General features: G+C 59.7%; 53 protein-coding genes and 4 pseudogenes (2 of these 57 running past the window's edge). 31 read left to right on the top strand and 26 right to left on the bottom strand.

Annotation, left to right across the window (positions count from 1 at the left end):
* The 4 genes from AYM40_RS28255 to AYM40_RS28240 form a co-directional block, all read left to right on the top strand.
* Window positions 1-494, top strand: partial view of a MaoC/PaaZ C-terminal domain-containing protein gene (locus AYM40_RS28255; RefSeq protein WP_082855352.1) — the 3' portion only. The gene continues 22 nt to the left of window position 1, outside the view; 494 of the gene's 516 nt are visible here — the last part of the coding sequence; its start codon lies off the left edge, out of view; the stop codon is at window positions 492-494.
* A gap of 30 nt (window positions 495-524) precedes the next feature.
* On the top strand, window positions 525-1,388 hold the full coding sequence (locus AYM40_RS28250; RefSeq protein WP_063499407.1) for a 3-keto-5-aminohexanoate cleavage protein: 864 nt from the start codon (window positions 525-527) through the stop codon (window positions 1,386-1,388).
* Window positions 1,389-1,735: 347 nt separating this feature from the next.
* The gene (locus tag AYM40_RS28245; RefSeq protein ID WP_063499406.1) at window positions 1,736-3,094 is read left to right on the top strand and encodes an MFS transporter; all 1,359 of its coding nucleotides are present in this window, start codon (window positions 1,736-1,738) and stop codon (window positions 3,092-3,094) included.
* Between the two features lie 134 nt (window positions 3,095-3,228).
* On the top strand, window positions 3,229-3,429 hold the full coding sequence (locus AYM40_RS28240; protein ID WP_063499405.1) for a hypothetical protein: 201 nt from the start codon (window positions 3,229-3,231) through the stop codon (window positions 3,427-3,429).
* Between the two features lie 36 nt (window positions 3,430-3,465).
* Here the strand turns inward: AYM40_RS28240 and AYM40_RS28235 are convergent, their stop codons facing one another.
* Entirely contained in the window at window positions 3,466-4,437 is a 972-nt protein-coding gene (locus tag AYM40_RS28235) for a LysR family transcriptional regulator (RefSeq protein WP_063499404.1), read from the bottom strand.
* A 238-nt stretch (window positions 4,438-4,675) separates the two neighbouring features.
* Here AYM40_RS28235 and AYM40_RS28230 point away from each other — a divergent pair.
* Window positions 4,676-5,084, top strand: a pseudogene (locus AYM40_RS28230) (IS6 family transposase); the annotation flags it as partial.
* 103 nt (window positions 5,085-5,187) lie between these two features.
* Window positions 5,188-6,321, top strand: coding sequence for an NADH:flavin oxidoreductase/NADH oxidase (locus tag AYM40_RS28225; RefSeq protein WP_063499403.1), 1,134 nt, complete (start codon window positions 5,188-5,190; stop codon window positions 6,319-6,321).
* A 70-nt stretch (window positions 6,322-6,391) separates the two neighbouring features.
* Here the strand turns inward: AYM40_RS28225 and AYM40_RS28220 are convergent, their stop codons facing one another.
* The 4 genes and pseudogenes from AYM40_RS28220 to AYM40_RS28210 form a co-directional block, all read right to left on the bottom strand.
* Window positions 6,392-7,309: a LysR family transcriptional regulator gene (locus AYM40_RS28220; protein ID WP_063499402.1), complete on the bottom strand. Its 918-nt coding sequence runs from the start codon at window positions 7,307-7,309 to the stop codon at window positions 6,392-6,394.
* 314 nt (window positions 7,310-7,623) lie between these two features.
* A complete protein-coding gene (locus AYM40_RS42130; RefSeq protein WP_256390502.1) occupies window positions 7,624-8,037 on the bottom strand; it encodes a DoxX family protein in 414 nt (137 codons plus the stop codon).
* A gap of 183 nt (window positions 8,038-8,220) precedes the next feature.
* Window positions 8,221-8,814: pseudogene (gene wrbA / locus AYM40_RS42125) on the bottom strand (NAD(P)H:quinone oxidoreductase); the annotation flags it as partial.
* Between the two features lie 48 nt (window positions 8,815-8,862).
* Window positions 8,863-9,585, bottom strand: a complete 723-nt coding sequence (locus tag AYM40_RS28210) for a pirin family protein (protein ID WP_063499401.1) — start codon at window positions 9,583-9,585, stop codon at window positions 8,863-8,865.
* Window positions 9,586-10,103: 518 nt separating this feature from the next.
* On the opposite strand from AYM40_RS28210, the gene wrbA (AYM40_RS28205) reads away from it, so the two are divergent.
* Window positions 10,104-10,709 carry an NAD(P)H:quinone oxidoreductase gene (wrbA, locus tag AYM40_RS28205; RefSeq protein WP_063499400.1) on the top strand — a complete coding sequence of 202 codons (606 nt, stop codon included), beginning with the start codon at window positions 10,104-10,106 and terminating at the stop codon, window positions 10,707-10,709.
* Here the strand turns inward: wrbA (AYM40_RS28205) and AYM40_RS39150 are convergent.
* Window positions 10,661-10,921, bottom strand: a pseudogene (locus AYM40_RS39150) (DDE-type integrase/transposase/recombinase); the annotation flags it as partial. The gene wrbA (AYM40_RS28205) and the pseudogene AYM40_RS39150 overlap by 49 nt on opposite strands.
* 354 nt (window positions 10,922-11,275) lie before the next feature.
* On the opposite strand from AYM40_RS39150, the gene AYM40_RS28200 reads away from it, so the two are divergent.
* Entirely contained in the window at window positions 11,276-12,040 is a 765-nt protein-coding gene (locus tag AYM40_RS28200) for an alpha/beta hydrolase family protein (RefSeq protein WP_063499399.1), read from the top strand.
* A gap of 213 nt (window positions 12,041-12,253) precedes the next feature.
* On the opposite strand, the gene AYM40_RS28195 is transcribed toward AYM40_RS28200, so the two are convergent.
* Window positions 12,254-13,468, bottom strand: a complete 1,215-nt coding sequence (locus AYM40_RS28195; protein WP_063499398.1) for an MFS transporter — start codon at window positions 13,466-13,468, stop codon at window positions 12,254-12,256.
* Window positions 13,469-13,806: 338 nt separating this feature from the next.
* On the opposite strand from AYM40_RS28195, the gene AYM40_RS28190 reads away from it, so the two are divergent.
* From AYM40_RS28190 to AYM40_RS28180, 3 genes are all read left to right on the top strand, one after another.
* Window positions 13,807-14,379: a carboxymuconolactone decarboxylase family protein gene (locus AYM40_RS28190; protein WP_063499397.1), complete on the top strand. Its 573-nt coding sequence runs from the start codon at window positions 13,807-13,809 to the stop codon at window positions 14,377-14,379.
* A 187-nt stretch (window positions 14,380-14,566) separates the two neighbouring features.
* Window positions 14,567-15,358 carry a TauD/TfdA dioxygenase family protein gene (locus AYM40_RS28185; RefSeq protein WP_063499396.1) on the top strand — a complete coding sequence of 264 codons (792 nt, stop codon included), beginning with the start codon at window positions 14,567-14,569 and terminating at the stop codon, window positions 15,356-15,358.
* 268 nt (window positions 15,359-15,626) lie between these two features.
* Entirely contained in the window at window positions 15,627-16,742 is a 1,116-nt protein-coding gene (locus AYM40_RS28180) for an alkene reductase (protein ID WP_063499395.1), read from the top strand.
* Window positions 16,743-16,835: 93 nt separating this feature from the next.
* Here the strand turns inward: AYM40_RS28180 and AYM40_RS28175 are convergent, their stop codons facing one another.
* From AYM40_RS28175 to AYM40_RS28155, 5 genes are all read right to left on the bottom strand, one after another.
* On the bottom strand, window positions 16,836-17,681 hold the full coding sequence (locus AYM40_RS28175; RefSeq protein WP_063499394.1) for a hypothetical protein: 846 nt from the start codon (window positions 17,679-17,681) through the stop codon (window positions 16,836-16,838).
* Window positions 17,682-17,944: 263 nt separating this feature from the next.
* Window positions 17,945-18,898, bottom strand: coding sequence for a LysR family transcriptional regulator (locus AYM40_RS28170; protein WP_082855349.1), 954 nt, complete (start codon window positions 18,896-18,898; stop codon window positions 17,945-17,947).
* A gap of 60 nt (window positions 18,899-18,958) precedes the next feature.
* Window positions 18,959-20,695, bottom strand: a complete 1,737-nt coding sequence (locus AYM40_RS28165) for an FAD-dependent oxidoreductase (protein WP_063499392.1) — start codon at window positions 20,693-20,695, stop codon at window positions 18,959-18,961.
* Window positions 20,696-20,744: 49 nt separating this feature from the next.
* A complete protein-coding gene (locus AYM40_RS28160) occupies window positions 20,745-21,710 on the bottom strand; it encodes a D-2-hydroxyacid dehydrogenase family protein (protein WP_063499391.1) in 966 nt (321 codons plus the stop codon).
* 155 nt (window positions 21,711-21,865) lie between these two features.
* Window positions 21,866-22,504: a glutathione S-transferase family protein gene (locus AYM40_RS28155; protein WP_063499390.1), complete on the bottom strand. Its 639-nt coding sequence runs from the start codon at window positions 22,502-22,504 to the stop codon at window positions 21,866-21,868.
* A 258-nt stretch (window positions 22,505-22,762) separates the two neighbouring features.
* Here AYM40_RS28155 and AYM40_RS28150 point away from each other — a divergent pair, with 258 nt between their 5' ends.
* The gene (locus AYM40_RS28150; protein WP_063499389.1) at window positions 22,763-23,305 is read left to right on the top strand and encodes a 2,4'-dihydroxyacetophenone dioxygenase family protein; all 543 of its coding nucleotides are present in this window, start codon (window positions 22,763-22,765) and stop codon (window positions 23,303-23,305) included.
* A 123-nt stretch (window positions 23,306-23,428) separates the two neighbouring features.
* Window positions 23,429-24,244: an alpha/beta fold hydrolase gene (locus AYM40_RS28145; RefSeq protein ID WP_063499388.1), complete on the top strand. Its 816-nt coding sequence runs from the start codon at window positions 23,429-23,431 to the stop codon at window positions 24,242-24,244.
* Between the two features lie 128 nt (window positions 24,245-24,372).
* Here the strand turns inward: AYM40_RS28145 and AYM40_RS28140 are convergent, their stop codons facing one another.
* The 4 genes from AYM40_RS28140 to AYM40_RS28125 all read right to left on the bottom strand — a co-directional run bounded on the left by AYM40_RS28140 (window position 24,373) and on the right by AYM40_RS28125 (window position 30,433).
* On the bottom strand, window positions 24,373-25,332 hold the full coding sequence (locus AYM40_RS28140; protein ID WP_063499387.1) for a LysR family transcriptional regulator: 960 nt from the start codon (window positions 25,330-25,332) through the stop codon (window positions 24,373-24,375).
* A 276-nt stretch (window positions 25,333-25,608) separates the two neighbouring features.
* Complete coding sequence (locus AYM40_RS28135) at window positions 25,609-26,274, bottom strand: response regulator transcription factor (RefSeq protein WP_063499386.1); 666 nt, start codon at window positions 26,272-26,274, stop codon at window positions 25,609-25,611.
* A 401-nt stretch (window positions 26,275-26,675) separates the two neighbouring features.
* Complete coding sequence (locus AYM40_RS28130) at window positions 26,676-27,641, bottom strand: LLM class oxidoreductase (RefSeq protein ID WP_063499385.1); 966 nt, start codon at window positions 27,639-27,641, stop codon at window positions 26,676-26,678.
* A 38-nt stretch (window positions 27,642-27,679) separates the two neighbouring features.
* Window positions 27,680-30,433, bottom strand: a complete 2,754-nt coding sequence (locus tag AYM40_RS28125) for an MGH1-like glycoside hydrolase domain-containing protein (RefSeq protein WP_063499384.1) — start codon at window positions 30,431-30,433, stop codon at window positions 27,680-27,682.
* A 474-nt stretch (window positions 30,434-30,907) separates the two neighbouring features.
* On the opposite strand from AYM40_RS28125, the gene AYM40_RS28120 reads away from it, so the two are divergent.
* On the top strand, window positions 30,908-31,831 hold the full coding sequence (locus AYM40_RS28120) for a LysR family transcriptional regulator (protein ID WP_063499383.1): 924 nt from the start codon (window positions 30,908-30,910) through the stop codon (window positions 31,829-31,831).
* Window positions 31,832-31,923: 92 nt separating this feature from the next.
* On the opposite strand, the gene AYM40_RS28115 is transcribed toward AYM40_RS28120, so the two are convergent.
* The 7 genes from AYM40_RS28115 to AYM40_RS28085 all read right to left on the bottom strand — a co-directional run bounded on the left by AYM40_RS28115 (window position 31,924) and on the right by AYM40_RS28085 (window position 39,335).
* Window positions 31,924-32,673, bottom strand: a complete 750-nt coding sequence (locus AYM40_RS28115; protein WP_063500757.1) for an SDR family NAD(P)-dependent oxidoreductase — start codon at window positions 32,671-32,673, stop codon at window positions 31,924-31,926.
* Window positions 32,674-32,896: 223 nt separating this feature from the next.
* A complete protein-coding gene (locus AYM40_RS28110) occupies window positions 32,897-34,741 on the bottom strand; it encodes a PAS domain-containing protein (protein WP_082855348.1) in 1,845 nt (614 codons plus the stop codon).
* 165 nt (window positions 34,742-34,906) lie between these two features.
* The gene (locus AYM40_RS28105) at window positions 34,907-35,290 is read right to left on the bottom strand and encodes a response regulator transcription factor (RefSeq protein ID WP_063499382.1); all 384 of its coding nucleotides are present in this window, start codon (window positions 35,288-35,290) and stop codon (window positions 34,907-34,909) included.
* 252 nt (window positions 35,291-35,542) lie between these two features.
* Entirely contained in the window at window positions 35,543-36,250 is a 708-nt protein-coding gene (locus AYM40_RS28100) for a CDP-diacylglycerol diphosphatase (protein WP_236721116.1), read from the bottom strand.
* 160 nt (window positions 36,251-36,410) lie between these two features.
* Window positions 36,411-37,865: an indoleacetamide hydrolase gene (gene iaaH, locus AYM40_RS28095; RefSeq protein WP_063499380.1), complete on the bottom strand. Its 1,455-nt coding sequence runs from the start codon at window positions 37,863-37,865 to the stop codon at window positions 36,411-36,413.
* Window positions 37,866-38,067: 202 nt separating this feature from the next.
* Window positions 38,068-38,283 carry an HlyU family transcriptional regulator gene (locus AYM40_RS28090; RefSeq protein ID WP_063499379.1) on the bottom strand — a complete coding sequence of 72 codons (216 nt, stop codon included), beginning with the start codon at window positions 38,281-38,283 and terminating at the stop codon, window positions 38,068-38,070.
* A 365-nt stretch (window positions 38,284-38,648) separates the two neighbouring features.
* Window positions 38,649-39,335 (bottom strand): NADPH-dependent FMN reductase, encoded by a 687-nt coding sequence (locus tag AYM40_RS28085; protein WP_063499378.1) that lies wholly within the window; start codon window positions 39,333-39,335, stop codon window positions 38,649-38,651.
* 300 nt (window positions 39,336-39,635) lie between these two features.
* On the opposite strand from AYM40_RS28085, the gene AYM40_RS28080 reads away from it, so the two are divergent.
* From AYM40_RS28080 to AYM40_RS28070, 3 genes are all read left to right on the top strand, one after another.
* Entirely contained in the window at window positions 39,636-40,313 is a 678-nt protein-coding gene (locus tag AYM40_RS28080; RefSeq protein WP_063500755.1) for a J domain-containing protein, read from the top strand.
* A 179-nt stretch (window positions 40,314-40,492) separates the two neighbouring features.
* Complete coding sequence (locus tag AYM40_RS28075) at window positions 40,493-40,693, top strand: hypothetical protein (protein WP_063500754.1); 201 nt, start codon at window positions 40,493-40,495, stop codon at window positions 40,691-40,693.
* A gap of 238 nt (window positions 40,694-40,931) precedes the next feature.
* Window positions 40,932-41,465 (top strand): low molecular weight phosphatase family protein, encoded by a 534-nt coding sequence (locus AYM40_RS28070; RefSeq protein ID WP_236720973.1) that lies wholly within the window; start codon window positions 40,932-40,934, stop codon window positions 41,463-41,465.
* 126 nt (window positions 41,466-41,591) lie between these two features.
* Here AYM40_RS28070 and AYM40_RS28065 read toward each other — a convergent pair whose 3' ends face one another.
* Both AYM40_RS28065 and AYM40_RS28060 read right to left on the bottom strand, forming a co-directional pair.
* The gene (locus AYM40_RS28065) at window positions 41,592-42,146 is read right to left on the bottom strand and encodes a fasciclin domain-containing protein (protein WP_063499377.1); all 555 of its coding nucleotides are present in this window, start codon (window positions 42,144-42,146) and stop codon (window positions 41,592-41,594) included.
* A 215-nt stretch (window positions 42,147-42,361) separates the two neighbouring features.
* Entirely contained in the window at window positions 42,362-42,688 is a 327-nt protein-coding gene (locus tag AYM40_RS28060) for an H-NS family nucleoid-associated regulatory protein (RefSeq protein WP_082855347.1), read from the bottom strand.
* Between the two features lie 763 nt (window positions 42,689-43,451).
* Between AYM40_RS28060 and AYM40_RS28055 the strand changes: the two genes are divergently transcribed.
* From AYM40_RS28055 to AYM40_RS28025, 8 genes and pseudogenes are all read left to right on the top strand, one after another.
* Window positions 43,452-43,760 (top strand): hypothetical protein, encoded by a 309-nt coding sequence (locus AYM40_RS28055; protein ID WP_063499375.1) that lies wholly within the window; start codon window positions 43,452-43,454, stop codon window positions 43,758-43,760.
* 367 nt (window positions 43,761-44,127) lie between these two features.
* Window positions 44,128-44,439, top strand: a complete 312-nt coding sequence (locus AYM40_RS41775) for a hypothetical protein (protein ID WP_063499374.1) — start codon at window positions 44,128-44,130, stop codon at window positions 44,437-44,439.
* A 252-nt stretch (window positions 44,440-44,691) separates the two neighbouring features.
* Window positions 44,692-45,471, top strand: coding sequence for an acetoacetate decarboxylase (locus AYM40_RS28045; protein WP_063500752.1), 780 nt, complete (start codon window positions 44,692-44,694; stop codon window positions 45,469-45,471).
* An 18-nt stretch (window positions 45,472-45,489) separates the two neighbouring features.
* Entirely contained in the window at window positions 45,490-46,272 is a 783-nt protein-coding gene (locus AYM40_RS28040; protein WP_063499373.1) for a 3-hydroxybutyrate dehydrogenase, read from the top strand.
* A 10-nt stretch (window positions 46,273-46,282) separates the two neighbouring features.
* On the top strand, window positions 46,283-47,560 hold the full coding sequence (locus AYM40_RS28035) for a DUF3734 domain-containing protein (protein ID WP_063499372.1): 1,278 nt from the start codon (window positions 46,283-46,285) through the stop codon (window positions 47,558-47,560).
* Window positions 47,561-47,854: 294 nt separating this feature from the next.
* Window positions 47,855-48,214, top strand: a complete 360-nt coding sequence (locus tag AYM40_RS28030) for a superinfection immunity protein (protein ID WP_063499371.1) — start codon at window positions 47,855-47,857, stop codon at window positions 48,212-48,214.
* Window positions 48,215-48,296: 82 nt separating this feature from the next.
* A pseudogene (locus AYM40_RS43860) lies at window positions 48,297-48,407 on the top strand (rhamnose ABC transporter substrate-binding protein); the annotation flags it as partial.
* 366 nt (window positions 48,408-48,773) lie between these two features.
* On the top strand, window positions 48,774-49,133 hold the full coding sequence (locus tag AYM40_RS28025) for a host attachment protein (RefSeq protein ID WP_236720972.1): 360 nt from the start codon (window positions 48,774-48,776) through the stop codon (window positions 49,131-49,133).
* 73 nt (window positions 49,134-49,206) lie between these two features.
* Here the strand turns inward: AYM40_RS28025 and AYM40_RS28020 are convergent, their stop codons facing one another.
* Complete coding sequence (locus tag AYM40_RS28020) at window positions 49,207-49,521, bottom strand: DUF6566 family protein (RefSeq protein WP_063499370.1); 315 nt, start codon at window positions 49,519-49,521, stop codon at window positions 49,207-49,209.
* Window positions 49,522-49,772: 251 nt separating this feature from the next.
* Here AYM40_RS28020 and AYM40_RS28015 point away from each other — a divergent pair, with 251 nt between their 5' ends.
* The 6 genes from AYM40_RS28015 to cydB all read left to right on the top strand — a co-directional run.
* The gene (locus tag AYM40_RS28015) at window positions 49,773-50,024 is read left to right on the top strand and encodes a hypothetical protein (RefSeq protein ID WP_063499369.1); all 252 of its coding nucleotides are present in this window, start codon (window positions 49,773-49,775) and stop codon (window positions 50,022-50,024) included.
* A 36-nt stretch (window positions 50,025-50,060) separates the two neighbouring features.
* Window positions 50,061-50,141 carry a hypothetical protein gene (locus tag AYM40_RS43305; RefSeq protein ID WP_256390501.1) on the top strand — a complete coding sequence of 27 codons (81 nt, stop codon included), beginning with the start codon at window positions 50,061-50,063 and terminating at the stop codon, window positions 50,139-50,141.
* A 367-nt stretch (window positions 50,142-50,508) separates the two neighbouring features.
* Window positions 50,509-53,310: an ATP-dependent Clp protease ATP-binding subunit gene (locus AYM40_RS28010; protein WP_063499368.1), complete on the top strand. Its 2,802-nt coding sequence runs from the start codon at window positions 50,509-50,511 to the stop codon at window positions 53,308-53,310.
* Window positions 53,311-53,432: 122 nt separating this feature from the next.
* Entirely contained in the window at window positions 53,433-55,349 is a 1,917-nt protein-coding gene (locus AYM40_RS28005; protein WP_063499367.1) for an FdhF/YdeP family oxidoreductase, read from the top strand.
* 116 nt (window positions 55,350-55,465) lie between these two features.
* Window positions 55,466-56,854: a cytochrome ubiquinol oxidase subunit I gene (locus tag AYM40_RS28000; protein WP_063499366.1), complete on the top strand. Its 1,389-nt coding sequence runs from the start codon at window positions 55,466-55,468 to the stop codon at window positions 56,852-56,854.
* Window positions 56,855-56,858: 4 nt separating this feature from the next.
* Window positions 56,859-57,323 carry the beginning of a cytochrome d ubiquinol oxidase subunit II gene (gene cydB, locus AYM40_RS27995; RefSeq protein WP_063499365.1) on the top strand. 543 nt of this gene lie beyond the right edge of the window, so only the first 465 of its 1,008 coding nucleotides appear in the window; its start codon is at window positions 56,859-56,861; its stop codon lies beyond the right edge, outside the window.

Raw genomic sequence — 57,323 nt, 5'->3', positions numbered from 1 at the left:
ATGCACGCGATGCGCTTCCAGAGGTGAATGCAGTACGGCCGGAAAAAATTGACTTGTTTTGGGAAGACTTTCAGCCAGGGCACTCCTTTGCATGCGGTCAGCGCAAAGTCACAAAGGAAGAGATCGTCGGCTTTGCCAACCAGTACGACCCTCAGCCGTTTCATCTGGACGAGGCTTTCTGTGCCGGGACTATCTATGGCGGGCTGATCGCCAGTGGAGGTCATGTATGGGCGATCTGCATGGGCTTGGTGGTGCGGTCTGTATTCAACCGCTCGGCAAACATGGGTTCCCCGGGTTTGGACTATTTGCGGTGGCATCGGCCATTGCGACCGGGGGACCTGGTCCGCGCTGTGGTTACTGTCGTAAGCGCAGAACCATCGTCCCGGCCGCTCACCGGTAAGCTGAAGCTCAGTTTCGAGCTACGGAATCATCGTGAAGAAGTGCTGATGAGCGCATTGGTTAACGTATTGATGGGTCGGAACACCAACGTCTAGAAGCTTAATATTTTCACCAAAGAGATCAACATGGAACGCAAAGTAATAGTGACGGTTGCACCAACCAGTAATTTTCAGGGAAAGGAGGCTAATCCGGCGTTGCCGATCCAACCTGACGAAGTAGCGCAGTCAGTATATGAAGCCTATAACGCGGGGGCATCGCTGGCGCATATGCATGCACGCGATATCAATGGTATCCAAACCAACGACCCCGAAGTCTTCAAGGACATCAATCAGCGGGTCCGCGATAAGTGCAGCATCATCATCCAGAACAGCATCGCGCCGGCGCTGGGCCCGAACCCGAACAGCGCGGACGATGGACTGGCTGTACTCGACGCGCTGCCCGAAATGGCATCTTTGGATATGGGTATATCCGTTATTTCCGCGCACGGTAAAGACATCATTATCGAATGGACGCGCAACTTTCTGCGCAAGGCCGCAAGGATGATGGACGAGCGTAATATCAAGCCGGAGCTGGAGATCTTCAACGATTCCCAACTCGACGACGCGATCATGCTGATTAACGAAGGCGTGTTGAAGCCGCCCTTTTCATTCAGCTTTGTTATGGGAATGAATCGGGTTAACCAGGGCGCTGTCGCGTACAGTCCTCAACGCATCGCGAATTATGTTGCGATGCTTCCCTCAAACACTCGGTTCTCAACGCTGGGGATTGGCCCCAACCAACTTCCTGCCGCCTTAACGTCGGTGCTCATGGGGGGGAATGCTCGCGTTGGTTTCGAGGACAACATCTACTACAGCAAAGGGGTGCTTGCCACCAGCAACGCGCAACTCGTTGAACGTCTGGTGCGTTGCATCCGTGACCTGGGTCTCGAAGTCGCGTCGCCGGCCGAGGCGAGGCTAATGCTTGGCATACCTGCATTGAACGATCGTTAGTAGATCCGCGCACCTCGTGCACGGGTCCACCATTAAAAGAAGCAAGGTCACGCAACTCGTGAAAAACCAATTTAGCCAGATGAGGCGGATCATTGCCGGGCATGACAACGACGGGAAATTCCCGGTGGCATCGCGCACTGAATTGGTCATTGCGCGATGTGGTGGTCACTCAAATGATTAGCAATAAAAATTAAAAAGCGAAGAGACGCCTGCTTTCTCCCTATGGGGGGCTGATGGTGATCGGACTCGCCGTCTGTTCGAGAACCGCAAGGATGTCAAGCCGGAGTCGCGGGTTGACGCCGAAGCGCTGTTGCCTACGCTCACATATGGAAATCAAGGAGAGTTTCATGCGGGAAATCGAGTTGCACGCACTTGCCGATGACGCCAAGCTGAATCGCCTGCACTATGTCGTTTTGTTTTGGTGCGCGCTAGTCATTGTATTCGATGGCTACGATCTGGCAATTGCCGGTATTGCGTTGCCGTCAATCATGAAAGCAATGGCCGTCAATCCGGCCACGGTCGGCTTCATGGTGAGTTCCGCTTTCTTCGGGATAATGTTCGGCAACATCGTCGTCGGAACTGTCGCCGATCGGATTGGACGTCGATGGGCGACTGCGCTCAGCCTGACGATGTTCAGTGTCTTTACCGCGGTAGCCGGGATCGCTGCGAGTCCGATGGCATTTTGTATCGCCCGGTTCTTCGCGGGCGTCGGCATCGGCGGCGTGATGCCGAACGTCATCGCGCAGATGACGGAGTATTCGCCCCGGCGCGTGCGCAGCATGATGGTCACCTTGGCGTTTGTTGGCTACTCGGTCGGCGGCATGCTGGCAGCCGCGTTGGGGAAAGGGATGATCGAGCGCTATGGCTGGCCTTCGGTGTTCATTGCCGCGGGCGTGCCGGTGCTCATCGTGCCGCTCCTGCTGGCATGGATGCCGGAGTCGATGGCGCACCTGATCAAGTGCGGCAATACGAAGAAACTGGCGCGCATCGCGCATTACCTCGACCCAGACTACCAGCCGCGCGACGGCGATCGGTTCGTCATGCGGAGCGAAGACAAGGCTGCCAACGCGCCTATCCGGCATCTTTTCACCGAAGGCCGGGGACTCAGCACGATCATGTTCTGGATCGCCAATTTCATGTGCCTCTTTATGGCTTATGCCCTCAGTTCGTGGTTGACGAAACTGATGGCGAGCGCTGGCTATAGCCTGGGATCCGCGATGACGTTCGTGTTCGTCCTGAACTTCGGCGCAATAATCGGCGCGGTCTGCGGTGGGTGGCTTGCGGACAAATTTCACATCAAGACTGTGCTCGTGTTCATGTATCTGCTCGCGGCCGTATCGATCTCACTGCTGGGCTACAAAGTGCCGACCGGCTTGCTGTTCGTGCTGGTCGGTCTCGCCGGCGCCTCAACGATTGGCACGCAAATCGTCAATTTCGCTTACGCAGGCCAGTTCTATCCGATGGCTGTGCGTTCAACCGGTATTGGCTGGGCCCTGGGCGTCGGTCGCAGCGGGGCCATTCTTGCGCCGATCCTGATCGGCGTGCTTGTGGGGATGGACCTGCCTTTGAAGCAAAACTTCATGACGATCGGTCTGCCCGCACTAGCCGCAGCGATCGCGGTCGGGTTGATCGATCACCGGCGATCGGCCTCGCACCACACCGAGCATCTGAGTTCGGGAAGCCACCAGCGGGCTACGCAGGGATAGCCGCCTCGCGCCCGCCGGATGCGGCGGGCGTTTCCACTGTGCCCTGAATGGGTCTCTTGCCATGCGTGGGAAGTTTGCACACCGACGGGGGGGCGCCTCATGCGAAAGCAGGCGCGGCCATTCAACTCACGTCCATGGCCTTCGACGAAAGCGGGCTCCCCGCTCTGCCAGTCGCGCAGCATGACCACCTGCTATCGAAGCGCACCATGGTGTACACGTCGGTCGGGTACATGTTCAACAGCAAGCTGGCTGCCAATCCGGTTGCAGTTGCCGGTACTGTCGGAGCTGGCATGGATCAGCTTGGCGCCATGGCCGGTCTGCAGCAGAAGTTCTGATGCTCCAGCCGGGATGCCGGGTCTGGCTGGAAGTGCCTAACAGATTCTGGAGAGAGGTGTGCTCCCGTTGTCCTCACTATTATCCTGGGGCCGCCAGATCAGTTCAGCACCTTGCCACATTCCGCTGTCAATTCGCATGGAGATCAGGCGCAGCATGCGCCGCCATGCGATAGCGACGGTGCCGGAATTCATTCGATTCCGGTTTATAGCGACAACCCACGTCAGAACCATGCCTCGTATGGGAGCCGCGCAAACTTGACTACGTAATGGGTGCTCGAACAAGGCGCAAAACGGCATGACACTATACCCCAGTCCGCGCACCACCAAATCCAGACATAGGGGCAGCGTCTCCGCTTCCGCGGCGTTGAGGTATCTGCGGTCAATGCGCCGCAGCTGGCTCTCGACCATCTGGCGGACGACGTTGGGCCGTCCTGGCATGACCATTCTTAAGTCAGCGATCTCGGATGCCGTCACGAACCGGTCAAGTTCAAGGCCCGACTTTGCGTTACCAACTAAATACAGCTGTTCGCGGAGTAGCGGAGCCTCCTCGTACAGGGGGGACGCTATAGGGGAAAACGCGACGACGCACAAATCCGGTAAGCCGTTCCGCATCGTCTCCCGCAGGACATTATTAATGCCCTCGTAAGCGCGAACCTTAATATCCGGATGCTCCATCACAATTTCCGCGATCAGGGGAGAAGTGACGCTTCTCTGCATTGAAAGGGGCATTGCGAAGTTCACGGTTCCGAGCGTCTTGGCACCTACCTCCTCTCGCAAAATCTCCGCCTGCAGCAAAAGAGTTCGAGCTTGTTCGGCCAGCTCGGCGCCGGCGTCCGAGAGCTTTACACCAGACGAATCTCTCAGAAACAGCTGAACGTTCAATTCGTGCTCCAAGGCACCCATGTGCCGGGAAAGCGCGGATTGAGAGAGGGCGAGATCCATCGCTGCCCGGCTGATGCTGCCGAATTCGGCCACACGAAGAAAATACTCAAGCAGGCGCAATTCCATCGATGTGCTGTTCCGTTGACTGGCGACATATCAAGATACTGCCCGTGGGGCGCAGTTGGCTATTGGTAGAAGCGCTTGTGCCAAGCGGCCCCCAGGAGAGGTGGTCCGTTCGGATCGTCATGCACTCCAGGAATAGCTGCTATTCCTCGTCGCAGCCTTCTGCGAAAGCGGTAGTTCTGCCAGACTGACCCCTGCCGTATCTGACTCCCCATCGCCATGGCCACTTTTACCTTGTACGTACCGCACCGTCGACAAGGCCGGCAACACCATCGATTTCCTGCTGCGGGCCCATCGGGACACGGTTGCGGCGAAGCGTTACTTCGAAAAAATCGATCGCTCATAACGGCGAACCCGAGACGGTGACGATTGATGAAAGTGGCGCCAATCTGGCTAGCCTCGAGGCCATCAACGCCGAACGGGAAATACCCACCAGTATCCGGCAGACGAAGTACCTAAACAACATCATCGAGCGAGACCACCGTGCGATCAAGCGGCGCACTCGCCCGATGCTCGGATTCAAGAATTTTCGTGGCGCCCGGATCCTCCTGTCTGGCATCGAAGTGACGCATATGATCAGGAAGGGGCAGATGAAGGACGATGGCGTTGCGCGAACCGCCGCCGAGCAGTTCTATTTGCTGGAGATATAAGCAGTACGATACATATCGGGACCGTCTCGTCCTCTCATTTTTATCGCGGCAAAACCTGCCGCGGTCTTCGACCTCACGTTCAACATTTCCTATTGGGATTGTCATGTCCGCAATGCTTTTCACACCCCTCGACGTCGGCGCAGTCCGCCTGCAAAACCGGATTGTCGTATCGCCAATGTGCCAGTACAGCGCCGTGGACGGCCGTGCCAACAACTGGCACCTCATGAACCTCATGCAGCTTGGAATTTCTGGGGCCGGCCTGATCATGCTCGAAGCAACGGCCATCGAGCCCCATGCCAGAATTACCTATGGTTGCCTGGGTCTTTATGACGATGCTTCAGAACAGGCACTTGGGCGCGTCATGGGGGCCGCGCGAGCAGTAGCTCCGGCGGGTACGCGTTGGGGGATTCAGCTTGGGCATGCCGGACGTAAGTCGTCCGCGCAGCGTCCGTGGGAAGGGCGTGGAGCGCTCGGACCAAACGAACAGCCGTGGACGACGGAAGGACCATCAGCCATTCCGTTTGTCGCGGGTTGGCATACGCCGCACGAGATGACGACACAGGACATCGTCAGGGTAAAAGCGAGCTTTGTCGCATCCGCGCTGCGCGTCGTCCGCCTGGGTTTCGACGTTGTGGAGATTCACGCGGCTCACGGTTATCTGCTGCATCAGTTTTTCTCGCCCCTTGCTAATCGGCGCCAGGACGAGTACGGCGGTAGTCTCGAGAATCGCATGCGCTTCGCGTTGGAGATCGCCGAAGCTGTGGGGGACGTACTGCCTCCGAATGTGGCACTCGGGTTTCGCGTTACCGGAACGGATTGGCTGCCCGGCGGGATCACCATCGACGAAGCGTCGGCGCTGTCGAGTGCGCTCAAACAACGTGGTGTGGCCTACGTATGCCTCTCATCGGGCGGCGTGGCGCCCGCCAACATTCCCGTCACCCCAGGATACCAGACTCACCTTGCCGCGGAGGTGAAAGCGCGTAGCGGCGCAGTGACTCGGGCGGTCGGCATGATCGTCGAGCCGCAACAGGCTGAAGCAATACTCGCCGAAGGGCAGGCGGATTTCGTGGCGCTGGGGCGTGCCTTCATCGACGACCCTCGCTGGGTGTGGCATGCAGCCGAGCAACTCGGTGCGGTCGACCAGATCCACTACCCCCCGCAGTACGAGCGTGGTGGCGCACCCAACTGGCAGGGCGCAGCGATTCTGCGCCCCCGCGAACACGCGGCGAGTGTCTGATCGAGGAGGATACGCCGCCTACCGCCCATGTCAGCGGATCAAGATATTCAGTGGGCTTGCATGGGCGCGGTCAAGCGCGCTGAGGGCGACGGGAGACCGGTTGGGCAACTGTGCCGGCAAGGCGTTCCTGTAGGAACGAGAGGAACGTTCGCATGGCGAGTGAGCTCTGGCGATGCTGCGGGTACACCGCACTCAGCTGGAGTGGCGGCGGAACAAACGATTCGAGAACAGGGATGAGCGCTCCCTCTTCAATAGCCGGGCCAACGATGAAGTACGGGAGCAGGGCAATCCCTGAATCGGCAACCGCGGCGTCCCTGACCAGCTCACCATTGTTTGCAATGAGCATCCCCTTTACTTCGAACATCTGACGGTTGCCATCGATTGCGAACTCCCATCCCGTGGTGCTCTCCTTTCCGTAGAGAAGGCACGTGTGGTGGACAAGCTCGCCAGGAGACGCGGGAATTCCGTATTCCTTTGCGTAGGCGGGGCTGCAGCACGCCGTCGTCCGCAGGTCTCCAAGGCGTGAGGCGATGAGCGTGGAATCTGCCAGCGGACCGATTCTCAATGCGAGGTCAAACCCTTCGCCGATAAGGTCGGAACGGCGATCGCTGAGGTCGACGTTGAGCTGCACACGGGGATGCAGCTTCATGAACTCGATAATCAGCGGCGACAGGTGGCGCATGCCAAAGGAAAGGGGCGCGCTGATGCGCAGGGCGCCGTGCAGCACACCATGTCGCTCGGAGATGGCCTCCTCGGCGTTCGAGACGGCCTCGATAATTCGCTGTGCGTGGTCATAGAATTCGCGCCCCCGTTCCGTGACTGTGAGCTTGCGAGTGTTTCGGACCAGAAGGCGAACGCCGAGCGTCTCTTCGAGTGCTGCCATGCGCCGGCTGACGTATTGCTTTGATTGCTGCAACTGGTCCGCTGCCGCGGTAAAGCTGCCTGCGTTAACCGTGGCAACGAATATTCGAACGTCCTCAAGTTGCATGGGTGTCAACCAATCTGTGACTCAGAGTAGTCGCTATGATACTTGAAGCAGCCTCGCATCGACGTAGGCTGCCGTACTTCTTCAGTGCTATCCAGAGGACGATGCAGTGAGCGGATTCGCCGCGGGCATTGGCGGCGGTCCATAAGCATCGGAACTTCACGCGCGTCGCAGAGGCGTTGGACGTTTCGAAGGCGTCGCTCAGCATCATGGGCTGGAAACCGGCGCGTCTGATGGCAACAGAACGCACGCAGGCGTCCCACGCGGGAATGCCGCGTGGGACGCCTGCGGGTGTCATGTACTGCCGGACTTGCCGGCTACTTCTTGTCGAAGGAGAAACGGCCGGGACCGGAGGCCGCGAGCAGAAGCAGGCCGCCCATGATGCTGATGTTCTTGTAGAAGTTAATCATGTTCGCGTACTGCTCCATACCGCTCATCGTCCAGTAGTGGTGACCGATCAATGCAGTGCCGAGCGTGTACAGGCCGAGCAGCAGAGCCAGCGGCCGGGTATAGAAGCCCACGGCGATGAGTAACCCAACGGCCAGCTCCATAATCACGGCGACCGCCGCCGCAAGGCCCGGAGCCGGGCTGCCGACGCTTGCCATGTACCCAATGGTGCCGCTGAACCCGGTCAGCTTCTGCCACCCGAACAGGAGGAAGAGGACCATCATCAGAACACGGGAGACGAGCAGCGCCGTATCGCTGTTTCTGCTCAACCAGCTCTCCGGCACGTGACTGTTGTTTGCAGCGTTCGCGCGCTTTGGCTCCGCGCGTACTGCTTCTTTGCGTCCTTCATTTTCGCGGCTCGCACGCGTCGTACTCGTCGACTCGACTTTGCTGGTTGCGGAAGCGGTCTTGCCAGCCGGGTTGGCCGCCGCCTGGGTCGAAGTCGCATTCTGAGGCGGCTGCACGGTGAGGCGCGCAGCGAGAGTTGCGATGTATGTCCCTTGGTATCGCGCGATGTCCAACTCGTTCGCGCTGGGTTGACGGCTGCCGTCTGCGCCTGCGAGCGTCGTGGCACCGTACGGCGAGCCGCCGGTGATTTCGTCCATCTTGGTGAGGCCCTGACACGCATAGGGAACACCGACGATTGCCATGCCATGGTGGAGGAGCGTGGTATGGAACGAGCGTAGCGTCGTTTCCTGTCCACCGTGTTGAGTGCCGGTCGAGATGAACACGCTCGCCAGCTTGCCAACCAATGCTCCCTTTGCCCAGAGAGCTCCAGTCTGGTCGAGGAAATTGCGCATCTGCGCCGCCACATCTCCGAAGCGCGTAGGCGTACCGAAGATGATGGCGTCGTACTCGGCGAGTTCAGCGACGGTTGCAATCTCCGCCTTCTGGTTCATTTTGATGCCAGCATCCTTCGCCTGCTCAGCGGGGATGGTCTCGGGAACACGCTTCATCGTGACCTGTGTGCCGTTGATGGAGCGGGCACCTTCTGCGACGGCTTGCGCAAGTTTTTCGACGTGACCGTACGACGAGTAATAAAGAACAAGAATCTTCGACATGCTGCTTTCTCAAGGTATTGCGCCACAAGTGTTGCGGCGCTGGGCTATTTAACCGCGGATGGTTTTATCGAGCGGACGCAGGTCGAACAAGAGGACCTCTGCGTTTTCGCCTTCTGTGAATTCGAGTGCTGATTCCGCATGAATCCTCGCGCCATCACCCTCTTGAAGAGTCGAGCCGTTCAGCTTCACCGAACCACTTGCGATGTGCACGTAGGCATACCTGCCCTGTGCGAGGTGATATGTGGCGCGTTCGTCCTTGTCGAGCAGCCCCGCATAGATACGGGTGTCCTGTCTGATGACGAGCGACTCATCGGAGCCGTCCGGCGAGGCGATGAGTCGAAGTCGACCGCGCTTTTCGGCGCTGGGGATGTTCCTCTGCTGGTAGAGCGGCTTTCCGCCATGCTCGGCCGGGACGACCCAAATCTGGAGAAAATGCACTCGCTCGCGATTCGAATGGTTGAACTCGCTATGAGTCACGCCGGAGCCTGCGCTCATGAGCTGTACATCTCCAGGCACGATGACTGAACCAGTGCCCATGGAGTCGCGATGTTCAAGGGCGCCTTCGAGCACGTAGGAGAGAATCTCCATATCGCGATGAGGATGGGTGCCAAAGCCCTGAGATGGTGCTACCCGGTCGTCGTTGATGACGAGCAAATCGGAGTAGCCGAGTTGCTTGGGGTCATAGTAGCTTGCGAACGAAAAGGTATGGCGTGAGCTGAGCCATCCGTGTTCTGCGCGGCCTCGTTCACTGGCCGCTCTTACTTGAATCATCGTGTACTCCTTGAGCGATGGTGGTACGAAGTGATCCGAAGTTTACGTGAACGCTTCGCGCGAACAAGCAGGTACGCTGATATTCACAGTCGCAATTTTGTTGACGCAACCAGGGCGTGACGGCTCGGCGCCGCAAACTCAATGAAAAGTTGCGTGGTGCTTGCCAAATGGCCTTTCGTCAACTAAAACGCGACAGAAAGTAACGCGAGACGCAATTGACTCCCGACGGTGTTCGCGTAAGCTTCCTGGGTATCGCTCGCTGTCTTCGGCATGCATGCGGGACCTTACCGATGAAGCGTGAAGGCGCGGGTATCGGCGAACCTGCTGCAGCAAGTCCTCGGCGGTAGAACCGACGTCATAGGTTTTAACTCTGTCGAGTCATGAGCATCAACAACGCGATGCTGGCGGTGCGAACGGTGCGCTTCTGCGCACTCGCAGCGCTACGCACGGCATTGCAGTGCGCCGGACAGCGGTGCTAATCGACCTTTTAGGTCGCCTTGTAAACCTGGAGAACCCAAATGACCAAAATTCTGGTGCTGTATTACTCGTCCTACGGACACATCGAAACGATGGCGAACGCTATCGCTGAAGGCGTGAAATCAGTCGCTGGCGCGACCGTGACGCTCAAGCGCGTGCCCGAGACGATTCCCGCCGAGCAGGCGAAGGCGACCGGCATCAAGCTGAACCAGTCTGCACCCGTTGCGACGGTCGATGAACTCGCGGACTACGACGCCATTATCTTCGGTACGCCGACCCGCTTCGGTAACATGGCCGCGCAAATGCGCAACTTCCTGGACCAAACCGGCGCCCTGTGGATGAAGGGCGCGCTGGTCGGCAAGATTGGCAGCGTGTTCGTTTCCACCGGCACGCAGCATGGCGGCCAGGAGACTACGATTTCGTCGTTCCACACCACGCTCTTCCACCACGGCATGGTTGTCGTCGGTGTGCCGTACGCATGTGCTGGCCTCACGAAGATGGACGAAATCACCGGCGGCACGCCTTACGGTGCGACGACGCTCGCCGGCGCAGACGGCAGCCGTCAACCCAGCGCGAACGAACTGGACATCGCACGCTATCAAGGTAAGCACGTCACCGAGCTGGCGGCCAAGCTCGTGTCCCGATAGACGTAGAATTGATCGGCGGCGGACGGATGGATTCCGCGAGCACGCTTCATCTGTCCTTTGGCGATCATATGCATGACTTCGATGCCGCCCGGCAGAATCCGGGCGCAGCGAAAAGACTTGAACCCCAGCATGGGTCGCGTGCGCCGATTGATCGCCGGATGGTCCTGCTCGGCGAGGTCGTTGAGATGTTTGGACTCGCGGATCCGGATCGGCCGACGAAAGAATCTGCTGCAGCCGCCTCAAGGTTCGTTGCTCCAGGACGAATACACAATCACGCGGAACGGTATTTTTCTTTTCGGCATTTATCTTCAAACTTGATTCCATCAACTGAGACATCGTCCCGCTACGTTTTGCCAGGACATGCAGGTTGATGCCGCACATTACGGCAGTTGCTTAGCCCTCCGAACACGCGCAACGATCGATTCGATCACATCATCCTGGCTGGCCGCATGAGCGGCGACCCACACCCTTGAATCAGTGAAGGTGTCACAACGAAGGCGCTGTCTACAAAGACTTCGTCAGCCTTGCGACGGGCACCAAACGGCGAGGGAAACGGAGTAACGAAAATGCTAACCGAGAAGTTGGAATTCCCGGGACCTAACGGCCAGAAACTATCAGGACGCCTCGATAGTCCGGATACGCCCCCGCGCGCCTACGCACTGTTCGCACATTGCTTCACATGCGGAAAAGACATCGTGGCTGCACACCGGATTGCGCAGGCACTTACGGTGCACGGCATAGCCGTCCTTCGGTTCGACTTCACAGGAATCGGTGCAAGCGAAGGTGAGTTTTCCGAGACTAACTTTTCCTCAAACTGCCTCGACCTCATCGCCGCAGCAAACTATTTGCGTACCAGCCACTGTGCTCCAACCCTTATGATCGGGCATAGCCTGGGAGGCGCGGCAGTTCTCGCTTCGGCGTCAAGCATCCCTGAAATTCGCGCGGTCGTAACCATTGCAGCGCCTAGCGACCCGGCGCATGTGACAGGCCAATTTGGCGAGCACCTCTCGCAAATCGATGCGTTCGGTGAAGCACAGATCCGTGTTGCTGGTCGAGTCTTCAAAATAAAACGGCAATTCATCACCGATGTGCACAAACAGCGCCTGGCAGACCGCGTTGCGCAGCTGAAACTGCCTCTAATGGTCATGCACGCACCCGGAGATACAACAGTCGGAATCGAGAATGCCAACGCCATCTTTAAAGCTGCAAAGCACCCCAAGAGCTTTCTCTCTCTGGACAAGGCGGATCATCTGGTCACACAAAAAGAAGACGCGCTTTATATAGCAAATATCATTGCGGCATGGAGCGAGCGCTATCTGGCGGCGAGCTAAAACGTTGCATGTCAAGTGGTATACGGAGGGGTTGTGTCGCAGTAGGAGAGGGACGGTAGAATTCCGGCGATACAACTTTGGGCTTCTGAAGCGGCCGGCCTTTGGGTCATTCAGCTGTCTTGATCACACGGCAGGGCGCGGTTCGACTCCGCGCCCTGCAACCATGTGTCTCTCCAACTTGCCGCGTGCAGGCCACGAGACGGCTGCGCTGGCTTAACTGCGACGCAGTGCATGCGGGCGGCCGATGGCCAGAAAATGCACGAACGCGATGACCGGGAACACGGTGGCAGTGCTCGCTACCAGCGTCCAGCCGCCATGCTCGTACAGGACACTGGCGACCGCGGAGCCGATTGCGCCGCCGGAGAAAATGCTTGTCATGTACAGTGCGTTAAGGCGATTGCGACTTGCCGCTGGCAGGGCATAGATTTCGCGCTGCCCAACGACCATGTTCATCTGTACGGCGAAGTCGAGCACGATACCGGTGACAACGAGCCCGTAGACGCCCCAGGCAGGGTGCACGAGCGCGGGTGCAAAGGACAGGGCGCCAGCTATGAGCGCGATAAAGGTTGCCTGGGTCGAATGGCCAGCGTCAGCGAGGCGGCCCGCCACTGGCGCGGACGTGGCGCCGATGGCGCCGACCAGGGCAAACAGCCCGATAGCGGATTGCGACAATCCATAGTGGCGTGTCAGTTCGATCGGCACTGCCGTCCAGAACAGGCTGAACGACGCGAACATCAACGCCTGATAGACCGAGCGGTGACGCAGCACTGGCGTCGTACGGACGAGATGCAGCAACGAGCCGATGAGTTCGAAGTACGTGGCGCGATGACTGGGCTGATGCTGCGGAATCGTCAGCGCGAGGACCGCGGTGACGAGGGTCATTAGTACAGCGGCGGCTGCGAATACGAAGCGCCAGCCGAAGTAACCGGCCACCACGCTCGAGAGCGGCCGCGACAGCAGAATGCCGAGCAGGAGTCCACCCATGATTGTGCCGACCACACGTCCGCGAGAGTGGTCTGGCGCGAGATGCGCGGCGAGAGGAATCAGGATCTGGACTGCGACCGAGCTGAAACCGATCAGCAACGACATGGCGAGTAACCCGCCCGACGAGTGCATGACGGATGCCCCCGCAAGACTTGCGATCGACACGATGGCAGTGGCGATCATCAGCTTGCGGTTCTCGAGCAGGTCGCCGAGCGGCACAATGAAGAACAGGCCCAGCGCATAGCCGATCTGCGTGAGCGAAACGATGAGGCTCGCTGTTCCGGCGGACATGCGGAGTGCCGGGGCAATCAACTCGGTGATGGGTTGTGCGTAGTAGAGGTTGGCGGCGATCGTTGCGCAACTGAAGGCAAACAGGGCGATTAGCCCCTGTGTGAGCTGGGCGGAGTGCTGGCGTCCGGTGAGCGGGCGCGAGGGAGTAGACATGTTGGTTCCTTGAGCAATGAGATCACTTCAGACCTGAAGGTCTGGTCCAGTGTGCGGGACCCAGGCAAGACCACTTCCGTGACCCCGACTCCGGCGACGCGAGGTGCTGCCATCCGACGTCGACTGTCCAAAGCTTAAGCATTCACCGCGCCGCGCAGAATACGGCTACTGTGCAATCGTCCATTGCGCGCGGCGCAAAGCTGGACGAATCGGACGCCACCAGGCGCGTTCGACCTATGCGTGCCAGGAATGAACGTTATGCCGCAAGGCGGTCTTCTGCGGCATTGGCGCCTCGCGTAGCATCTGCTCATTATCAATTTCACCCAGTGGAGCAGACGATGAGCACCTTCAATTCGTACACCATCGAAACAGCCCCGGCCGCCTCAAAAGCGGGCCTGGAAGACGCAAAAAAGACTTTCGGTTTCGTGCCGAACCTGCAGTCCCACATGGCCGAGTCTCCGGAGCTTCTGGCGGGCTACTCGGCATTGTGGGACCTCTTTGCAAAAAGCACGCTGACGCCACACGAACAGCAGGTCGTCTATCTGACCTCGAACTTCGAGAACAACTGCCATTACTGCATGGCCGGTCATTCCGCTCTCGCGAAGATGATCAAGATGGACGCCGGCGTCATCGCGGCGCTGCGCGAAGGCAAGCCTTTGCCTGACGCGAAGCTTGAAGCGCTGCACCGTTTCGCGACGATCGTCGTTCGCGAACGCGGGTTCGCTTCGGACGCCGATGTCGACGCGTTCCTCGCCGCCGGATATACGCGGCAAAACGTGCTCGAAGTTATCCTCGGCGTGGCAACGAAGGTCATGAGCAACTACACGAATCACATCGTTCATACCCAATACGATCCGTTCATGAAAGGCAACGAATGGACGAAGCCGGTCGACGCGGGCGCGGCGGCCTGATCTGCGTGAACGAAAACGGGGAATGGTCGGTATCGGCCGTTCCCCGCACCCCATCAGCCGGGAGCGTCTCTCCCAGGCGAGCCGCTCTTGCGAAGGTGCGTCGCTTCTTTGACTGGACGTGTCGAGGCACTTAAGGCGGACTTCCAGCGGGAGATATCTGGCACGGCTGCAACAATCGGAGGAAACGATGAAGATCAGCGCGATGCATGCGAGTTTTGGCGCGCGGGTCGAAGAGGTCGATCTGGTCTCGTTGACGCAAAGGGATACCGATCTCTTGCACACGGCACTTCTCGAGCATGGCTTGCTGGCCATACGGAATCAGAAGCTCTCGCCCGCCGATCAGGTCAGGATGTCAGAGATCTTTGGAACCCTTGAGACGTTCCCCCCCGGTGAAGGCCAGTTGGCCGATTCTCCTCAAATTTTCCGCGTGGCTAGCCGTCCTTCCAATGGCCACACAAACGTTGGCCGCTACTGGCATTCCGACGGCTCGTTTCGCGCACAGGCGACGCCCATTTCGATCTGGTATCTGGTTGCACGGCCGGCCGATGGCGGCGAGACGCTATTTACAGATCTGCGGGAAGCCTACAGGACCCTTCCAGACGACCGGAAGGCCTCGATCGATGGCCTCATCACGCTCCATAGAAATGGAGTAGAACACCCGCTCGTCATCCGTCATGCCGCCACCCGCGACCCGTCGCTGTACTTCAATGTCGGCCTTACTCACGGCATCGTTGGCTATACGAACGAAGAGTTCATGGCATTGCGGCACCATCTGAACGAGCACCTTTCTCGCGCAGGCGCTTCTTACGTGCATCATTGGCTCGAAGGCGATGTCGTCATCGCTGACAACTTCAGGGTTGCCCATCGTGCTACGCCGATCTCCATGGATCAGCATCGTATTCTCGATCGAACGACGATACGGGCTGACGGTGTGTTCTGGAGAGACGGCTATTCGCGTGCCGACGCGTCAGAGCGGTGATAGATCGAGTCGACGAGTCGACGGGAGATTCGTGAAGGCCGCGCCACCACCGTGTTCGCGGCCTCTCAGGCGCTCTGCGGATACGCGTATTCAGCCATTTTCAACGGTTCAGGCGGCAGGCTGCGTGTCGAGCTGGGCGCCGTTGCAACCGCGCTTGCCGTTTTCCCTATTCCGTGCCGGAATTCTAATTATCGCTCAGTAGCCTCTACTGCCTGGCGGCGTTTGCAGCCACTATGTCTTCACCCAATACTCTTTTGAGGATGAAATCATGAGCAAGCTTTTCAGCCATACGAAAGTCGGACATTTCCATCTGCAACACCGTGTCGTGCTCGCGCCGCTCACGAGAATGCGAACTGCGCCGGGCAACGTCCCGGGTGATCTCATGGTCGAGTACTACACGCAACGTGCGACGGACGGCGGGCTGCTCATTAGCGACGCAACGGCCGTAGCCCAGCTCGGCATTGCTTACGTTGAGGCGCCCGGAATTTATACTGAGGAACACGTCAAGGGCTGGAAGCGGGTGATCGACGCCGTCCATGCCAAGGGTGCTCGCATATTCCTGCAAATGTGGCATGCAGGACGTCAGGCGCATCCGGCCAATACCGACGGCGTCACGCCCGTTGCGCCGTCCGCTTTGCGTTCGCTTGAGCACGCTGCGATTCGCGATGAGAACGGCCAGATTGCCGAGGCGGAACTGCCCGTTCCCCGCGCGCTCGAAACGAATGAGATTCCAGGCATTGTCGAGCAATTCCGTCGCAGTGCCGAGCTTGCGAAGCAGGCCGGATTTGACGGCGTTGAGCTTCACGCGGCGAACGGTTACCTGTTTGAACAGTTTCTGCTCGATGGGACGAACCACCGAGACGACGTGTACGGCGGTCCGATCGAAAATCGCGCTCGTTTCCTCTTCGATACGCTCGACGCGGTCGTTTCCGTCTGGGGTCCGGGCCGCGTGGCCGTCCGTCTTTCGCCGAGCGGTACGTACGGCACGATGTCCGATAGCAACCCGCATGCGACGTTCGGTTACGTGGCAGAGCGGCTGAATCAGTATGATCTCGCCTACCTGCATGTGATTGAGCCTCGCATTCGGGGCATCGTGGAGAAGGAGACGAGCGATTCCGACGTTACGTCGAAGGACATTCGCCGGATCTACAAAGGCACGATCATCGCTGCAGGTGGCTTCACGCGTGAGAATGCCGAGCAGATTATTGTCGACGGCCACGCGGATCTTGTTGCATTCGGCCGGATGTTCATCTCCAATCCCGATCTGCCGGAACGGCTGCGTAGCGGTGCGCCGCTCAATCAATACGACCGCACAACGTTTTACGGTGGTGACGCCCGCGGCTATACCGACTACGAGTCGCTGTCTGAAGATGTCGCGGCCTGATTGAATTCGTAGGGACGCGAGCTGGGCGGCGGGGTTGTCGACTCCGTCGCCCCGATCTGAAGGTCGAGCTGTTTATGGCCAGGACTGGCGAATTCAATCCGCGAGGAGTGGAAAGAAGACGATGGCCTGGCCATTGAGCCGTGGCATATGCACCACGGAATCAAGGAAGCGTCCGTCGCCAAAGTCGAATGCCATGACGTTGTCGCGCGCAACGCAATACAAATGTCCGTCGGGACCGAACCGTAAGCCTCGAGGTTGATGGAAGCCGACTCCTGGTGGAGGGGCAAATACACGCACCAGGTTGCCGCTCGAGCGGTCATATTCACGAATGCTCGTCACGGCGTCGGGCGCGCGAAACGGAAACTCGCTGGAGACGATGATGTTTCCGTTGGGCGCGATCGCGAGATCTAATGGACTCAGTGCATCGTCGCTGATGAATCGGGACGCTAGCGGCGTGCCGTCTGCGTCGAATACTGCAATGCTGTTTTCCCCTTCGCCCCCCGGGCCGATGCCCGAGGCCAGATAGAGGGTTCCGTCTTCGGCCGACGCGAAACCGCGGGGAAACGGCACAACCCCCGCAGGCAGGACGTTTTGCGGCGCGCCGGCAAGATCGGCGTCAAACGCGACGATGGTCCGTGCGCTGCGCATTCCGACCAGGTATGTGCCGTCGGGTGCAAGGTTGCCGCCTCCCGCATTGAGCCCCGGAATCTCTCCTGTGTCCCGTACCACATTTCCAGCGGCGTCCAGTGCGAGGATTCGATCGCTGCCGCTATTTACATAGAGAAGCCGTCGATTCGCGCTCACGCTCAGGCCGCGGGGATCCGTGATGCGGGGATCCGCGCTGAACGTACCGCGTGCTGTTCCGTCGAGGGAAAAAGAAAGAAGCGAACCATATCCGTCGCCGTTGGCGCCGGACGCACTGGTGACGAGGATTTGCATTTTGGAATCCTGTGAAGATAGTCTGTTGTGGTTCGCAGCAGTCTATCTACGTCGGGCGCGCGGCACCACGCGCCTCGCGGCATAGTAGTTATCCCCTGCGGGAATAGCGTTTGCGACCCGGTCTGGCCGATGCTGACCGCAAGCCGTCTCGCAGCCTATCGATCATCCACGCACGAAATGCCGTCTTCAGCGAAGCGAGAGTCTGCGGCCACGCGTTGAGAGACCGAACGGCAACCGCATCGGGGATCGAATGCGCGAGGGTATCACTGCACATTTCCGGGGGCGTCAGGGCTGCCGGCTTGCGGGTGATCGCCCGTGTCTACGGGATCTGTGCGGAAGTCCAGGATATCTGCGAGGAAGTTGAGGAATGCGCGTGTTTTGGCGTTGACCATGCGGCCGCTCGGGAACACGGCCCAAAGCTCGATGGGAGGCAGGCGCCAGTCGTTGAGCACCGAGCAGACTTCGCCGCTTTTCAGTTCCGGGGAAAACATCCATTCGGATACCACCGCTAACCCGAGATCGGCGAGAACCGCCGCCCGGATTCCTTCAGCCGCCGTAGTGGCAACGCGTCCGGATACGACGACGGCAACTTCCGAGCTTTCGCGTCGAAAGGTCCACGTGCCGCCGCCACCTCGCTGGTTATATACGATTGCCTGATGGGACGACAGGTCCGCCGGGGAAACGGGGATTCCGGCGCGGTTGAAGTAGGCAGGCGTGCCTACCACAAGACGTGGGACTTCACCGATCTTGCGTGCGGTCATGCTCGAGTCCTCGAGTCGTCCCATGCGCAATGCGATGTCGATGCCTTCTTCAAGCAGATCGACATTGCGATCGTCGAGAACCATGTCGATGTTGAGATCAGGATGTGCTTCGAGAAACCGTCCGATGGCAGGCACGATGTGTAGCCGGGCAAACGTAACGGCGGCGCACACGCGCAGGCGTCCCGTGAGGTTGGTGCCAGTTCCGCGGGCTGCGAGCTCCGCTTCTTCTGCCTCTTCGATCGCGCGTTTTGCCCGCCCGTAAAATGCCTGACCCGCCTCGGTTGGCATTAAGCCGCGCGTCGAGCGCAGCAACAGGCGCACCGAGAGTCGTTCTTCGAGCAGTGCGATGGTCTTGGATACGGCTGGCTGCCCTACATTCAATAGTCGCGCAGCAGCCGAAAATGAACCCGACTCCACCACGCATACAAAGGTTTCCATCGCTGTTAACCGGTCCACTGCATCCTCCTGGCTGGGCGAATAGTGAAGCACCCGTGGTTTAACGTCAAATCAGGTAGCTTACCGCTCAGCGCTGAGAAACCGGTGGATTTGTGCCACAACGGCCGCACCTTCACCTACCGCTGCGGCGACCCGTTTGACCGAGCCGGCGCGAGCGTCACCGATCGCGAATACGCCATCGACGCTGGTTTGCAGCGGAAGCGATCGGATGCCCCCTTCGCCGATATCGGTTCCAGTCAGGACAAACCCCTTGCGGTCTAGCGAAACGCCGCATGAACGCAGCCAGTCCGTATTGGGATCCGCACCAGTAAACAGGAAAAGGTGACCCGACTGAATCGTTGCTTCGGTATCCCGGATGCGGCAGCGATAGCGAACCTGTTCGAGTCGCTCGCTGCCTTCGAGAGCGATAATTTCCACGCGTGGATGAAGTGTCACGTTTGGCAACGACGTGACGCGTTCGATCAGGTAGCGCGACATGCTCTGGTCGAGGTTGGCGGCGCGGATGAACAGATGGACATGCGCGGCGTGCGAGGCGAGAAATACCGCAGCCTGGCCGGCCGAATTGCCGCCGCCAACCAGCAGTACCGGCTCATTGCGGCACAATCTCGCCTCGATTGGCGACGCCCAGTAATAGACCCCACGACCTTCGAATCGATCGAGTCCCTCGAAAGGTGGCCGTCGGTACTCAGCGCCGCTGGCGATGACGACGGAGCGCGTCATGATGCGACGGTTGTCGGCGAGTTCGACGGAGAGGGGATGCCTGCTGCAATGCAGCGTTTTGACTTCACACGGAATCCCGATATGAGCCCCGAACTTCTGGGCCTGGTGGAAGGCGCGCCCGGCCAACGCCTGGCCGGAAATGCCGGTGGGAAAGCCCAGATAGTTTTCTATGCGTGAACTGGCGCCGGCCTGGCCACCTGGCGCCCGGCAATCCAGGGCGGCCACGGAAAGGCCTTCGGATGCCGCATATACGGCCGCTGCAAGCCCGGCGGGACCGGCGCCGACAATGACCAGATCGTAGACATGCGCAGGGTCGAACTCAGGCAGCAACCCGAGGCACGAGGCCAGTTGCAGTTCATCGGGATTGCGCAGCAACGCGCCGTTGGGACATATCACCAGAGGAAAATCGTCGAGCTTCGGAGCGAGCCGTTCGATCAGCGCGACGGCTTCCGCATCCTGCTGGGCATCGAGTGCGACATGCGGATGGCCGTTTCGTCGCAAGAAATTGCTCAGCGACACGAGGCGAGGATTGTCACTTGCGCCAACGAGGACGGGCCCGTCGCCGCGTTCGATGGCGGCGACGCGCCGTAGGATCAGGGCGCGGGTGAGCCGTTCGCCGAGTTCAGCCTCGGCCACCATCAATGCCCGCAGACCTTCCGCAGGAAGCACGAGCGCTTCGACATCCTCGATCGCACGTGCCTCGACCAGGGCGGGCTTGCCGGACAACTGGCCGATGTCGGAGCTGAATTCACCGCGCTGCATGTTCGCGCGCACCATGCGCTCGCGCCCCAGGCCATCGCGGCCGACGACGCGCACCGTTCCCGACAGGAACACGAACATGCCGGGACTCACGCTTCCTACGCGGTACAGATAGTCGCCTGCGGCACAGTGACGTAGCGTTCCGAAGCGCCGCATTCTGTCGATTTCTGCGTCCGTTAGCGTGGGATACAGTTGATAGTACCGAGGGTTTTCCCGTGCGCTGGGATTCTCGTTTATCAGGTCACCCGAGAATCCGCTCGAATCGACAGCATCATTGCGAGGCGATGCACCGCTGGTCAAATCGGAGTCGCTATTCATGGTGGTCCTCGTCGCGGCGGATACTGGCCAACCAGAGGGTGTTATCTTACTAGATCTGCGCGGTGCGACCGGTTTCGTCCAGCCAGTGAGCGATGTTTTTGACGGTGTCGCCGTAGAACGTTCGGTACAACTCCTTAGACACATAGCCGATATGTGGCGTGGCGAGTACATTGGAAAGTTCGCGTAACGGGTGTGGCTTTTCAAGCGGCTCGACGTCGTATACGTCCAGGCCTGCGCCGGCAATCCGGTTTGTCCTGAGTGCTTCGAGGAGCGCGGCACCGTCGACTATCGGACCTCGGGAGGTGTTGATCAGCCGGCTCGTCGGCTTCATCTTCGCTAACTCTGCGGCGCCGACGAGATGATGAGTGCGAGGACTGAGGCGGACGTGAATGGACAGGACATCGGACGTCGAAAACAACTCGTCTTTCGTGACGTACTCAACGCCGTGTTCCGCGGCGACCGCTGGTGTGAGATTCTGGCTCCATGCAACGACCTTCATGCCGAATGCCCGGCCGATCAGGCCGACCGCCGATCCGACTCGCCCCAGGCCCAACAGGCCAAGTGTCTTGCCTGCCAGTTCCTCGCCTACTGAGAGCTGCCATCCACCGTTACGCAGGGACTGATTTTCCTGCGGAACGTTTCGTGCCATCGATAGAATCAGCGCCCACGTAAACTCGATTGTCGGGTTGGACGAGTAGCCCGTGTGGAGAACGGCGATGCCCAGAGCAGCGGCAGCGTCCTCGTCGATCGCTGCATTCGCGAGGCCGGTTGAAGCAATGAGCTTGAGGTTCGGTAGTTTTTCGAGGATCGCGCGCGGTAACGGCGTGCGCTCGCGCATCACACATACGACGTCGAATGGCTTCAACCGATTGATTATGGCGTCGGTATCGGCGACGTGATCATTGAACACAGTGATGCTTGCGCGTCCATCCAGCGGTGACCAGTCCGCGAGGCTAAGCGATACGTTTTGATAGTCGTCGAGTATGGCTACCTTGACGTGGGAATTCGTGTTCATGTTGCTCCCTCCTGTTTTGCCTGCAAGATTGAAACGGGGCGGTGCTGTCGGGCAGGAGGCAGTCTACTTTGCTTTTGCAGAAGCGCTCCTGCCCAGCTTGCTCCGAAAGTGCTTGACGCGCTATACATGCAAGCAGAACCTGGCACCGGGAACGGTTACGCCGCAGGCACCAGCGCGCTCACCCGTGCAACGGCCTTCTCCACGGCTGGGCGCGCTGCAACGGCGTCATACCATCTTCGTACGTTGGGGAACGCCTGCAATTCGATGTCCGCAAACTGCCGTCTCCACAACCAACCGAAGTGAGAGACGTCGGCGATCGTGAATTCATCTCCCGCCGCGAACTCAGAACGCGCCAAAACACCATCAAACACCTTCATTACGCGTTGTGCTTCCGCGCTGAAGCGAGCGACCGCCGCCGGTACGGGCTCGGGCGCCTGCTTGAGAAAATAGCCTAACTGGCCAAACGCTGGACCAATTCCGGAGATTTGGAACGAAAGCTGCTCAAACACCCGGGCGCGAGTGCTGCCCTTGGCCGGGAGCAGCTTTCCCGACTTCTCCGCAAGATAGATCAGGATGGCGGTCGACTCGGTCAAGACGAAGCGATCTCCATCGGGACCGTCAGGGTCAACGAGTACTGGAACCTTGCCGTTTGCGTTGAGCGACAGGAAGCTCGCTTCCTTCTGCTCGCCTTTGCGGACGTTGACGGGTTTCAGCTCGTATGCGATGCCCATCTCTTCCAGGGCAACCGGAACCCGGACGCTGTTGGGGGTAGAAAATGCATAGACTTCGATCATGATTGTTTGGCAAGGTCAGAGTAACTGATCGTCAGATCATGCTTGCAACGCTCGGAGGGAGGTAGAGTTCGCGGACGCATAACTGAAATTCCAAAGGGGAATAGGGCGTCGCGGCGGCATCGAGCGCTGTATGCCTGGCGGGAATGAATGTTATGTACTCGCGGCGTCTTCCGCTGGCGTGACGCCGCGCGCATCATCGGCTTGTCAATAGCCTGAACGTAGTGTCCGATGCACTGCACTTCTTTGGAGATTTCGAGCATGACCAGCGCAACCGCAAGAACGCCTGATGAGCAGGCGATTCCCTATCAGCTGCCGCAACCGGCAGACATGTCACGCGACCTCGTGCATCCGGGGATCCTCGACAAATGGCTGGAGGACGATAACCTGTGGGTACCCATGACCGGGACTGTGTCTTTCAAACCACTGCTTCTCAGCGCAAGCCAAGGTTATTACGTCAATCTCCTCCGGGTTCGGCAGTCTGGTGTGCTTTCGCGTCACCGCCACACTGGGCCTGTCCACGCAATCGTTCTGAGGGGGCGATGGTACTACCTGGAGCATGACTGGGTCGCGGAGCAGGGCGGGTATGCGCACGAGCCGGCAGGCGAAACCCATACGCTGTACGTGCCTGAGGACGTCGAAGAGATGATCACGTGGTTCCACGTCACAGGTGGCTACACTTACGTCGATCCGCAAGGTGTAGCGGTGGGATATGAAGACGTATTCACGAAGATCGAAGCGGCTCGTAAACATTACGAAGAAATTGGCCTGGGCGCTGACTACGTCAAGCAGTTTATTCGCTAGGACAATTCATTGACGTGCGAGCCATCGGGGCTTCCGGGGCACGGACGAAGACGTATCGAAGGCAGGTCGGTGCCCAGATGCAGCGAGTCGCCTGGGCGCCGCCGACAACCGAGGAAAATCACCATGGAACGACGTACCGTCGACGTAGCTGGCGTACCGGTTAGCTACCTTACTGCAGGGGACCAGACTGGGCCTGTTTTATTGCTACTGCACGGCACTTATTGGAGCCGGGTATGGCAGCCGGTGCTCGACGGTCTGGCGGGCGCCGGTCTACGCCCCATCGCTGTGGATTTCCCTGGATTTGGCCGTTCCGGCGGCGAGCTGACTATTGCCAGTGCCTCGATCCCCGCCTTGGCGGGTTGGCTGCCGCAGTTTCTCGCAGCACTGCATATCGACGGGTCTGTGGGTCTCGCAGGGCACGATATTGGCGGCGGCATCGCACAGCAGGTCCTGGTGGATGGGAAAATTGCGATCAGCAAATTCGCACTCGTCAACGCAGTCATGTTCGATTCGTGGCCCGTGCCTGGCGTTGCCCGGTTCCGCGATCCGGCGGTCGCCGCTGCAACGACTACGGAGGACGTCCTCGCCGCTCGTCGCAAGTCCGTGCTCACGGCATTGGCCCGCCCGGCAACGGAAAGCGAAGTAGAGGAGTATCTCGAGCCGTGGACCGATCCGCGCGTAGCACGGTCCTGGGTGGCCCTTGCCGGCGCGGCGGACAGTCGTTATACGATGGATCTGTTGCCGAGCCTTCGTGCGTCGCAGACGCCGAAGCTGCTCGTCTGGGGCGAAGACGACAGCTTCCAGCTTGTCGAGTACGCGGAGAAGTTCGCCAGGGAGATTCCGAATACGCAACTCGTCCGCATTCCGAAAGCTGGACACATTCCAATGGAAAATGACGCGGCCACAGTAGCTCGTGTGCTGGCCGGGTTCTTCGCCTGATGCGGCGCGGCCGGCAAGGACGGAGATCGCTTGCCGGCTGTTTCGCTCTTTGGCTCATTCGATTGACAAACAGGGGTAGCCGCGTGGCAAGCGGAAGCCGCTCGTGCGGCATTGGCGGAGTCAGAGCCTCATGAAGTCAGTGCCTCCTGGATAGGCGCGGAAAAATAGCCGCCGCATGGCTGTGGCGCCGCTACCGAAGCATTCGCCTGTCCGAGCGCTTCCTGCACGAAGCTGATGAAAGCACGCGTCTTTCTACTGGCCATCCGGCCCGCGGGAATGACCGCCCATAGCTCACATGGGGGGAGGCGCCAGTCCGTTAGTACGGTCCTGACCTGACCACTCTTCAATTCGGGCAAAAACAGCCACTCTGGCGCGACCGCTATACCCATACCTGCAAGAACTGCTTCGCGTACCGCTTCAAGTGCACTCACCGACAGCCGGCCATTCAGGGAAACGGACGACTCGGTATCGTTTCGTCTAAACGTCCAGACGCGTCCACCACCTTGCTGGCTATAGTTGATGAATTGATGGCAGCTCAATTCGCCAGGCGTACAGGGGATGCCGGCGTGCTCGAAATAGGCTGGGGAACCGACGACATACCGAAGTGCCTCGCCGAGCTTGCGTGCCGGCATATTTGAAGTGTCGCGCGTTCCCGTTCGCAAGCCGACGTCGACGCCCTCCTCAAGCAGGTCGACATTGCGATCGTCCAGAAGAATATCAAGTGCAAGATCCGGGTACGTGTCGAGAAATCCGTTGAGCGCGGGCATGAGGTGCAATCGCGTAAACGTAACGTCTGCGCTCACACGTACTCGCCCGGATAAGCGTGTGCTGGCCCCTCGCGCCACATACTCAGCTTGCTCCACTTCCAGCATCACGCGCTTCGCCCGTTCGTAGAATGCCTCACCCGCGTCGGTCGGGGTCAAGCCGCGCGTCGATCGAAGCAGTAGCCGGACTGCAAGACGTTCTTCCAATGTCGCGATGGCTTTCGATACAGCGGGCTGACTCACGCCGAGCGAACGTGCAGCGGTCGAGAAGGAACCGGTTTCGATTACGCGCACGAAGGTTGCCAGTGCCGTCAATTGATCCACTATCTTTTCTCCTTGATTCTGGCAAACAGCGTGGCACGAGGCAGGTTGTGGTGCTTCCCAGTCGCGGTCTGTTGTCGCGTCGGAACTTCCGGAAGTCGGACATTCGCATGCCTCGGATGTCCGGCATGGAAATGCGCGGGCGTCTCCTCGAACAGCATATCGACCTGAATTATGGTCGCCCTGGAGCGCCAGTGATACGGAAATATTACAATGGAATCCGAACGATTTTGCAGGTGAATTCTATTCTCTTTCTGGTTGTGAGGCGCAATTTGCGTTTCAGAGTGTCTTTTCGTGATACGACTCTATGCGCAGCGCCTCCGCTTTACGAACGAGATCCGCGACCGACCTTGCCATCATTTTCTTCATCAGCTGACCGCGATAGACTTTCACCGTGATCTCGCTGAGATGCATTTCAGCGGCGATCTGCTTGTTCATCAAACCGGCAGTGACAAGAGCCATGACCTGCTGTTCGCGTCCCGTCAACGATGTATAGGAAGCGCGCAACGCCGCGACCGATTCCTCCGCTGCGAGGCGCTTGCTGTCGCGCGCCAACGCCTGCGTGACGGCGTCCAGCATGTCCTGATCCCGAAAGGGTTTTGGAAAGAAATCAAGCGCTCCCGCTTTCATTGCTTTCACGCACATCGCCATGTCGCCGTAACCGGTCATGAAGAGGATGGGCATGCGCAAGCCGCGTGAGAGCATTTCCTGCTGAAACGAGAGCCCATTCTCGCCTCGCAGCCTGATGTCGAGAATCAGGCAGCTCGGGATGTTGGACTTCTTGAACTCGAGAAATGCCTGTGGTGAAGCGAATGTCTCGACCCGCAATCCGATCGAGCGTAGCAGAGTGCTTAACGAAAACCGCATCGATTCATCGTCGTCGATCACGTATACGATCGTGGTGTTCGTCGCGCCGCCGCCTCGTTCAGCGAAGATGGGAGTCATCAAGAAGCCTCTTGAACCGATTGAGCAACGCATTGGGAGGAGGAGCGTCCGGCGATGTGTTTTCGATTGCTGGGTCCGGCCGGATACGCCCTGTACGTACCACCTTCTGAATGAAGAGAATTATAGTGAGTCCCATCACGGAGAATTATAGTGAGTCCCATCGCGCTGGCAGGCATGGCGGGTCGCTTCGTCCAGACGTGCATCGGCGTCCGCAGTCGCTCAACGCGCAAACCTGCAGATGCGCTCTCCCGCGGGCCTTGAACGGGGCAGGGCAATACGGTTCGGGATGCGCGGCACGGCCATTCGTGGCGGATAGCCTGCCCTGAAGAATGTCTGTTGCGGCGCTTGCGCATGAGATTGTTGATCAGGAGTCAGCACAGTAATGTGCCGCAGCATAAGAGCTATTCAGATCCACGACCTTCGTGAAACTCCGGTAACACATGTGCTGCGATCTCTTCGAGCACGTCACGCACCGGACGTTCGGAGCTGAGGTTCAGACTGACGTGATGCGTACCGGCCGCGCGCATGTCCTGTAGCGAGCGCACTAGCGCATGTCGGCCGGTCGAATAGCCAAGCGGAAGCGCTGTGGCCGGTGTCTCGGCATGCGCACTCAATTCGAGCTGCATCGCCACGCCGAAGGCTCGGAATGCAGGAGTATGGAGCCGATTGACAGCGGCTAGCCACATCGAATGGCGAGACCGCTGCACATCCGGGTCACGATGGTAGGTCATCCAGCCGATCGCGTTGCGAGCGATCCAGTCAACGCTTTGTCCGCCGGAGCCCACAGCGAGCATGGGAATTTCGCGGGTACCGCGAGGCAATAGCGTGAATTCCGCGGCATCAGGCGGCGCATGGTCGGGAATCACGCGAGCAGACGACCCGACGGCTGCGGCGACAATTTCCCAATGGCGTCGAAACAACTCGCGACGCTCGCCGGAATCCTTGCCGAACGCCGCGTATTCGTGCGGACGGTCTCCCGAGCCCAGGCCCAGGATGAACCGGCCACCCGAGAGTGCGCTGACGGATAGGGCGCCTTTCGCTACATGTAACGGGTGGCGCAGCGGTAGCACGATAGCGCCGCTTGCGAAGGCGATGCGCTGGGTTCGGGATGCCAGCGCGCCAAGAAAGACCCACGGGTCGAGATGTCCGACGGGATCGGGATAGTCGGCGCTGTTGAGCGGAACGTCCCGGATCCACAACGCGCGAAATCCGAGCGTATCAGCAAGTTCGGCGAGCTTCAGCTGCTCGTGAAAGTCCGCAACGATTTCGCCTCGACGTAACAAGGGCAGCGTCAGTCCAATCGACAACCTGTGTTCCGAGAAAACAGGGTTCTCGATGCTGCCGGAATAAGGGGTTGAATAGTTCATCACGCATTGTTCTTCGATGGCTTTCCAACAAGCGGACTCTAACGGCCCATGACGGGTGCCGTGTCTTCGGCGATTGCTTCGACTATCGACGCGGTATCGGGTTGCGCGTGGGAGAGCTTCATCATGCGCGGCTGGAGCAGCAGCGCGACGAGGCCACTCCAGCCGGTCTGATGCGAAGCGCCGACGCCGCGGCCATTGTCGCCGTGAAAGTACTCATGGAAGAGCATGAGATCCTGCGAGCGCGGGTCGGCTTGCAGCATCGGATAGGCGGCCATCACGGGCCGCACGCCGTGCGCATCTTTGAGAAAGAGGGCAGTGACGCGCCGCGCCAGTTTGTCGGCAATCTCGCTCAGCGAGAGCAGGTTGCCCGAACCGGTTGGATATTCGATGCGAAACTCGTCGCCATAGTAGCGATGAAACTCATACAGCGATTCGATCAGCAGGTAATTGACCGGCATCCAGACCGGGCCGCGCCAGTTCGAATTGCCGCCGAACACACGTGAGTCGGATTCGCCAGGCAAGTAGTTGACATGGAAGCTCGCACCGTCGTGGTCGAAGACGTACGGCGTGTCACGATGCACACGGGACAGCGCCCGCACACCATACTCAGACAGAAATTCGGTTTCATCGAGCGCGCGGCGCAACAGCGCGGTCATCCGGTACCCGCGCAACAGCGAGAGCAGCGTAGTGTTGCCTTTGCCGGGTTCGGTCCAGCGCGACACCAGCTTGGCCAGATTCGGCCGATGATCGAGAAACCATGCCAGGCGTTCACGCAAGCCGGGCAGATGACCGTACACGCGATCTTCGAGCACGTGTACGGCGAACAGCGGAATCAGCCCGACGATCGAGCGAATCCGCATCGGCACCTGGGTTCCATCTGGAAGGTGTAGCAAGTCGTAGAAGAATTCGTCGTGTGCGTCCCATAACCCTGTACCGCAGCCGTCGCTGCAATTGATCGCTTCCGCGATATAGAGAAAATGCTCGAAGAACTTCACGGCGATTTCAACGTACGAGTCATTTTTCATCGCCAGTTCGAGGCCAATCTGCATCAGATCGAGTGCGTACGAGGCCATCCATGCAGTGCCGTCGGCCTGATCGATGCGGCCGCCAGTCGGCAGCGATGAAGACCGGTCGAAGATGCCGATGTTGTCGAGCCCAAGGAAGCCGCCCTGAAAAATGTTGCGGTCATCGGCATCCTTGCGGTTGACCCACCACGAGAAATTGAGCAGCAGCTTGTGGAACATCATTTCAAGGAACCCGAGGTCGCCAACGCTTGTCACTTCGCGGTCGAGTTCGTACACACGCCATGTTGCCCATGCGTGAACCGGCGGATTCGCGTCGCTGAACGCCCACTCGTAGGCGGGCAATTGCCCGTTCGGGTGCATGTAGCGGTCCTTCACGAGCAGCAGCAATTGTTTCTTGGCGAAGTCGGGATCGATCACCGCGAACGCGACCGCATGAAAGGCAAGGTCCCACGAGGCGTACCACGGGTACTCCCACTTGTCGGGCATCGACACGATGTCGCCGTTGCACATGTGCCGCCAGTCGGCGTTACGGCCGTGTCTGCGTGCTTTCGGCGGATTGGGCTGACCGGGGTCCCCGTCGTGCCAGCGCGTCACGTCGAACTGGTAGTACTGCTTCGACCACAGCATCCCGGCGAGCGCCTGACGCTGCACGAGACGCATATCGGCGTCGGCGATGTCGTGCTGAAGTACCGCATAGAATTCGTCAGCCTCCGCTTGCCGGCGCGCGAACAGCGCTTTCATATCGAGCGGCACAGTCTCTGGAGCCGCAGCCGGAGACGATTCTGGACGCCAGCGCAGATAGAGCACCGAGCTCTCATGAGGGGCGAGCTGGAGATACACATGCGCAGCGGCGCGGGTGCCCTTGTCGCGCCGGATTGCCTGCTCGTCGCGAGCAATGAGGAAGTCATTGAAACCGTCCTTGAAGGGTCCCGTTCCTTCGAGGCCGAAAATGCGCCGCACGTTGGTTTCATTTTCGCAGAATAGCCATTCGACCGGCTGTTGCGCCGACGCCGTCACGATGATCGTTTCGAGCGCGGGATTGCGGGCGACGACGCGCACGCCTTCTTCCGTGCCGGGCTCCAGCGTCAGCGACGGCTTGCCCGGCTTGCCCGACCATTGCCACCTGTTGCGCGCCCAGAATTGCGGCAAGACATGAAGCGCCGCCCGCTGATCGGCGCGGTTTTCGACGGTGACGCGCATCACGATATCGTCGGGTGTGTGCTTCGCATACTCGACGACGATGTCGAAGTAGCGGTTGTCGTCGAACACGCCCGTATCGAGGATTTCATACTCCGGCTGATCGGCGCCGCGCCGCCGGTTTTCGTCGATCAGATCCTGGTACGGATACGCCTCGTGAGGATATTTGTAGAGCATCTTCATGTACGAATGAGTCGGCGTGCCGTCGAGATAGAAGTAAAGCTCCTTCACGTCCTCGCCGTGATTGCCTTGCTCATTCGTTAGCCCAAAGAGCCGTTCCTTGATGATCGGGTCATGCCCATTCCAGAGCGCGAGCGACACGCACCAGTCAAGCGGATCGTTGCCGAATCCAGCGATGCCGTCTTCACCCCAACGGTACATGCGGCTGCGCGCGTGATCGTGCGGAAAGTAATCCCATGCGGTGCCGTATTCGCTGTAGTCTTCGCGAACGGTGCCCCATTGACGCTCGCTCAGATAAGGCCCCCAGCGGCGCCATCGGTCGAGTTCGTGACCGTGGAGGCGGGACCCTTCCTTCGATTGGAGCTGATTGATTGCGCGTCGTGGTCGCATGGAACCTCCCGACCTCAAATCGATCATCCAGGGCGGTCGATGCGAGAGAAAAACACTCGCGCTCTTTCGAAGCCGGGCACGTCGGGAAGACCTGCTTCGCTGCGCGTGGCAATGAGGCTTCGAGGAACAGCCGGACAGTCATTATAGGCTCCGTCCAAGGACTCGACGCCGATCGCGAGCGCCTTGCCTCACCTTTTGTATGATGATTATGGCGTCGCCGAATCCGAAGTGAATCCAGGGAACGCGTAAATTGCGGGTCCCGTTGCTTCGACGCATCGGGAACGCGCCCGACGTGATGTTTATTGACTATTGGTCACGGCAGAAATGAATATTGTTGGCGATTGTTCGGCGGTGTATGTTGTCGATAAAATGAGCCAATATTCAATGGTTCTGCGAACCAGGGAGACGCTTCGATGAACCTACCCGACGAGGTGCCCCGTCGAGCGTTGCGCGCGCCCGCAGTAGGAGGAACGAGTGGATCTTTCCGCTGTTGAGGCTTTCGTGCGGGTTGCGGAGACGAAGAGCTTTACGGAGGCCGGCCGGGTGCTGGGGCTGACCGGTTCGGGCGTGAGCCGGGCCATCAGCCGTCTGGAAGGTCAGACGGGCGTCATGCTGCTGAACCGGACGACGCGAAACGTCGGGCTGACTGCGGAAGGCGCGACATTCTATGAACGGTGCCGCGACATTCTCGCCGACTTGAAGCTGGCGGAGACCGAGCTACTGGACGCTGCGAGCGTACCGTCGGGACGGTTGAGGATCACGGCGCCCATTGGGTATGCCCGTTCCGTGCTGGTGCCGATGCTGCCGAAGTTTCACCGGCTTCATGCCAATATCGTCGTGGAGACGAGCCTGTCGGACGCCGTCGTCGACCTGATTGACGACGGTTTCGATCTGGCTATCCGAATTGGCGAGCTTGTCCCGCCGAAACTGACGTCAAGCAGAATTGGTATCGCAAGATGGGTGGCGTGCGCGAGCCGGGAATACCTGGACGAACACGGGTCTCCCGCGTCGCCCGACGATCTTGCGCTTCATGACTGCGTGGCGTATCAGTCGGCCGAGTCGCGGCGGCACCATGACTGGCAGTTCTGGTACGGAAGCAGAAGCTGGACCATCAGGATAGGGGGCATGGCACGGCAGGTGATCGACCATTGCGACGTGATTGTCGATGCGGCGCTGGCGGGAGCGGGCATCGTCTACCTGCACGATTACGTTGTCGAACCGTATCTGCGCAATGGCACCCTCGTCAGGGTTCTGGAAGATTTCTCGACGCCCGAGCGTTCGATTCATCTGCTATATCCAGCGGCGCGTGCGTTGGCGCCGAAGGTCCGGGCATTCATCGAATACTCGCTGAACGAACTCGGGATTGCCGACGACTCGGATCAGCTCGACGTCGCGTGATGCGACGCGGCCGCCGCGACGGCGGTCACGTTCCAGGCTTGAACACATCGGCGGACTGGATAACTCGCGGACGGTCTGGAGTCCTGGCTGTGTCAGACTTGCGCTAATCCGCCGTCCACGAATAGCTCTATGCCTGCCACGTAGCTACTGTCTTCCGAAGCCAGGAAGAGTACGGCAGCCGCCAATTCCTCAGGGCGCCCCACGCGGCCCAGAGGTGTCACCGAGGCGAACTTGGCACGCAATGCATCCGCCTCGGCCGGAGTGGTTACCTGGCTTTCGATGATGGGTGTGTCGATTGCCCCCGGACTAATGGCATTGACTCGAATACCTCTTCCCTTTAGCTCGACCGTCCAGGTTCTGGCCAGGGAGCGGACCGCTGCCTTGGCTGCGCTGTAGGTATCGTGTGCCTCAAGCCCCAATACACCGGCGATCGAACTGGTGAGAATAACGCTACTGCCTTCGCGCAACAGGGGAAGTGCTTTCTGCACGGTAAAAATCAAACCTCGCACGTTGACATCGAACGTCCTGTCGTAGTGTTCCGGCGTAATCTGTTCGAGTGTCTTGTGTTCGATCGATCCAGAATTGGCGAACAGAACGTCAATCTGTCCACGCTGTTCCCGAACGATTGAATACAGGCGGTCGAGGTCCTCGAGTTTGGTGACGTCCGCCTTTACGGCAGTGACGTTCTTGCCTATCTGAGCGGCCGCCTGATCGAGTTCTGCCTGACGTCGGCCGACGATGAAGACGTGCGCGCCTTCGTCGACGAATCGTTTGGCCGTTGCCAGGCCGATGCCGCTGTTTCCGCCAGTAATCACTGCAGTCTTGTTAAGCAATCTACTCATGATGGTTTGCTCCGTGAACGATGAAGCAAAGGATTGCATGGAGTATGGGCTGACGGAAGATATCCCCTCGAAATATCAACGATTCCTGGGCGGAATGGGCTCGATGAAGCAGCACGCTGTGATGAGGCCGATACCGTCGTGCCGGCAATTCTCCGGAGTTCGCCGCGTACGAGATATCTGAAATATCCCCGTCGGGCGACGCCGACAGTCGTCTAAACCAAGGTTATCGACAGCGGGCGGGCTCGGTGAGGTCACTCTCGCCGAGGGCGGGCAGGCTGCACTGAAAGACCGCGCCACGCGCTGCATGGCTGGACGCCCACACCCGTCCTCCGTGGGCTTCGATGATAGAACGGCAGATCGAGAGCCCCATGCCCATGCCATCGGACTTGGTGGTGAAGAAAGGGTCGAACAGGTGGTTGACGTTTTCCGCCTTGATGCCGGGTCCCGAATCCTGTACCGCGACGACCACCCATCCGTCCTCGTCCTGACGCGTTTCGATCAATAGTTCGCGTAACCCGTCGTCGGTTTCATCGATTGCCTGAATGCCGTTTATCACGAGATTCAGGATCACCTGCTGAAGTTCGATCCGATCGGCGGCCAACCGGGGCAACCCGCATGCGAGTTTGACGCGCAACTTAACCCGATGAGTAAGGACCTGATGCTGTACCAGAGATGCAACTTCGGTGACGACCTCGTTGAGGCCGAGGCGCATTTTCTGAGGTGTGTCCCGCTTGGTGAGCGTGCGGATACGCCGGACGATTTCACCCGCGCGCTTGCCGTTGGCCATCATGTTCTGCACGCAGGCCCGCACTTCGTCCGGTTGCGGCGTCGCGTGACCTAGCCAGCGCAAACAGGCCGCACCGCTGGTAACGATAGCTGCCAGAGGCTGGTTGACCTCGTGTGCGATGGATGCGCTCAACTCGCCGAGCGCCATCACGCGACTCATACGCGCGAGTTCAGTCTGTGCCTCGCGTAACTGCTCGTCTGCAAGCGTGGCCGCGGTTATATCCTGGATCGCGCCGACGAACTTGTGGCTGCCCTGTTCGTCGATTACCGCATGGGCGACAACGTGGAGATGTTTGATGGACCCGTCGGGGCTGAGCAACCGATGCTGGAAATCGAAGTCGCGCCCGGTTGTCGCTGCCTGTTCGAACAACTGCTTGACACGCGCGACATCGTCCGGATGGGTGCGTTGCAGCACCATCTCCCGGGATGGCGTGATTTCCGGATCGTAGCCAAAAATCCTGAAGCTCTGGTCGGACCAGAAGAGTTCTCCGTTCGACACGCGCCAGCCAAAGCTGCCTGTGAGGCTCAGTCTCTGTGCTTCGGCGAGGTATTCGGCCTGACTGCGGCGCAGTTCATCTTCGGCCCGCCTGCGTTCCGAAATATCGTTGTTGGTTACGAGCGTAGCGAGCGGCCGCCCGCTTTCGCTTCGTTGCAGCGACCAGCGGCTGGCCACTACAACCTTGGAGCCATCCCGTTTGGTATGGACAAGCTCTCCCTCCCAGCGCCCGGTGCGCGACAACTGTTCGTTGATGTCATCGAGCGCAACTGGAAATATCGTTTGCAGAAGCTGGTGGGCGACTTTGCCGATCGCTTCTTCTCTTTTCCATCCGTAGAGCTCCTCGGCGCCGCGATTCCAATAGCTGATCACGCGAGTCATGTCGGTAACCAGAATCGTGTCGTGCGTAAGATCGAGCAGCCGTGCCTGCTCGCGCTGTGCTTCGCCCAGTCGGCGCGTGTGCCTGACCAGCGCAGTGATAGCGTGGGAGGTAATCAGGAAAGTAGCCAGCGCCAGGAAATCCTGCGTGTGGGCTACCCGGAAGCTGAACAACGGTGCCGTAAAGAAGTAGTTCAGACAACCGGCGCAGAAGATAGAGAAAACGGTGGATGAAACGAAGCTGTCCAGAAAGGACAGCAACACGATCACCATGAGATAGATGAAGCTGGTCGTGGCCATGCCGCATCGAAGCGCGAAGCACGCCCATGTGACGGCTCCCAAGGCGATGCAGCCGGAAATCCACAGCATGACCAGATACCGCAGTCGAGCGAGCCGATCGGCGTTCATGCTTGATCGCGAGGCGCAAGCGGGCGGCAGGTCCTGAATCCGCGCGACTTCCTCTGCGGGTTTCAATAATTCGGTCACGATACATGCATAGAGTCGATCGAAAGGCCGCAGCGCTGAGATCGGTGGCCGCCATCTGAAATAGCGTCTCGCGCATCCGCGATTGGCCTATGGATCGCCCACCTGTTTGGCTAACGCGAGGTTGAGGTAGCGTTCCATGACCTCGGCGTCGATCGGCTTTTCGAGGAATGCCAGCGCGCCGTTTCTCTCGCTTTTCGCCTGTAGGGCAACCGTTGGGAAGGCCGTAATGAAGATGGTTGGCGGCGCACACCCGAGCTCGAGAAGACGATCATGCATCTCGATGCCAGACATGTTCGGCATTTGTACATCGGAGATCAGGCATGACGTCTCTTCGATGGGGCCGGAGTGTAGAAAAGCTTCCGCCGATGCGAACGCGTGCACCTGCCAGCCGAAAGAGCGAACCAGGCTCGCAGTAGCGACGCGAACAGCCTCGTCATCGTCGACAATGGAAGCTATGTGATCGGCGCACAAGCAATGAACCTCGGTTCTTCCAATACATCGGGCGTGAAAATACAGTCTTGCATGCGCGAGGCTGCCTCTAACGTAGAGTAGCTCACGCGAGGCGGGGCAGGGCAGGAATTATACTGATGTATAGCCCTACACTGCGGGTGTCAGGAATATCAGTTATTCCAACTGGGCAGATTGTGTGACGTACCTTGACGGAAGACTATGAAGCCTCCCAGGGTCCACGCGGATCCTGTCCGCGCGATAGGCAATCGACGCTCAACCGCCGTCCGCCACACGGCAGGCATGATCGAGCAAGCCTTCCGCCGTGCCGCTGCCATTGTCGACATCCAGGGCGCTATTCACGACGAGCCAGCCGTCCTTCTGCGCCGATGGCCCCGCGCCGGTCACGAGGATGGTTTGCATGGCCATCGCCTCGCTGTCCCGGTCGTCGCGCGCGACGATGCGAAACGGATTGTTCGCCTGAGCGAGCGAGGTGACGCGCATGATCCGGTAGCGCTGGCCGTCGAGCGTATCCCAATGCCACTCGCCTGGCGTGTCCTTCGCGTGACGCGCGAGTGCGTCGCTCACGTTGCCGTGCATGCAATCGATATGGATATGCAACTGGTTTTGCGAGCGGCGGTACTGCGAGTTGATCTCGAGGCCGAGTTGATTGTCGGGCAAGGTCCGCTTGACGGACTCCTCGACGTAAAGCCGCGACGCCCACGCGTCGTCCCAGTAGTTCTGTGCATTCGGCGCCAGCACGAATGGGCTTTCTATGCCGGTGACGCGGTCGGTTGGAATCAGCAGATGCTGCGAACGGCCAACAATGTCCTTCAGGATTACATAGCGTTTGTCGAGGTCGACGAGCGTGCACTGGCCCGGCGTGCCGGTGGCCTGTTGCGACGGCACGCAGCGCTGATCGACAATTTTCCAGAGCGCGTTCGAATCGACTGCGGCAAGGTGCGTGCAGGCGTTGGCAATCATGGCGAGCGCCACTGCGGCGAAGGTTCGCAGCAGCGTTTGCCGCAGGCGGGACGGTTTTGGCACGGTTATCGGCATGCGGATCGGGGTTTTTTTAACGGAGGTTTCAGCAAGATATTCAATGGCCCCCTTAGCGGCCACTTCGGCGCCATCTTCAAAGCGCTCAGAGCATCGGCGCCGGCAGCACGCCGAGCAATTGCTCGAAGGCGACGCCGATCGCCAGCAAGCGCCGGTCCTCGCCGAGCGGCCCATCCAGTTCCAGGCCGACCGGCAGGCCGCCGGCGCTCATCCCGGCCGCCAGCGACAAGCCCGGAATGCCGGACGTGCTGGCCGGGTCGGTATTGCGCAGGAACGCGTCCATCGTATCGATCGGCGCGGCGCCATCGATCGAGACTGTCGACGAACCGTTCAGGTCGTCGATCGGCACCGCGGCGAGGCGCGTGGTCGGGAACAGCAGCGCGTCGAGCCGCTCATCGGCAAAAGTCGCCGCGACATACTGCTGCAAGCGCGGCCGCCATTGCAGCAGGGCGGCGTCGTAATGGGCGCCGAGCACGTCGGCGAGCACGCTGTCGTAAATCGCGCGCACGTCCGGGCTCGCGATGCGGGCCGCCATTTCAGCCACGGTCTTGACCGGCGCGTCGTTGGCGACGAGCCAGGCGAGTACGTCCTCGCGCGGCTCATGGATCGCGATCGGACCGCCTACCCGGCTGTTCAAGGTTTCCAGTTCGCCCATCGCGACAGGCACGAAGGTGACGCCCGCTGCTTCGAGCCGGCGCAAGGCGGCGCGCGCGACTTCTTCCACCTGCCTTTCGAGTCCTTCCCAGAGCGGCGCGGGCAAGCCAATGCGCAAGCCGTTCAAGGTGATGGCGGGCAACGGTCCTGCTCCGGTGATCACGGCGTCGAGCAACGCGATATCGGCGACTGTGCGCGCCATCGGCCCCACCGTGTCGCGCGTATGGCTGATCGGCACGACGGCATTCGGGTCGTGATAGCGCCGCTCGGCGGCGCCGTTCCCGACTGACGGACGAAACCCCGCGATGCCCGTCAACGCGGCCGGAATACGGGTGGAGCCGCCGGTGTCGGTGCCGAGGCCAGCGGGCGCGATGCGCGCGGCGATCGCGGCGGCGGTGCCGCCCGACGAGCCGCCGGGGATCAGGGTGGGGTCGTACGGATTGCGCACCGGCCCGGCGTGCGTGGCGAAGTTCGTGCTGGTGATGCCGAACGCGAGTTCGTGCATGTTGGCTTTGCCGAGCACGATCGCGCCGGCATCGAGAAGCCGTTGTACCGACGGTGCGTTCGCCTTCGGCACGAAGCCCTCCAGAGCGGGCGTGCCCGCCGAGGTCTGCATGCCGGCCGTGTTGATGTTGTCCTTCACGACGATGGGCAAACCGGCGAGCGCCAATTGCGCTTTTGCTTCGGGCGGCAACGCGTCGATGCGCCGCGCGGCGGCCAGCGCGCCGTCGAGGTCGAGCGAGGTGAGCGCATTGAGGCTCGAGAGCGACGCCGCGCGCGCCAGCAGCGTGGCCATATAGTCGGCGGCTTTGAGGCGCCCGGACTGGATCGCAGCGACCGCTTCCGTTGCGGTTAGGGCCAACTGTTCATCGACGGTCCATGTCATTGCAGGCGTCTCCTTGAACTGAAGTGTCGCCTATTCTGGCACAGCCGTTTAATAACCGACGCCAAATGGCGCAAAGTGATCTGCGTTTGCCGCAGTGCCAGGTCGCGCGTGCGCAGGGCGATTGGCTTTTGGACTCTGCGCGCCTGACTGACGTGATCGCTGCGATGGAGTCCGTGGGCGTTATCGGGTGGGGCGGCGCGGGTTATTGGTGGCTGTCGATCCACATGCGTCCCCAGCGGAACGCATAGGCGAGCGCGTGTTCTTCGTCGAAGAAGTAATCGAGCGCGTCGAACGAGTAGGCTTGAGCCTCGCTTGCGGTGGTTTTCTCGATGGTCAGGTTGGCGGCGAACAAGCCGTTGGGCAGCCGTTGTGCAGCTGGTGCGACTTCGTAGCCCTTGTAGCGGATATGTGAATTCATGATCGTGGCATTGAGTATGCCCGCGTGTATTGCCAAGGAGCCGGCGCGCGGGACGCAACCCTGTGCGTCGGGCAACCGGTGAGTGAGCGGGCAGGATCAAGCGTAAGCCGCGCCGCGCAGCGGGTGAACCAATCTTTCGTCGTAAGCAAATCAGCGAGGTTCGGGAACGGTCTTCAGAAGGCCGGATCGGGCTACGGTCGCAGTGCTCAGACACACTATCCGGCGTGGCGGGCGAGTGGTCTGTTATGTGGCGCACGGTTTCGAACGAGGGCGGCGGCCGGGTCGAGAAAACCAGCCGGCAAACAGGATTCGTGGAGGATTCGTGGAGCGCAAGCGGCGCTCCACGATGTCATACGCTTCGCGGTTTAAACCGCGTGCAGCAAGCGGGCGGGTTCCGCTTCCCTGACTGCATGACTGAGCGGCGCGGCCGTCGGCGTGCGATGCGCGTTGAACGCCAGGGCGAATTGCGCGGCCTGCTGGCCGACCGTGGCGAGCTGATCGACAACTTTGGCGTCGGAACAGGTGCCGACGGTGTCGAAGCGCGTTTCCAGCGTGTTGATTCCGGCGCCGAACGGCGTGGGCCAGCCGCGCAACGCGTGGACGATCGAGCGCAGCGAGGTCAGCACCGAGCCGGCAGCCTGCCAGCCATAAGCGGTGACGATGCAACCGACCGCGCGGCCATCCAGATACGGCCGCTCATCGGCGCGCAACTCTTCGAGCGTGTCCAGCGCGTTCTTGACGAGACCCGAGACGCCGCCGTGATAGCCGGGCGTCGCGATGATCAACGCGTCCGCATGGCGCACGGCCTCGATCAGTTCCAGCTGTTCGTCGGTGCGTTGAGGGTTTTCCGGGGCGTCCCCCAAGAGGACGTCCTTCGGTGCGTAGTGGGGCAGGCTATGCAGGAAGGTGCCGCCGAACAGGCGGGTGTTCGCGCCCGCGGCCTGCGCACCACGCAGCGCAAAGCCGAGCGCGCGCTCGGTCGACGACGCCGCGCGTGTCGTGCCGCCGATGCCGATGACGAGTGGCCGGCGCTGATGATCGAAACTGGTCAACGAAATGCTCCTTCGGTAGCGGCTCACGGGACGCTGGCGCGGGGCTGCGCGAGAGACAAACCGGGGCGAACCGGACTTTGAAATGTCATCTTAATGACCGCCGCGACCCGGGCGAAGCGACTTTTTGTTCTAACGATATAACCGCGCGGGTTTTGGGCGGCTCAGCAGCCTGTCCGCCAGCGGCGAGGCTTTTTTTCGTCTGGCCTTTCAGTGGCGTAAGCGCGTGCCACTTCACGATAGAGCCGTTTTTCGCATGCTACGATGGTCCGCGAAGCGATTCCCGACGAGGTCGAGCAAGCAATGGCAACCCTATATGACACGCTCGGTGTGCATGCGCACGCCACAGACGAAGAAATCAAGCGGGCCTACCGCAAGGCCGCGATGAAATGGCATCCGGATCGCAACAGCGGCGCCGAAGAAGTTGCGCGCGCCACTTTCCAGGAAATCAAGGACGCGTATGCGATCCTCTCCGACGCCGCGCAGCGCAAGGTGTATGACACGGTTTATTCCGAGCAGATGCGCGGCTGGGAAGCGCAGCATGCCCGCCAGCAAAAAGCGCAAGCTGAACGCGAGGCGGTGGCGCGCGCGGCGGACGAAGCGGCCTATGCCGAGATGGTGTCGCTCGCCATGCGTTTCGCCGACGACGGCCACAATCGCGATGTGCTGTTTGGCGTGCTGCTAGGACGTCGATGCGAGGCGCGGCGGGCCGCGCAGATCGCCGACAGTGTGTCGGCCTTGCAGGCGGCGCGGCGCGAGGCGGAGAAGGCCGTTGCCGCCGCCGAGGCGGCAGCCGCGGCAGACGTCCCTGACGTTTCAGCCGAGGCGGGGGCGGCTGCCGTGGACGATAATGCCGCCAATCGTGGCGCGCCGGCTAACCACGGCAACCCAGGCAAGCGCGAAGAAAGCGCAAACGATGCCCACCCGGCCGGCGTACTGGGCGGACTCTGGTTTCAGTTCCTGAACGGTTTGCGGTTTTGAACAGATGATTTTGGCCGCTAGACCAGAGACGTAGACCGAATTGATATAGAGAGCGGCCTTCAGCGATTAGGTATCCCCCTCTAAAATTAAAGTCACGTTCGTGACATGTGTCGTTCGATTGCGAAAAAGCCCCATTTCGCTTGACCTCCATGTTGCAGATTCCGAGAGGCACGACGGCCATGGTTACTTTTATTTTTGTCGTTGCAATGGCGGCATTTGTCCCATACGTCGCGACGCCCGGCATTGTGAACGGCGTCAAGGCGGTCAGTACGCAGCCTGCGGCGATGCTGTTCGAAACCCCACCGGCGGCGTCTGGCGGCGCAAACGACGCGGCGAATCGGATCGTGTCCGAGCGGCGCGACAGCGAGGCTTCCGGCTGAGCAGACGCCGTTGCCGCGATGGTCGCCTGGCCGGCGCGCGTGACTGACGGCATATTGAAAGGCGAGAATTTGCGCTGCTACGCTTCGTCGCAAATGCGACGCCCGATGTCCGAGTCTTGACCGACCTGGTAAAAATTCTCGTGGCGCAACAAATAAAGACATCGTAGTGTCACGGGGGCGCAAGACTGGGCCGGCAGAATGTCACTGAGAGCTAAAAAAACACGGGTACGGGGTGAGCGTGACCAGAAAAAAATACAAGGTGCTGTTTCTCTGTCGCGAGAATTCAGCACGCAGCATCATCGCCGAGGCTTTACTGCGCGAACTGGCGGGACACCGGTTCGACGCATTCAGCGCCGGGCCGGAGCCGGCCGCGCGGGTTCATCCCAGTGCGGTCGCGCAATTGCGGCCGGGCATATCGGACCTCGGCGTGCTCAGCCCGAAAAGCTGGCTGGAATTCACCGGCGAATGGGCGCCGCGGATGGACCTCGTCATCGCCATGGACGAATGCGTCGCCGGGCATCATGCGCCGCTCTTTCCCGGAACGCCTGCGTTGTGCAACTGGATCTTTGCCGATCCGCTTACCGACGGAATGCCCGAGCCGGAGCGCGTCCGCGTGTTTGAAAAGGTATTCTGGCAAATCGTCCGGCAGGTCAGCACGTTTATCGAATTGCCGCAGTATGCCGCGGCGTCGCCGGCGCAAGCCGGCGACGCATCGCGCGCGTCAATGAGCGGCCCAACGAGCCCCGTCATACAGTGCGGTTGCGGCATGTGAACGGCTCTCCGCGTGTCGACTGGTTGAGCGACGCCTGACGCGCACTGCGGGGCGCGATTCAAGGCGCGGTTTTCGGCGGATTCATAGCGTCATCGGACGGCATCCCGTGCCTGCCGGTGCTGCCCGTTACTTCGGCATGAGCACCTTGTCGACCACCATGATGACACCGTTGCTCTGGTAGACGTCGTAGGTGGAGATGTCTGCGGTGTGGCCCGCTGCGTCGGCGACGACGATATTGCGTGGTCCGTTTTCCGTGAAGGTGAGCATCTCGCCGTTGACCGTCCTGATCGACGCTTTGCCGCCGCCTGCCTTGATCGCCGTGTCCAGCTTCCTGAAGTCGTAACGGCCGGTGAGCACGTGATAGGTGAGAATGCTGGTGAGCATCGCCTTGTTTTCAGGCTTGACGAGCGTGTCGACCGTACCGGCCGGCAATGCCGCAAACGCTTCATTGGTCGGCGCGAAGACGGTGAACGGCCCCGGACTCTTGAGCGTATCGACGAGACCCGCCGCTTTGACCGCGGCGACTAGCGTGGTGTGATCCGCGGAATTGACCGCGTTGTCGACGATGTCCCTGGTGGGGTACATCGCCTGTCCGCCAACCGTAACGGTTTCGCCTGCAGCGAATACGCAGGAGGTGGCAATCGACAAAGCAGCAGCGGCAAAAACCAATTTTCCTTTCATGACCGGTCTCCCGAAGACGCAACGCCCGATTGCGCTGCTCTGACGGGATATACGGCGGGCCCAGGTGTCTGGATGCAAACCGTTGGCGCACAACTTCTCTTCGCCAGCGGACATGGCGCGAACACGCCCGCGTCGACGAGCGTGTCGAACCTGCTGTTGCCATCAGGGCGGTGCGGGGTGATGCCTTTGCGCTAGCGGTCTAACAGTCCGACGGCTTACCGGTTGTTCTGGCGCGCAAGCGGACTTCCCGCGAACGGGTCGTTTAGCCAGTCCACCTGTTTCCTCGGCTGCGGGGCGGGCGCCGGCGTGGCCGACAATTCGAAGTGGTCGATTGATTGACCTGCGCTAATTGCCTGTTTAAGCCATTGGGGCATTTCACCCTGGCCGTCCCAGCTATCTCCCGTTGCGCTGCGGTAGCGCTCGGCTTTTTGCCCCTTCGGTTCGGCCGCCAGCGCGGCGGCGAGGTCTTCTGGTTTGATACCAAACTCTTCCATGCGATGGCGGAGATACGCAATCATGCTATCTCGCTTCCTTTCGTCCATAAGATATTCGTCCTTCTAAAGCGTCCGGCGTTCTGTCAGTTACAGATTGCAAGGAGAAGCCGCGTAGGCATTGAGCCCATGTGAATGGGGCCCGCCAGCGGTAAAGTTATTGATCGAAGGAAATCCCAGCGGCAGCGTCAAAACGGTGCCTCATAAATTGCGTTACAGCATATGCCCGGTGAGGCCGCTTATAAGGCCGGCCGCGCCAATCAGTGAATATTCAAGCGCTCCGCCGCGCGACAGGTACGGCTGGGTAAGCCTACGGCCGCTATGGAAAAAACGGTGATGACGATGTACTGATTGCGAATCGCCTGTCTCACGCCCGCGCCCCGTCTCTCGCCGGTGCCTCGCGCTGGGCTGATTTTGTGCGTTATTCCAGCATCATAGCGCACTGTTCGGATAATGCACGCGCCAGCATGGCTGATTTTGTTGCCGCATGTCCCCGATCGGGCGGCAACCGATGCCGCTGGCAGCCTGCACCGCCGGGTTTGAAATCCTGAGTGGCCGACCTATAACGGAACAGCGGAGCAACAATCTGCGTTTCCAGCCTGGTGGCGACCGATTCCGGCAAGCCGCGCGTGCGCGCCCGACATCGGTTTCAGGTCTGGCAACTATTTACTCGTTTAATTCGGTGACTCGCCGCAGCAGTCCCGCATAGGCATTCGCCCGTCCGTCAGTTCGATTTGGCGGCATGACGTTTTTTTGCGGATCAATTCTTTTTAAGGGGATGAAAGCTGCTGCGCCGGATTCGAGGAGTCTGGACATGAAACTACGTTTATTGATGGCGTTGGCAAGCGCCGCTCTCTTTCTTGCGCCGAACACAGCCGGCGCACTGGACAGCCAGCAGGACGAAGCTGCGTCGGGCCGGGTGTTAATGCAGAACGCGAACGAATCTGCGCAAGACATCACCGACATGTCGTTTGGTGAAACCGGGCGGACCATGATGCCGGCCGCTCAACCGGTGCGGAACGTTTCCTATGGCGGCGTGGCCGCAGGCGCGACGGAGGCGGGAGGCCGACAGGAACGGCCGTGCTCGTCCGGGCCGCATTGCAGGATCTATTTTGGCCAATAGCAGGCCGGCAGTTCGGGAGGCGGTGGGGGAGCAGCACACACCGCCTCTAACCCACTCGCGCCACGGCGCCCTGATCGAACTACCCATACGCCCAACCGCAATTTTACTGAGTGGCCTGCGGGCGATTTAATACGATGTCAAGGTGTGCGCCGTTCAGGTTTTCACCCGCTGTTTTTTCCGATCGCAATCATAAGCGGGCCAATACCGCCTGCCTTTTTATTCACGATTTGCTGTCCGTGAATTGATTAGTCCGGTGCAGCTGCTCCAATCCCACCCGTTGTTTAGTTACCCGCAAACCATACTATGTTAATGGAAGATAATCCGCCGGCGAGCACTGCCTCGCCGGACGATAGCGCCGCGTCCTCTGGTGGCGCTCGTATTCGGCGCGCATTTCTCCTCGTACACGTACATCACGCCGTTCCTGCTGCGTAACGCGAATTCCACGATGTCGACGATTACATGCCCGCTGCTCGGCTTCGGCATGATTGGATTCGCACTGGTAGCGATGCCGCTGTCGCAACAATCGCCGATCGGCGTCGCCGTGCTCGCGCTCGTGCTCGTGCTCGTGCTCGTGCTCGTGCTCGTGCTCGTGCTCGCGCTCGCGCTTGCGCTTGCGCTTGTGCTTGTGCTTGTGCTTGCGCTTGCGCTCGTGCGCGCGTGGGGTGTTTCGTTGGGCTAGCGTGGCCGGTGTGCGACTTCGAATCTTAAGCGTGGGTTCCCTCAACGCCAAAATCCATCCTGCAACAGTGTTTTGCGAAGTTGGATAATGTGCCATCGAGGCACTCTCAAACGCGGCTCAAACCCAAGCGGGATGGACTCTTGAACTCCGACACGCCAGTCGCGCAATCATCGCCCGCCATGTGCGTGTCATTGAAGGCCACTGCGACTTGCCACTACGATGCTGCCTTCGCTATTCAACGGAGAAATTGTTGTGACACTCGATGAAATCCGCAAAAATGCCTTCGCAATGCCTGTGCACAACCCGGCCTATCCGCGTCCGCCATTTCGATTCCTCAACCGCGAATACTTCATCATTTCGTACGAGACCGACATCGACGCGCTTCGCGCGGTCGTGCCGGAGCCACTGACGGTCGACAATGGCCTGGTCCATTACGAGTTCATCCGGATGCCAGATTCATCCGGATTCGGCGACTACACAGAGAGTGGCCAAGCCATTTCGGTCCTGGATGAAGCCGGCCGGAAAGCCAGCTATACGCACGCAATGTATCTCGATGACGAAGGTCCGATTGCTGGCGGCCGGGAGATTTGGGGTTTTCCGAAAAAGCTCGCTTCACCCCGTTTATCCGTTGACGGAAAGGATACGTTGCTCGGCACACTCGACTATGGGACGCAACGGATCGCTACGGGCACGATGGGCTACAAGTACCGCGCGCTCGATATCGAATCTGAACGCAAGAAACTCGCGGACACGCCCAATTACCTGTTGAAGGTCATCCCCCATGTCGATGGCTCACCGCGGATTTGCGAACTCGTACGGTTCTACTTGCGCGACGTTTCTGTGCTCGGTGCATGGGAAGGCCCCGCTGCGCTCGATCTGCACGCACATGCGTTGGCGCCGGTCGCTGACCTGCCTGTCAAAAGGGTAGTGTCCGCCAGACACGTCATTGCAAATCTCACCCTCGATATTGGCGAAGTCGCTTATGACTACCTCGCCCCGGCGGAAGCACTGAAGCTCGCCGTGAACCAATAATTCAGCAAGGAAAAACTTATGTCATTGCAAGGAAAAGTCGCGCTCGTGACGGGCGCCGCAAGCGGTATCGGTGAACAATGCGCACGCAAACTGGCTTCGGACGGTGCGGCCGTCGTCATTGCGGACCTGAATCTGGCAAACGCGCAGCAGGTCGCGGACAGTATCGTCGCTGCAGGTGGGAAAGCACTTGCGGTGTCGATGGACGTCACAAGCGAAGAAGCGGTCAACGCAGGTATCGAAGAAGCAGTCGGCAAACTTGGCGGTATCGATGTGTTGGTGTCGAACGCGGGCATTCAGATTGTCAACCCGATTGAAGACTACGCCTATTCCGACTGGAAGAAGATGCTTGCCATTCACCTGGATGGCGCATTTCTGACCACGAAGGCTGCTATCAAGCATATGTACGCATCCGGAAAGGGTGGCTCGATCATCTACATGGGCTCGGTTCATTCACACGAAGCGTCGAAGCTGAAGTCGGCTTACGTCACCGCCAAGCACGGTCTGCTGGGTCTTGCGCGCGTGGTCGCGAAGGAAGGCGGTTCGCGCGGTGTGAGAGCGAATGTTGTATGTCCGGGCTTTGTTCGTACTCCATTGGTCGACAAGCAGATTCCGGAACAGGCGAAGGCGCTCGGTATCTCGGAAGCTCAGGTCGTTAAGGACGTGATGCTGAAGGAAACCGTTGACGGCGAATTTACTACCGTAGAGGACGTTGCCAGAACGGTGGCCTTCCTGGCCGGGTTTGAATCAGCGGCGCTGACGGGGCAGTCGATCGTAGTCAGCCACGGTTGGTTTATGCAATAAGGAGCCGACAATGCGCCACAGTCAACGCAATACATTAAAGCAACCGAATCATCTTGAGCTACCTTCCTACGACGAAATCGGTTTGGTCCTGCAGGGCGGTGGCGCGTTGGGTTCCTATCAGGCCGGCGTCTACGAGGGGCTTGCAGAAGCGGGTGTTGAACCCAGCTGGATTTCGGGCATCTCGATCGGTGCCCTGAACACCGCCATCATCGCCGGCAATGCGCCAGAGGACCGCGTAGAAGCATTGCGCGGCTTCTGGAACACCATCTGTCAACCAGCGGACTTGCTGGGCCACGTTGGCGCTTTGGTCCCGGCAGCGTTTGGGTTTCCGGACGTTGGGCGCAAATGGTCGAGCATGTGGGCTGCTGCTCGCGCTTTGACTGAAGGTCAAAAGGGCTTTTTCGAACCGCGTTTTTCCGTACCCATCGCCGGCGTGGCAAAGAAACAGCCGAACGAGGTGAGCTTTTACGATACGACGGCGTTGCGTGCGACGCTCGTCAAGTACGCCAATTTCGACCGCATCAACGATGGGGACGTTCGCGTCTCGGTCGGCGCGGTCAATGTTCGCACGGGCAATCTGGTGTACTTTGACAACACACAGACTCGTCTTGAGCCGGAGCACTTTATGGCGTCTGGCGCGTTGCCGCCAGGTTTTCCAGCGGTGGAAATCGACGGGGAGTATTACTGGGACGGAGGTCTGGTCTCTAATACGCCGCTTACGGAAATCGTTAAGGAATGCCAGCACAAGGATACGCTGGTCTTTCAGGTTGACCTGTGGAGCGCAGGAGGAACGCTACCTGGCGATTTCCTTGATATCGCCGAGCGGACCAAGGACATTCAATACTCAAGCCGGACCCGCGCCATCACGGCCTTCGTGTCGCAGAGCCAGAAGCATGCTCGCCTGATCAAGGAACTGCTTGAACACATTCCCGAGAAAGTGCGGCGGACCCACCCGCTAGTCCAGCAGGCACAGCAAGTAGCAGACGGCGGTGCGGTCAATGTCGTGCACCTCATCTACAAGAACAAGTTTTTTGAAGGTCACTACAAGGACTACGAGTTCAGCAACGACACCATGGGCGAACATTGGGCGAGCGGGCTCGAGGACATCCGCCGCTCGTTCGGTAATCCCAACTGGTTCGACGTTCCCAGCCATGACCTTGGCTTCGTTACGCACGACGTCCATCGCCATGAGGCTGGCCCAGCTCCAGTGTCCGATACGTCTGAGGTGGTGCCGAAATCGTTGGAGTTAGTCGACGCGATGGCGAACGCGCCCTCAGACGCTCACTAGAATCGACAAATGAGCGTAACGGGTGCCCGCGAACCCGCCATGGGTGTAGCGGGTCCGCATTGTTCATTCTGCAGCAATTGTGATTTCACCCTATTGGCATGGAAAAAAGATAGGCGCCGCTTAAACTGACTGTTGTCAGCGGCGCGCGTCTCACTCGACTCGTGGCGCACGGTGGCGTAGCTGGATCATTTTCGGAATCTGGCAGCCGTCAATCTGCCGAATCCGTTGGTCGTTTCTACGCAGGCCGCTAATCTGAAGGTCGTCTTCTGACCGAGGCTGCAACGAGGTGTCGAAATGTTAAAGGTTATCGAAGGTGCTGTTGTCATGGGTGCGCTGATGCTCTATCTGGCGCCGGCAATGATTGCGGACGCCAGAGAACGCAAAGACGCTTTTGCGGTGACCATGGTGAATATCCTGCTCGGATGGACGGTTATCGGTTGGTTCGCAGCGCTAGTATGGGCGCGGCATCCGGTCAGCGATCGCCGTCTGAAGCACTTCGCGAGGCGGGCACAACGCGCGGTCGCACGAGTCACGATTGATGCAATCGTTGCTCGAGCTGAAAGTCGTGCTGGCTCAGTTCCTGTGCTCAGCCCTCGCTTGGTGCCGGTAGTCGCGCGAATCGCAGCAAGCAGTCGTCACCAACAAAAAGGTTAGCCGTTGTCGCGCACCACGCATGGATGGTTGTCGCGCACCACGCATGAATGGGTGGTTTGGAATTCGGGAGCCGGGCATGTAGCAGGAAGAGTTGAAGAAACCCGGGTATTCGAAGATCAAGCTGGTGAAGATCGCGTACGGCAACGATGACGACCAGAAGTCATCCCAGCGCACCGGGCGCCTCTGCACTGCGCGCCGCCGCGCAAGGCGCGCGGCGTGACGCAGGCAGCAGTCGCTGTACTCTGGTCTGACACTCTGTTTGGTACTCTGTTTGGTACTCTGTTTGGCACTCAATTTGGTACGGGATATGCGTATCCGCCGATCAAGCTGGAAGCCGCTGCGGATACGCGCAGCAGCCTTCGGCGCAAACTTTGAGACCTATACTATGAATCGGTAAATCGACTGTGGGCGTCGCGGGCCCGAACTGCTATCTTGAGTGAGAGCCGTTCGGCAAGCGGGTCAATTGTTGACGGAACGTGTGGTCGCGGTTTTGGCAAGGATAAAGGCGAGCAGTTAATGCGGATGCAGTATACGCAGACAATTCCCTGCTTAGAGGTGCATGATGAACGAAATGACGTGGCTTGTTGTGGCTGACGGAGGTCGCGCGCGTGTTTTCCAGACGCCAGGACTGACGCTCAACTTGCAAGAAAAAGAAAGTCTCATCAACACGGAATATTCCGGCACGATGCTAACGGAAAAGGACCGTGAGAAATTCGCAAAGCGCGTCGCCGAATATCTGGAAGCAGGGCGGCTCCATCAACTCTACAATCGTCTGAGACTCGCTATCGAGCCAAAATTTCTCGGCATGGTCAAAGCGGATCTCAGCGAGGTTACCCGCCGGCTCATATTCGAGCAAATTAGCGAAGATCTGTCGACGCTCAAATCCCGGGAAATTGAAGCGCGCCTACGGCGCCACTGATCAACTGCCTTTGGTGTCACATGGCATTCACGCAGTGAATTCGACCTTGCCACGGTTCATGTCCACGCAGGTCTCAAGCACTGGTTTCGGAGCTGCCGGCTTTCCCGGCATCACGGAACCAGGTTTCCGCATGAGAGCGCTCGGCGACCCAGGAGCGGGGCTGCGGCGTGTTGAACTCATGATCGATGAACCGGCGTGCCCATTCGACCCCGTCTCTCGTCGCTTCTTCTTCGGTTAGCCACTCGGGTTGAACGGTCATAGGACGAATGTCGACGACTGTTCGGGCACCATGACTCACACTCACACTTGCGATCCAGGCGCCGAGCTTGTTGCGCTCGGGGCGCACGGCGATCTCAAACTCGCCGTAAGAAACAGTGCGTGCTGGCATCGTTTTCTCCTTTGTCGCGTTCATGATCCATATTTGCCCGCAATCCGGCGTGCGCGCTTCTCCCAAGCGCCATCATGCCGCAATTCCTGCGCGCCGACACACAGATATCGAGGCGGAAGGGCAAACCGATAGACGTATTTCACCAATATCCAGCATCGGAAAAACCCATGTTCACAGGGTCATGACTTGCTCATAGACTCCGAGTACAAAGGAATCGCGAGGCTCCAGATCATCTGGTGGCGGGAGGTTTCATGGCACACAATGAATTTGCATATCGACGGTTTCTGATCTCCGCAACGATCTCATCTCTGCAAGGCTACCGGGGGATCGCCACAGTCGATGTCACGGCCGCGGACCCGGAGCGCATCGCCGATCTCGGAACGGCACGCTTTCTTCGTGTGGAGCGGTGGGTTGAAAGAAATGAGCCGGCTTTCCTTCAGGTCGTGGTGGACGAGTGCAAGGTCGCTATCGACCATTACGCGGACAACGTTGACGATAGTTGATGCTGCCGCCTCTCGCATGATGCGAGTGGTGAGCCGATACCGAAAGCGCGGCTCGAATCAGTCCCGGAAGCGATCTTCACCGTCGAAGAGCAGAGTCGCCGCGAGGCCGGAAAATGACGGCTTCCGACCCTTCTGTGATGTAGGTAAAGGGCTGATGTGGTCTTGAAGTTTTCCTGGCGGCTCTCACCCTGCGCCCGGAATCAGATTTGCTGGCATAAACGCCTTGGGCAGAAGCCGCCAATGCCTATCATCGGAAAAACCAATATTCCCTTATTCATGCGCGACTCATAGAATCCAAGGGCGGATTCGGGGTTTCGCTATGCTAATCATACTTGTGCTGCTGTGCGCCGACGCATACTCCGCGCACGATGAGCCATCCCTATCGAAATTCTTCGGTCATTGCCTGGAGTATTCGCAATCACATCAATGCATTCGATAACCTTTTGAAATAGCCGGATGCTTTAACCGAAAAGGTGACTCTACGATGCCAGCCCTCTGCGAAATCTGTAATGCTCGCCCCGCTGTTGCCCGTGTGACCGTGGTGCAAAACGGCGAGCGGAAATCCATGTCGATCTGCGACTACGACTACCGTCAATTGATGCGGCACCAAAGCATGCTCAACCCGTTCGATTCACTGCTGGGGGGCGGTGGCCTGTCGCGCTTCTTCGGCGGCCTGGAGGATGGATCGGAGCACGAAGACGACGACGCTGGATTCGCCGCTGAGGTGCCGCGCGAATCGGTCGATGCAACCGACGCTTTCAGTGAACAGACACTCGAATTGCTGCAGCGTGCCGCGGAGAAGGCACACGAGCTTCGCCGCAACGAACTCGACACCGAGCATCTGCTCTACGTACTCGCGGACACCGACGTGTGTGCCGCGCTCCTGAAGGAGCTCAAGCTCTCGCCGCAAGACATTAAGGGATATATCGATCAGCATGCGCAAACGGGAACAGGAGACCCCGACGCGCCGATCGAGAAGATGACCGTCTCGCCGCGTTTGAAAAAGGCGTTCCAATATGCGTTCCAGGCGTCGCGCGATCTGGGCCACTCCTACGTCGGCCCGGAGCATCTGCTCATCGGGCTTGCGGCCGTGCCGGACAGTATCGCGGGCACGCTGCTGAAGAAATACGGCGTGACGCCGGAGGCGTTGCGGCAGAAGGTCGTGAAAGTCATGGGCAAGGGCGCGGAGGACGGCCGCGTCGACACGCCAACCGGCACACCCACGCTTGACAAGTTTGGGCGCGATCTCACAGCCATGGCGCGTCAGGGCCAGCTCGACCCCGTGCTCGGCCGTGCGCAGGAAATCGAGAGCACGATCGAGGTGCTCGCACGGCGCAAGAAGAACAATCCCGTGCTGATCGGCGAGCCGGGTGTCGGCAAGACGGCAATCGTCGAAGGTCTGGCGCAGCGCATCATCAACGGCGACGTGCCAGAAGTGCTACGCGGCAAGCGGCTCGTCGAGGTCAACATCAACTCGATGGTGGCGGGCGCGAAATACCGCGGCGAATTCGAGGAGCGTGCGAAGCAGCTGATCGATGAGGTGACGGCGAAGCGGGACGAACTGATACTGTTCATCGACGAACTGCACACGATCGTGGGTGCGGGGCAAGGTGGGGGAGAAGGGGGCCTCGACATCGCGAATGTGCTCAAGCCCGCGCTGGCACGCGGCGAGCTCAGTCTGATCGGCGCCACGACACTCAACGAATATCAGAAGTACATCGAAAAAGATGCTGCGCTCGAGCGGCGCTTCCAACCGGTATTGGTGCCGGAACCTACCGTGGAGCAGACCATCGTCATCCTGCGTGGCCTTCGCGACAAGCTCGAGGCGCACCACCAGGTAACCTTTGCGGACGATGCGTTCGTTGCCGCAGCCGAGCTTTCCGATCGCTACATTACGCAGCGCTTTTTGCCCGATAAAGCCATCGACCTGATTGACCAGGCGGCGGCACGCGTGCGCATCGGCGCAACCTCGCGTCCGGCGGCCATCCAGGAGCTCGAAGCCGAGACCGCCCAGCTCAAGCGCGAGCAGGATTATGCGTCCTCGCGCAAGCGCTTCGATGAGGCGAAAGCTTTTGAGCAACGTATTGGCGAGAAGCAGGAGAAACTCGACGAGCAGATGGAGGCATGGCAGCGCAAGACCGGCTCGGAAACGCTCGAAGTGACGGTCGCCTCGATCGCCGAAGTGGTGTCGCGTCTCACCGGCATTCCGGTCACGGAGCTCACGCAGGAAGAGCGCCAGAAGCTTCTGGACATGGAGAAGAAGCTGCGCGAGCGCGTGGTCGGCCAGGACGACGCGGTGATTGCCGTAAGCGACGCCGTGCGCCTGTCACGTGCGGGACTCGGCCAGGCGAACCGGCCTATCGCGACGTTCCTGTTCCTCGGACCCACCGGTGTCGGCAAGACCGAACTCGCGAAGGCGCTGGCAGAAACGGTGTTCGGCGACGAGCAGGCGGTCATTCGCATCGACATGTCCGAGTATATGGAGCGTCACGCAGTCGCACGGCTGATCGGCGCGCCTCCGGGCTACGTCGGTTATGACGAGGGCGGACAACTGACCGAGCGCGTCCGGCGGCGCCCGTACAGCGTGATCCTGCTTGATGAGATCGAGAAGGCCCACCCCGACGTGAACAACGTGCTGCTGCAGGTGTTCGACGACGGGCGGCTGACCGACGGCAAGGGCCGCGTGGTGGACTTCAGCAACACGATCATCATTGCGACGAGCAATCTCGGCGCATCGATCATCATGGGCAACCTCGAAAAACCCGAGGCAGATCGCGTGGCCGAGAAGGCGATTCGCGAGGAGTTGATGGGGGTGCTCAAAGGTCACTTCCGTCCCGAATTCCTGAACCGGATCGACGAGATCATCGTCTTCCACGGGCTCTCGCGCGACAACATCCGCTCGATCGTGCAGATCCAGCTCGAACGGGTGGTGCGCACCGCCGCCGCGCAGGACATTACGCTCAAGATTGACGAATCGGTTATTGATCACCTCGCCGATGCCGGTTATCGGCCGGAGTTCGGTGCACGCGAGTTGAAGCGCCAGATTCGCAAGGAACTGGAAACACGGCTCGCCAAGGAGATTCTCGGCGGCGCTTTGGCATCGGGCGACAGCGTCGACGTCAGTTATGACAAGGGCAGCGGCGAAGTGAAGTTCAATAAGAACGAGGCGCCTCCTGCTCCTAAGGCGACTGCCACCGGGAAGACGGGGAACGGACGCGCGAAGAAGAAGCCGTCCGAAGCGGCCGCCAGCACCGACCCCCCTGAAAGTGACGCTTCGAAGCAATGAGGTGCGCAACCCGCTGGGAGAAGCCACTACGTCATGACCCTATCCAGGCCTTACGCCGTGACATGGCGTAACCCCAAGCAAAACTGCCTCCAGGTCTCCTGAGGCCGTCCACGGAGTCTCATATGACCACGCGACGCGATGTTCCAGGGATCCGGCCATACGATGACCCCGCTGGAGGGAGGGGTGCGCTTCGAGCGACAGCTCAAGCCGTCCGGACACAAATGGAAAGTATCGAGGCGCCGATTACGTTGATGCGGACCAATCAGTCTGACGGCTTCGATTGTCCGGGTTGCGCGTGGCCGGACAAGGAGCACAAGTCGACGTTCCAGTTCTGCGAAAACGGTGCCAAAGCGGTCACATGGGAGGCAATGACCAAACGGGTGACGCCGGAGTTTTTCGAAAACAACACGGTGTCTTCGCTGCTGCAACGAACGGATTACGAACTGGAGGATCTCGGCCGGCTGACGCATCCTCTCGTCTACGACCGCGCGACGGACAAGTTCCGGGCGGTCGAATGGGAGGATGCATTCGCTCGTATCGGTGAAGTGCTGCGCGGCTTGCCCTCGCCCGATCAGGCCGAGTTCTATACCTCGGGCCGGGCGTCGAACGAGGCCGCCTACCTCTTTCAATTGTTCGCACGCGAGTATGGCACGAACAATTTCCCCGATTGCTCGAACATGTGCCACGAGCCGACCAGCGTTGGCTTGCCCCAGTCGATCGGGATCGGCAAGGGCACGGTATCGCTGGATGATTTCGACAAGACCGAACTCATCCTCTCGATCGGCCACAATCCCGGGACGAATCACCCGCGCATGATGGGGACACTCCACGAATGCTCGCGGCGCAACGTGCCGATTATCGTGTTCAATCCGCTGCGCGAGCGTGCGCTTGAGCGTTTCGCCGATCCGCAGAGCGTCTTCGAAATGGCGACCTTCGCTTCGACCCGAATCGCCTCGACCTATTTTCAGCTCGACGCCGGTGGAGATGCGGCGGCCCTCAAGGGCATCATGAAAGCGCTGCTGCAGATGGACGCGGAGCAGGGCAACACCGTCCTCGACCACGAGTTTATCGCGACGCATACCCAGGGCTTCGACGCGTTTGCGGCCGATCTGGAAGCGACGTCGTGGGACGATATCGAAAAGGCAAGCGGACTCACTCGCGAAGATATCGACGAGGTTGCCCTTGCCTACGCGAAATCGAATGCGACGATTGTCACCTACGGAATGGGCATTACCCAGCATAACAAAGGGACCGCCAATGTCCGTCTGATTGCCGACCTGTTGTTATTGCGCGGCAACATCGGCAAACCCGGCGCAGGCATCTGTCCTTTGCGTGGACATTCCAACGTGGAGGGGAACCGCACGGTCGGCCTCACCGAAAAACCGTCCGCCACCTTCCTCAAGCAGATTGAAGATGTATTCGGCTTCAAGCCGCCCGCGGCGCACGGACACGATGCCGTCCAGGCGATGCAGGCAATGATCGCCGGCACGGCCAAGGCCCTGATTTGCCTGGGCGGAAACTTCGCGGTTGCGTTACCCGATTCCGAGCAGTCCTTTCCGGCAATGGGCAAGCTCGATCTGAGCGTCCACCTCGGTACCAAGCTCAATCGTTCGCACCTGCTAGTGGCAAAAGAAACGTACGTGCTGCCGGTTGTGGGGCGCACGGAACTGGATATCCAGGCGACTGGGCGGCAATCCATTACGGTCGAGGATTCCATGTCGATGGTCCACGCTTCGTCGGGCAAACTGACGCCCGCGTCCGAACACTTGCTATCCGAACCGGCGATCGTCGCCGGAATGGCGAGGGCAACGTTGCCGAACAGCAAGGTGGCATGGTCGGACCTGGTGGCCGACTACGACGGGATTCGGGACCTGATCGAACAAACGGTGCCGGGATTCGAGGCGTTCAATGCGGGTTCGGTGGCGGCCTATTACCCGGAAGCCAACGTGCTGGTGCCACTCGACTTCATAGACAAGGAGAGCGGCACGCCTTCGTACAAGTCTGTTCCTGTTCATGTTATGAGTTCGGCAGAGGCTTGACGTGATGCAGGCTTGACGGGGCGATCGACCGGACGTGCGCGTACGGTTGGTCGACTTGCAGGATTGGCGTCCGCCTTTACGCAAATGACGTTATCACCTGGAGCGCTTGATCCATCATGGAAATTTTCGATGCATTCCACCTTGCCAGGTTGCAGTTTGCGTTTACGGTTTCGTTTCATATTATCTTTCCCGCCATCAGCATCGGCATGGCCAGTTTCCTCGCGGTGCTGGAGTGGCGCTGGTTGCTGACCGGCGACGTCGCCTACAAAGACATGTTTCTGTTCTGGTCGAAGATATTTGCAGTCGGCTTCGGAATGGGGGTGGTCTCGGGTGTGGTGATGGCCTACGAGTTCGGCACCAACTGGAGTGGATTTTCCAGGGTTGCCGGCAACATTACGGGGCCGCTCCTGACCTATGAAGTGCTGACGGCGTTCTTTCTCGAGGCCGGTTTTCTCGGCGTCATGCTGTTCGGCTGGCAACGCGTCAGTCCACGCGCGCACTTTTTCGCAACGCTCATGGTGGCGGTGGGCACGCTCATTTCCACGTTCTGGATTCTCGCGTCGAATAGCTTCATGCAGACGCCGCAGGGATTTGCCATTGAGAATGGCCGGATCGTGCCGGTCGACTGGATGAAAGTGATTTTCAACCCGTCGTTTCCGTTTCGCCTCGCGCATATGACCATTGCTGCGTTCATCGTCGCGGGCTTCATCGTTGCTGCTTGTGGCGCGTGGCATCTGTTGCAAGGCCGGCGCGACAAACCCGTCAAGCGTAGTTTTTCGATGGCGCTGTGGATCCTGCTTTTCCTGACGCCGATACAGATTTTCGTTGGCGATGCGCACGGACTCAACACGCGCGAATATCAGCCGGCCAAGATCGCTGCCATCGAAGGGCTATGGGAAACCGAGAAAGGTGGCACCGCACTCAATCTGGTCGGCCTGCCCGACATGAGTGCGGAAGTGACGCGATACGCGATTCAGATACCGCATCTCGGCAGCCTGATCCTGACCCACAGTTGGGATGGCGAGATTCGCGGCCTGAAAGAATTTCCGCCGGAGGACCGTCCGTATTCGCCGATCGTGTTCTGGACCTTCCGGGTCATGGCGGGTCTCGGCATGCTGATGCTGTTGACGGCGCTGCTTGGTCTGCTGCTCAGACTGCGTGGCCGCCTCTACGAGACGCGCTGGTATCAGGGTTTCGTCCTGTGCATGGGTCCTTCTGGAATCGTGGCGCTATTGGCGGGGTGGATAACGACAGAGGTCGGCCGTCAACCATGGACGGTCTACGGTGTCCTGCGCACCGCGGACTCCGTCTCGCCGGTCAGCTCCCAACAAGTCGGCGTTTCCTTGCTGATCTTTGTGCTGGTGTACTTCCTGGTGTTCGGCATGGGTTTCTATTACATGATGAAGATGATGAAGCGCGGGCCAGAGGAGCACGTCGAGCGCCGCGAATCCCGCCGGCATCCGGTCCTGCGCAATCGCCCGTTGGACGCACTGGAAGGGGAGTGACACCATGCAAATCGATCTTCCTGTTGTGTGGGCCGCGATCATCGGACTCGGCGTTTTCATCTACGTGATGCTGGACGGCTTCGATCTCGGCATCGGCCTGCTGTTTCCGTTTTTCGAGGAGAAGGGCGATCGGCAAGTGATGCTCAATACCATCGCGCCGGTCTGGGACGGTAACGAGACGTTCCTCGTGCTCGGTGGCGCCGGGCTTTACGGGGCGTTCCCCGCGGTGTATTCGACGCTGCTGCCGGCGAACTATCTCCCGCTGATCCTGATGGTCGTGGGCCTGATCTTCCGCGGGGCGGCCTTCGAACTGCGTGCAAAGGCCGTCAGGACTCAGCACGCCTGGGACCTCGCCTTCATTGGCGGCTCCGCGCTAGCAGGGCTCTGCCAGGGCATCGTGCTGGGGTCGCTGCTGCAAGGCATCAGGATCGTCGATGGCCGTTTCGCCGGCGACCCGTTCGACTGGCTC

It is taken from the genome of Paraburkholderia phytofirmans OLGA172 (genome assembly GCF_001634365.1).
In the GTDB taxonomy this organism is placed as follows: Bacteria; Pseudomonadota; Gammaproteobacteria; order Burkholderiales; family Burkholderiaceae; genus Paraburkholderia.
The sequence above is the reverse complement of the archived record's forward strand: the minus strand, read 5'-3'. Positions and strand labels throughout refer to the sequence as shown.

Excerpts from the sequence above, each read along its gene's own strand:
- AYM40_RS28175 (WP_063499394.1), bottom strand. The coding sequence starts at position 17,681 with ATGCAAATCCTCGTCACCAGTGCGTCCGGCGCCAACGGCGACGGATAT.
- AYM40_RS28015 (WP_063499369.1), top strand. The coding sequence starts at position 49,773 with ATGGCACACAATGAATTTGCATATCGACGGTTTCTGATCTCCGCAACG.
- AYM40_RS28080 (WP_063500755.1), top strand. The coding sequence starts at position 39,636 with ATGGCAACCCTATATGACACGCTCGGTGTGCATGCGCACGCCACAGAC.
- AYM40_RS28220 (WP_063499402.1), bottom strand. The coding sequence starts at position 7,309 with ATGCAACTTGAGGACGTTCGAATATTCGTTGCCACGGTTAACGCAGGC.
- AYM40_RS28160 (WP_063499391.1), bottom strand. The coding sequence starts at position 21,710 with ATGAACACGAATTCCCACGTCAAGGTAGCCATACTCGACGACTATCAA.
- AYM40_RS28195 (WP_063499398.1), bottom strand. The coding sequence starts at position 13,468 with ATGTCTACTCCCTCGCGCCCGCTCACCGGACGCCAGCACTCCGCCCAG.
- AYM40_RS28235 (WP_063499404.1), bottom strand. The coding sequence starts at position 4,437 with ATGGAATTGCGCCTGCTTGAGTATTTTCTTCGTGTGGCCGAATTCGGC.
- AYM40_RS28245 (WP_063499406.1), top strand. The coding sequence starts at position 1,736 with ATGCGGGAAATCGAGTTGCACGCACTTGCCGATGACGCCAAGCTGAAT.
- AYM40_RS28115 (WP_063500757.1), bottom strand. The coding sequence starts at position 32,673 with ATGAGTAGATTGCTTAACAAGACTGCAGTGATTACTGGCGGAAACAGC.
- AYM40_RS28200 (WP_063499399.1), top strand. The coding sequence starts at position 11,276 with ATGCTAACCGAGAAGTTGGAATTCCCGGGACCTAACGGCCAGAAACTA.
- AYM40_RS28165 (WP_063499392.1), bottom strand. The coding sequence starts at position 20,695 with ATGAATAGCGACTCCGATTTGACCAGCGGTGCATCGCCTCGCAATGAT.
- AYM40_RS28065 (WP_063499377.1), bottom strand. The coding sequence starts at position 42,146 with ATGAAAGGAAAATTGGTTTTTGCCGCTGCTGCTTTGTCGATTGCCACC.
- AYM40_RS28225 (WP_063499403.1), top strand. The coding sequence starts at position 5,188 with ATGTCCGCAATGCTTTTCACACCCCTCGACGTCGGCGCAGTCCGCCTG.
- AYM40_RS28025 (WP_236720972.1), top strand. The coding sequence starts at position 48,774 with ATGATGAACGAAATGACGTGGCTTGTTGTGGCTGACGGAGGTCGCGCG.
- AYM40_RS28100 (WP_236721116.1), bottom strand. The coding sequence starts at position 36,250 with ATGATTGCCAACGCCTGCACGCACCTTGCCGCAGTCGATTCGAACGCG.
- AYM40_RS28000 (WP_063499366.1), top strand. The coding sequence starts at position 55,466 with ATGGAAATTTTCGATGCATTCCACCTTGCCAGGTTGCAGTTTGCGTTT.
- AYM40_RS28040 (WP_063499373.1), top strand. The coding sequence starts at position 45,490 with ATGTCATTGCAAGGAAAAGTCGCGCTCGTGACGGGCGCCGCAAGCGGT.
- AYM40_RS28090 (WP_063499379.1), bottom strand. The coding sequence starts at position 38,283 with ATGAATTCACATATCCGCTACAAGGGCTACGAAGTCGCACCAGCTGCA.
- AYM40_RS28125 (WP_063499384.1), bottom strand. The coding sequence starts at position 30,433 with ATGCGACCACGACGCGCAATCAATCAGCTCCAATCGAAGGAAGGGTCC.
- wrbA (WP_063499400.1), top strand. The coding sequence starts at position 10,104 with ATGACCAAAATTCTGGTGCTGTATTACTCGTCCTACGGACACATCGAA.
- AYM40_RS28020 (WP_063499370.1), bottom strand. The coding sequence starts at position 49,521 with ATGCCAGCACGCACTGTTTCTTACGGCGAGTTTGAGATCGCCGTGCGC.
- iaaH (WP_063499380.1), bottom strand. The coding sequence starts at position 37,865 with ATGACATGGACCGTCGATGAACAGTTGGCCCTAACCGCAACGGAAGCG.
- AYM40_RS28155 (WP_063499390.1), bottom strand. The coding sequence starts at position 22,504 with ATGATCGAAGTCTATGCATTTTCTACCCCCAACAGCGTCCGGGTTCCG.
- AYM40_RS28135 (WP_063499386.1), bottom strand. The coding sequence starts at position 26,274 with ATGACTCCCATCTTCGCTGAACGAGGCGGCGGCGCGACGAACACCACG.
- AYM40_RS28180 (WP_063499395.1), top strand. The coding sequence starts at position 15,627 with ATGAGCAAGCTTTTCAGCCATACGAAAGTCGGACATTTCCATCTGCAA.
- AYM40_RS28055 (WP_063499375.1), top strand. The coding sequence starts at position 43,452 with ATGAAACTACGTTTATTGATGGCGTTGGCAAGCGCCGCTCTCTTTCTT.
- AYM40_RS28110 (WP_082855348.1), bottom strand. The coding sequence starts at position 34,741 with ATGAACGCCGATCGGCTCGCTCGACTGCGGTATCTGGTCATGCTGTGG.
- AYM40_RS28075 (WP_063500754.1), top strand. The coding sequence starts at position 40,493 with ATGGTTACTTTTATTTTTGTCGTTGCAATGGCGGCATTTGTCCCATAC.
- AYM40_RS28030 (WP_063499371.1), top strand. The coding sequence starts at position 47,855 with ATGTTAAAGGTTATCGAAGGTGCTGTTGTCATGGGTGCGCTGATGCTC.
- AYM40_RS28250 (WP_063499407.1), top strand. The coding sequence starts at position 525 with ATGGAACGCAAAGTAATAGTGACGGTTGCACCAACCAGTAATTTTCAG.
- AYM40_RS28145 (WP_063499388.1), top strand. The coding sequence starts at position 23,429 with ATGGAACGACGTACCGTCGACGTAGCTGGCGTACCGGTTAGCTACCTT.
- AYM40_RS28150 (WP_063499389.1), top strand. The coding sequence starts at position 22,763 with ATGACCAGCGCAACCGCAAGAACGCCTGATGAGCAGGCGATTCCCTAT.
- AYM40_RS28130 (WP_063499385.1), bottom strand. The coding sequence starts at position 27,641 with ATGAACTATTCAACCCCTTATTCCGGCAGCATCGAGAACCCTGTTTTC.
- AYM40_RS28210 (WP_063499401.1), bottom strand. The coding sequence starts at position 9,585 with ATGATTCAAGTAAGAGCGGCCAGTGAACGAGGCCGCGCAGAACACGGA.
- AYM40_RS28035 (WP_063499372.1), top strand. The coding sequence starts at position 46,283 with ATGCGCCACAGTCAACGCAATACATTAAAGCAACCGAATCATCTTGAG.
- AYM40_RS28060 (WP_082855347.1), bottom strand. The coding sequence starts at position 42,688 with ATGGACGAAAGGAAGCGAGATAGCATGATTGCGTATCTCCGCCATCGC.
- AYM40_RS28190 (WP_063499397.1), top strand. The coding sequence starts at position 13,807 with ATGAGCACCTTCAATTCGTACACCATCGAAACAGCCCCGGCCGCCTCA.
- AYM40_RS28185 (WP_063499396.1), top strand. The coding sequence starts at position 14,567 with ATGAAGATCAGCGCGATGCATGCGAGTTTTGGCGCGCGGGTCGAAGAG.
- AYM40_RS28240 (WP_063499405.1), top strand. The coding sequence starts at position 3,229 with ATGGCCTTCGACGAAAGCGGGCTCCCCGCTCTGCCAGTCGCGCAGCAT.
- AYM40_RS28010 (WP_063499368.1), top strand. The coding sequence starts at position 50,509 with ATGCCAGCCCTCTGCGAAATCTGTAATGCTCGCCCCGCTGTTGCCCGT.
- AYM40_RS28005 (WP_063499367.1), top strand. The coding sequence starts at position 53,433 with ATGACCACGCGACGCGATGTTCCAGGGATCCGGCCATACGATGACCCC.